The 57,300-nt window shown below is 41.3% G+C and carries 42 protein-coding genes and 1 pseudogene; 21 read left to right on the top strand and 22 right to left on the bottom strand.

What is annotated here, in order from left to right; genetic code table 11:
- Window positions 1–163 precede the first annotated feature (163 nt).
- From AC5JMF_RS03520 to AC5JMF_RS03540, 5 genes are read right to left on the bottom strand one after another with little or no spacing between them, the layout of a single operon-like run.
- Entirely contained in the window at window positions 164–859 is a 696-nt protein-coding gene (locus AC5JMF_RS03520; protein WP_495794337.1) for a DevA family ABC transporter ATP-binding protein, read from the bottom strand.
- Between the two features lie 6 nt (window positions 860–865).
- Window positions 866–1,444, bottom strand: a complete 579-nt coding sequence (locus AC5JMF_RS03525) for a hypothetical protein (RefSeq protein ID WP_495794338.1) — start codon at window positions 1,442–1,444, stop codon at window positions 866–868.
- Window positions 1,445–1,480: 36 nt separating this feature from the next.
- Entirely contained in the window at window positions 1,481–2,656 is a 1,176-nt protein-coding gene (gene devC / locus AC5JMF_RS03530; protein ID WP_495794339.1) for an ABC transporter permease DevC, read from the bottom strand.
- Window positions 2,653–3,801, bottom strand: coding sequence for an ABC exporter membrane fusion protein (locus tag AC5JMF_RS03535; RefSeq protein ID WP_495794340.1), 1,149 nt, complete (start codon window positions 3,799–3,801; stop codon window positions 2,653–2,655). The genes devC and AC5JMF_RS03535 overlap by 4 nt, the downstream gene beginning before the upstream one ends.
- Before the next feature lie 50 nt (window positions 3,802–3,851).
- The gene (locus AC5JMF_RS03540) at window positions 3,852–4,310 is read right to left on the bottom strand and encodes a DUF2141 domain-containing protein (RefSeq protein WP_495794341.1); all 459 of its coding nucleotides are present in this window, start codon (window positions 4,308–4,310) and stop codon (window positions 3,852–3,854) included.
- Window positions 4,311–4,490: 180 nt separating this feature from the next.
- Between AC5JMF_RS03540 and AC5JMF_RS03545 the strand changes: the two genes are divergently transcribed.
- Window positions 4,491–5,153 (top strand): TetR/AcrR family transcriptional regulator, encoded by a 663-nt coding sequence (locus AC5JMF_RS03545; protein WP_495794342.1) that lies wholly within the window; start codon window positions 4,491–4,493, stop codon window positions 5,151–5,153.
- A gap of 55 nt (window positions 5,154–5,208) precedes the next feature.
- Here AC5JMF_RS03545 and AC5JMF_RS03550 read toward each other — a convergent pair whose 3' ends face one another.
- Window positions 5,209–6,090, bottom strand: coding sequence for a carbohydrate ABC transporter permease (locus AC5JMF_RS03550; RefSeq protein WP_495794343.1), 882 nt, complete (start codon window positions 6,088–6,090; stop codon window positions 5,209–5,211).
- A gap of 24 nt (window positions 6,091–6,114) precedes the next feature.
- On the opposite strand from AC5JMF_RS03550, the gene purN reads away from it, so the two are divergent.
- The 10 genes from purN (at window position 6,115) to AC5JMF_RS03600 (ending at window position 18,303) form a co-directional block, all read left to right on the top strand.
- Window positions 6,115–6,759 (top strand): phosphoribosylglycinamide formyltransferase, encoded by a 645-nt coding sequence (gene purN, locus AC5JMF_RS03555; protein ID WP_495794344.1) that lies wholly within the window; start codon window positions 6,115–6,117, stop codon window positions 6,757–6,759.
- Between the two features lie 153 nt (window positions 6,760–6,912).
- Window positions 6,913–8,775: a tetratricopeptide repeat protein gene (locus AC5JMF_RS03560; protein WP_495794345.1), complete on the top strand. Its 1,863-nt coding sequence runs from the start codon at window positions 6,913–6,915 to the stop codon at window positions 8,773–8,775.
- A 106-nt stretch (window positions 8,776–8,881) separates the two neighbouring features.
- Window positions 8,882–9,496 (top strand): DUF1003 domain-containing protein, encoded by a 615-nt coding sequence (locus AC5JMF_RS03565; protein WP_495794346.1) that lies wholly within the window; start codon window positions 8,882–8,884, stop codon window positions 9,494–9,496.
- Window positions 9,497–9,614: 118 nt separating this feature from the next.
- Window positions 9,615–11,093: an alpha-amylase gene (locus tag AC5JMF_RS03570; protein WP_495794347.1), complete on the top strand. Its 1,479-nt coding sequence runs from the start codon at window positions 9,615–9,617 to the stop codon at window positions 11,091–11,093.
- 116 nt (window positions 11,094–11,209) lie between these two features.
- Complete coding sequence (locus AC5JMF_RS03575; protein WP_495794348.1) at window positions 11,210–11,380, top strand: hypothetical protein; 171 nt, start codon at window positions 11,210–11,212, stop codon at window positions 11,378–11,380.
- 432 nt (window positions 11,381–11,812) lie between these two features.
- Window positions 11,813–13,447 (top strand): alpha-D-glucose phosphate-specific phosphoglucomutase, encoded by a 1,635-nt coding sequence (locus tag AC5JMF_RS03580; protein WP_495794377.1) that lies wholly within the window; start codon window positions 11,813–11,815, stop codon window positions 13,445–13,447.
- 128 nt (window positions 13,448–13,575) lie between these two features.
- Complete coding sequence (ppk1, locus tag AC5JMF_RS03585) at window positions 13,576–15,729, top strand: polyphosphate kinase 1 (RefSeq protein ID WP_495794349.1); 2,154 nt, start codon at window positions 13,576–13,578, stop codon at window positions 15,727–15,729.
- A 691-nt stretch (window positions 15,730–16,420) separates the two neighbouring features.
- Window positions 16,421–17,491 (top strand): tRNA dihydrouridine synthase DusB, encoded by a 1,071-nt coding sequence (gene dusB, locus AC5JMF_RS03590; RefSeq protein ID WP_495794350.1) that lies wholly within the window; start codon window positions 16,421–16,423, stop codon window positions 17,489–17,491.
- 187 nt (window positions 17,492–17,678) lie between these two features.
- Window positions 17,679–17,840: a hypothetical protein gene (locus AC5JMF_RS03595; RefSeq protein WP_495794220.1), complete on the top strand. Its 162-nt coding sequence runs from the start codon at window positions 17,679–17,681 to the stop codon at window positions 17,838–17,840.
- 16 nt (window positions 17,841–17,856) lie between these two features.
- Complete coding sequence (locus AC5JMF_RS03600; RefSeq protein ID WP_495794351.1) at window positions 17,857–18,303, top strand: hypothetical protein; 447 nt, start codon at window positions 17,857–17,859, stop codon at window positions 18,301–18,303.
- 82 nt (window positions 18,304–18,385) lie between these two features.
- Here the strand turns inward: AC5JMF_RS03600 and AC5JMF_RS03605 are convergent, their stop codons facing one another.
- A complete protein-coding gene (locus tag AC5JMF_RS03605; RefSeq protein ID WP_495794352.1) occupies window positions 18,386–20,248 on the bottom strand; it encodes a bifunctional serine/threonine-protein kinase/formylglycine-generating enzyme family protein in 1,863 nt (620 codons plus the stop codon).
- Between the two features lie 279 nt (window positions 20,249–20,527).
- Here AC5JMF_RS03605 and AC5JMF_RS03610 point away from each other — a divergent pair, with 279 nt between their 5' ends.
- Window positions 20,528–21,343 carry a DUF1838 family protein gene (locus AC5JMF_RS03610; RefSeq protein WP_495794353.1) on the top strand — a complete coding sequence of 272 codons (816 nt, stop codon included), beginning with the start codon at window positions 20,528–20,530 and terminating at the stop codon, window positions 21,341–21,343.
- Window positions 21,344–21,758: 415 nt separating this feature from the next.
- Here AC5JMF_RS03610 and AC5JMF_RS03615 read toward each other — a convergent pair whose 3' ends face one another.
- Window positions 21,759–26,330, bottom strand: a complete 4,572-nt coding sequence (locus AC5JMF_RS03615; protein WP_495794354.1) for a sll1366 family intein-prone helicase — start codon at window positions 26,328–26,330, stop codon at window positions 21,759–21,761.
- A 241-nt stretch (window positions 26,331–26,571) separates the two neighbouring features.
- Between AC5JMF_RS03615 and AC5JMF_RS03620 the strand changes: the two genes are divergently transcribed.
- Window positions 26,572–28,728, top strand: a complete 2,157-nt coding sequence (locus AC5JMF_RS03620; protein ID WP_495794355.1) for a polyribonucleotide nucleotidyltransferase — start codon at window positions 26,572–26,574, stop codon at window positions 28,726–28,728.
- Between the two features lie 619 nt (window positions 28,729–29,347).
- On the opposite strand, the gene AC5JMF_RS03625 is transcribed toward AC5JMF_RS03620, so the two are convergent.
- The 3 genes from AC5JMF_RS03625 to AC5JMF_RS03635 form a co-directional block, all read right to left on the bottom strand.
- A complete protein-coding gene (locus AC5JMF_RS03625) occupies window positions 29,348–31,267 on the bottom strand; it encodes an ABC-F family ATP-binding cassette domain-containing protein (protein WP_495794356.1) in 1,920 nt (639 codons plus the stop codon).
- A 78-nt stretch (window positions 31,268–31,345) separates the two neighbouring features.
- Window positions 31,346–31,762 carry a DUF1824 family protein gene (locus AC5JMF_RS03630; RefSeq protein ID WP_495794357.1) on the bottom strand — a complete coding sequence of 139 codons (417 nt, stop codon included), beginning with the start codon at window positions 31,760–31,762 and terminating at the stop codon, window positions 31,346–31,348.
- 211 nt (window positions 31,763–31,973) lie between these two features.
- Complete coding sequence (locus AC5JMF_RS03635) at window positions 31,974–32,822, bottom strand: prohibitin family protein (RefSeq protein WP_495794358.1); 849 nt, start codon at window positions 32,820–32,822, stop codon at window positions 31,974–31,976.
- A gap of 406 nt (window positions 32,823–33,228) precedes the next feature.
- Here AC5JMF_RS03635 and AC5JMF_RS03640 point away from each other — a divergent pair, with 406 nt between their 5' ends.
- The 3 genes from AC5JMF_RS03640 to AC5JMF_RS03650 all read left to right on the top strand — a co-directional run bounded on the left by AC5JMF_RS03640 (window position 33,229) and on the right by AC5JMF_RS03650 (window position 36,431).
- Window positions 33,229–35,037, top strand: coding sequence for an ABC transporter ATP-binding protein (locus AC5JMF_RS03640; RefSeq protein WP_495794359.1), 1,809 nt, complete (start codon window positions 33,229–33,231; stop codon window positions 35,035–35,037).
- A gap of 69 nt (window positions 35,038–35,106) precedes the next feature.
- On the top strand, window positions 35,107–35,535 hold the full coding sequence (gene ccmS, locus AC5JMF_RS03645; RefSeq protein WP_495794360.1) for a beta-carboxysome assembly chaperone CcmS: 429 nt from the start codon (window positions 35,107–35,109) through the stop codon (window positions 35,533–35,535).
- A gap of 41 nt (window positions 35,536–35,576) precedes the next feature.
- Window positions 35,577–36,431, top strand: coding sequence for an SWIM zinc finger family protein (locus AC5JMF_RS03650; RefSeq protein ID WP_495794361.1), 855 nt, complete (start codon window positions 35,577–35,579; stop codon window positions 36,429–36,431).
- 566 nt (window positions 36,432–36,997) lie between these two features.
- Here AC5JMF_RS03650 and trxA read toward each other — a convergent pair.
- Both trxA and AC5JMF_RS03660 read right to left on the bottom strand, forming a co-directional pair.
- Entirely contained in the window at window positions 36,998–37,321 is a 324-nt protein-coding gene (trxA, locus tag AC5JMF_RS03655; RefSeq protein ID WP_495794362.1) for a thioredoxin, read from the bottom strand.
- A 266-nt stretch (window positions 37,322–37,587) separates the two neighbouring features.
- The gene (locus AC5JMF_RS03660; protein ID WP_495794363.1) at window positions 37,588–39,312 is read right to left on the bottom strand and encodes an ABC transporter ATP-binding protein; all 1,725 of its coding nucleotides are present in this window, start codon (window positions 39,310–39,312) and stop codon (window positions 37,588–37,590) included.
- A gap of 376 nt (window positions 39,313–39,688) precedes the next feature.
- On the opposite strand from AC5JMF_RS03660, the gene accD reads away from it, so the two are divergent.
- Window positions 39,689–40,639, top strand: a complete 951-nt coding sequence (gene accD, locus AC5JMF_RS03665) for an acetyl-CoA carboxylase, carboxyltransferase subunit beta (RefSeq protein ID WP_495794364.1) — start codon at window positions 39,689–39,691, stop codon at window positions 40,637–40,639.
- Window positions 40,640–40,952: 313 nt separating this feature from the next.
- On the opposite strand, the gene AC5JMF_RS03670 is transcribed toward accD, so the two are convergent.
- From AC5JMF_RS03670 to AC5JMF_RS03695, 6 genes are all read right to left on the bottom strand, one after another.
- Window positions 40,953–43,373: a PAS domain S-box protein gene (locus tag AC5JMF_RS03670; protein ID WP_495794365.1), complete on the bottom strand. Its 2,421-nt coding sequence runs from the start codon at window positions 43,371–43,373 to the stop codon at window positions 40,953–40,955.
- Between the two features lie 590 nt (window positions 43,374–43,963).
- Window positions 43,964–44,365 carry an Hpt domain-containing protein gene (locus AC5JMF_RS03675; RefSeq protein WP_495794366.1) on the bottom strand — a complete coding sequence of 134 codons (402 nt, stop codon included), beginning with the start codon at window positions 44,363–44,365 and terminating at the stop codon, window positions 43,964–43,966.
- A 3-nt stretch (window positions 44,366–44,368) separates the two neighbouring features.
- On the bottom strand, window positions 44,369–46,267 hold the full coding sequence (locus AC5JMF_RS03680; protein WP_495794367.1) for an ATP-binding protein: 1,899 nt from the start codon (window positions 46,265–46,267) through the stop codon (window positions 44,369–44,371).
- 1 nt (window position 46,268) lies between these two features.
- Complete coding sequence (locus AC5JMF_RS03685) at window positions 46,269–46,805, bottom strand: Rab family GTPase (RefSeq protein ID WP_495794368.1); 537 nt, start codon at window positions 46,803–46,805, stop codon at window positions 46,269–46,271.
- Between the two features lie 189 nt (window positions 46,806–46,994).
- Window positions 46,995–49,169 carry an OmpA family protein gene (locus AC5JMF_RS03690; RefSeq protein WP_495794369.1) on the bottom strand — a complete coding sequence of 725 codons (2,175 nt, stop codon included), beginning with the start codon at window positions 49,167–49,169 and terminating at the stop codon, window positions 46,995–46,997.
- A gap of 87 nt (window positions 49,170–49,256) precedes the next feature.
- A complete protein-coding gene (locus tag AC5JMF_RS03695; protein ID WP_495794370.1) occupies window positions 49,257–49,910 on the bottom strand; it encodes a hypothetical protein in 654 nt (217 codons plus the stop codon).
- A 463-nt stretch (window positions 49,911–50,373) separates the two neighbouring features.
- Here AC5JMF_RS03695 and AC5JMF_RS03700 point away from each other — a divergent pair, with 463 nt between their 5' ends.
- Both AC5JMF_RS03700 and AC5JMF_RS03705 read left to right on the top strand, forming a co-directional pair.
- Entirely contained in the window at window positions 50,374–51,498 is a 1,125-nt protein-coding gene (locus tag AC5JMF_RS03700; RefSeq protein WP_495794371.1) for a site-2 protease family protein, read from the top strand.
- Window positions 51,499–51,898: 400 nt separating this feature from the next.
- Window positions 51,899–52,270: a VOC family protein gene (locus tag AC5JMF_RS03705; RefSeq protein WP_495794372.1), complete on the top strand. Its 372-nt coding sequence runs from the start codon at window positions 51,899–51,901 to the stop codon at window positions 52,268–52,270.
- A gap of 55 nt (window positions 52,271–52,325) precedes the next feature.
- Here the strand turns inward: AC5JMF_RS03705 and AC5JMF_RS03710 are convergent, their stop codons facing one another.
- Window positions 52,326–52,781, bottom strand: a complete 456-nt coding sequence (locus AC5JMF_RS03710; protein WP_495794373.1) for a cupin domain-containing protein — start codon at window positions 52,779–52,781, stop codon at window positions 52,326–52,328.
- Window positions 52,782–52,950: 169 nt separating this feature from the next.
- Window positions 52,951–53,730 carry a cysteine hydrolase family protein gene (locus AC5JMF_RS03715; protein ID WP_495794374.1) on the bottom strand — a complete coding sequence of 260 codons (780 nt, stop codon included), beginning with the start codon at window positions 53,728–53,730 and terminating at the stop codon, window positions 52,951–52,953.
- A 167-nt stretch (window positions 53,731–53,897) separates the two neighbouring features.
- On the opposite strand from AC5JMF_RS03715, the gene AC5JMF_RS03720 reads away from it, so the two are divergent.
- Window positions 53,898–55,310 carry an amidohydrolase gene (locus AC5JMF_RS03720; RefSeq protein WP_495794375.1) on the top strand — a complete coding sequence of 471 codons (1,413 nt, stop codon included), beginning with the start codon at window positions 53,898–53,900 and terminating at the stop codon, window positions 55,308–55,310.
- A gap of 50 nt (window positions 55,311–55,360) precedes the next feature.
- On the opposite strand, the pseudogene AC5JMF_RS03725 reads toward AC5JMF_RS03720, so the two are convergent.
- Window positions 55,361–56,151 (bottom strand): annotated as a pseudogene (locus AC5JMF_RS03725) (Uma2 family endonuclease).
- A gap of 791 nt (window positions 56,152–56,942) precedes the next feature.
- Here AC5JMF_RS03725 and AC5JMF_RS03730 point away from each other — a divergent pair.
- A complete protein-coding gene (locus AC5JMF_RS03730) occupies window positions 56,943–57,236 on the top strand; it encodes a hypothetical protein (protein ID WP_495794376.1) in 294 nt (97 codons plus the stop codon).
- Window positions 57,237–57,300 lie beyond the last annotated feature (64 nt).

The raw sequence follows: 57,300 nt of genomic DNA on the forward strand, positions 1-57,300 counted from the left end.
GATTTTCCGTGTTTTCCAAAGGAGGTGGACTTCGCTTGTGTAATAGCGAATTATACCATTTCACGAAAAATATGATACAGATGCAAACCCTGAAAGCTTTGCTGCATCTAAGTTTTTTAATTGCGAATTGCAGTGCGATTTGTTGTTAAGTGAATCACGGTAATCAGCCCCTTTGAGCCATGATTAGTACTCCATCTTCCATATGGACGATGCGATCGGCAATATCTAAAATCCGATTGTCATGGGTAACTAAAAGAATGGTGCAGCCTTGTTCTTGTGCCAAGTGTTGCATCAAATTCACCACATCTCGTCCAGTTTTACTATCAAGGGCAGCGGTGGGTTCGTCTGCGAGTAGCAGTTTGGGGCGACCCACAAGCGCCCGTGCGATCGCCACTCGTTGTTTTTGACCACCAGAAAGATTTTCTGGATAGCAATGGAGGCGATCGCCTAAGCCAACCTCTTGTAACATCTGTGCCGCCATTGCATTCATTTGTGCAGGCGAGAATTGAGGATGAACTTCTAAACTCATACGCACATTTTGGTGAGCAGTGAGGCTCTCGTGCAAGTTATGCGCCTGGAAAATATAGCCTACTTGCCGCCGAGCTTGTACCAACTGTTTTGGGGTTGCACCGCAAAGTTCTTGATTGAGAAATCGCAAACTGCCAAACTGCACCGCTCGTAACCCCCCAATCAGCGTGAGCAGCGTGGTCTTACCCGAACCAGAGGGGCCAGTCATAATCACAATTTCACTTTTGTAAATATCTAAATTGATTTGATCTAGAACTTGCTTTCGTTGTTCGCTCTGACCAAAGTAATGATTGAGATTTTGAATGGAAAGCACTGGAATTAATGGTTGCATCGTTTCTCAAAATCCATACATAATTCCGAGTTGCACACCAATACTAGTTGTCTCAGTAAACCCAACATTGACTGAAGTAGTCGCGCTAAATTGGCGTGATAGAGGCACATCAATGCCTCCAGTCACCAATCCGCGCACAACCACATCATTCAAGAAAGACTTTGACGAAATCAATGCACCTCCACCCACAAAGGGCATCAGCTGCACTTTTCCAGAACCAGATCGAATTGGAAAATTGACGGTTAGGGCGATCGCATTATCACTGCGAGTATTGCCAAATACTGTAGTACCTCGAATCGATAACAAATCATTCAGATCGTTTCTGGTGATCATTGCAACTCCACCTTCGCTTAACCCTGTGCGATCGCCGCTGACTCCAATATTGCCCCCAATGCCAATAAAGCGTTTTAATTGGCGAGATTTGGTTGGTTTAGCAGGTGTTTCATTACCTGGTTTTGACGGCAAGGGTTGATTAGGAGTCTCGATTTGCTGCAAAGATTGAGCTTGAACGGCGCGATCGCCCAATGTCAGCATCAAAGCTATGCCTAAAAGTATCAGAAACAATCGATCTGAAAAATGAAACATAAGATTTCAACAAACTGATGAATATTTTCAGGAACCCTAAAACATATCGGCAGGGTCTGCGGATTGCAGCTTGCGGGTGGCGATCGCACCAGAAATAAGACACATGATGATGGTCAGAATCAAAACAGTAACTGCACGCGAAACCGTCATGTGAATGGGGAGTGCAGTCGCTTTGGCGGACAGATAGTACACTCCTATTGGCACAATCAACCCTGGAACAAATCCCAGAAATGCCAAAATGATGCTTTCTTCAAGCACCACACCTAACAAGTAGCTGTGGTGATATCCCATTGCTTTAAATGTGGCGTATTCCTTGAGATGAGCATTCACATCAGTTGACAGGACTTGATAGACAATCACAGCGCCAATCACAAACGCCATCGACGCACCAATCGTAAAAATAAAGCCGATTGGACTTTCAGTACGCCAGAATTTTTGTTCATCGTCGATAAATTCGGCGATTGTTATTGCTTTGACATCATTGGGAAGATGCTGTCTCAATTGCTGCACCACCTGTTGTGGATCGGCATCTGCTTGTAGATCGATCAATCCCAAGCTGACACTGCCTGCATCTCGTCGGGGAAACAGCATCAAAAAATTTTGATCGCTTGTCACCACTAAGCCATCTGTGCCAAACGAAGCTCCTAATGAAAACAATCCTCGCACTGTAATCGTGCGTCCTTCTGCTTCGGTGGTAACTGGCTGTCCTTGGTTAATTTGGGCGATCGTGTTTTGGTACTTGCCTCTGGCAGTGCGATCAAATAACACCACATCCGGCAGTTTAATCTTGTCCAATTGTTGGTTCATTTCTGGAACCTTAAACGCCGGATAATCAGGAGCAAATCCCATAATTTGCAAGGTTGCATCCTGTCGAGTTACGGGATTTTTCCAGGTTATGTTACCAGAATAGAGCGCCCGCGCCGCCGCAACACCCGGAATATCTCTTGCCTGGTAGAGTCGCCGCCGTGAAAATGTTGATAAATTCTGCGTATTCTTGGCTTTGGGGCTAACTAAAACAATATCGGCATCGAGTGTGCCGCGAATTTTGGTATTGCTTTCGTAGAGCGATTCTTGAAAGCCAAGCTGCATGAACATCAGTACATCGGCAAAGGCAGTGCCTGCTAAAGCCACCACTAAGCGTCCTTTGTGGCGGCTTAACTGTAACCAACCCAGGGGAGTTCGGCGACCTAACAGATAAAGCCAATTTTTCATCGTTCAATCTGTACCTCTACTTGCAAATTAGTCAATTTTGCTGCTTTCTGGCTGGAGGCTGAATCTAAACGGATATGCACTTCGATGACTTTGGCATCGATGTTTTGACTGGGATCGGTATTAATCACAGTCTGTTGACGCACTTTCAAATCGATCCAAGCGACGGTTCCTCGTAGTTGATTCGGTAAGGCGTTACTGCTAATACGTGCGGATTGCCCAGGATGGATGTTGCGAATGTCACTTTCGTACACCTGAGCGATCGCCATCATTTGAGTTGTTTGACCAATCTCAACAATGCCATCCGTAGAAATCACTTCTCCAGCGCGAGTATGAATATCCATCACCACTCCAGCTTGTGGCGAACGGATATATGCTTGCTCTAAAGAGGCTTTGGCTAGTGCTGCCGCTGCGATCGCCTGTTCTAATTGTGCTTGCAAGACGGCAACATCAACCCCACGCACTTCCCGGATTTGCTCTAAAGTGGCTCGTGCCTTATCGAGTTCTGGAGAACTCGTAGACCAAAGCCGTGCGAGTTCGGCCTGTGCTTGCTGGAGGTTTCGTCGCCCTGTTTGCAGTTTCAATTGTTTGCTGTCGCGTTCCGAGGCAGAAATTGCCCCTTGTTGATACAGCATTTCATAGCGTTGATATTCCACCTCTGCGTTGACCGTTTCTGCCTGAAATCGTTCTATCGTTGCTTGTTGTGCGGCAATGCTGGCATGGCGATCGGCTTGCAAACGCACAATCTCAGCTTTTTGAGTTGCAATTTCTCCTTGCTTTGCGCCTGCTTTGACTTGCAGCAATTTCGCCTGTGCTACTTGCACATCCTTTTGTGCTTGGCGAAAACTGGCTTGCAAGCGATCGCGGCTATTCAAAATTGCAATCACTTGCCCAGCTTTGATGCGATCTCCTACCTTTACCAACAATTGCTCAATACGGTTCTCTTGGGTGGAGGTGGGTGCTTTGAGATGAATCACGTCCCCGTCTGGTTCTAACCTTCCTAGTGCCGTCACTGTTTTGATCGCAGGTGTTGTCTTTGTGACCGGAGAATTAGTCTCAGCTGTAGACGAACACATCCACCAGTAAGCGGCCAAACTCAAGCTCAAAAGCCCAATGCCTGCGATCGTATATAGGATAGGCTTCGCCAATGCTATTTTTTGTCGTGAAGACTTAACGAACACATTCCAGGGACTCATCTTCACAAGTACATAAATGAGAGGGAAATTGTCTTTTCGCCGTCCAAGGTAAATTTCGCTCGCTCAAAGGACGGCCGTCCTTGTTCCTGAGTCATGTTAGAAAATCCAATTCCTTCCTTGGGCATTCCCATAAAACCCCTATCAATCTTGCCGTTTTTGTTCTCATCATGAAATGCCGAAATTGCATAATCTCCAGATGGAACATTTTCAAATTTCACTGTGACAACCTTTGCCGTTGGATTCACTGTGACGTGCTGAAAAGATGCTCGGTCGGAACATATCGGAAAATCTTTGTCTTGTTGTTTCCAAAGGCAAACCATGACGTTGCCCTTTTGAGAACGCAATCCGCTGAGAGTGACTGTGACGGAGGATGGCTGTGCTGATAATGACGGGCTAGTTAGACTCACAAAAATACCTGTTAGTAGCAGCCGCATCCACATTCTGGTGTGAATCATGTTCATGTGTAAATCTCCTGTGTTGATTTTTACCACTGGGTTCATCAACGACGAATTCTATAAACTGCCAAAAATCTTTATTTAGTATTTTACTAAACCGTGTAGTAAAGCATATTGAGCAGTGTAGTAAAATAAACAAAAAGTGTCAATACCTGACAACTAAACTGTTGTGGGATGTATTTTTCGATGAGTGATTTCACAGATGGAAGCGATCAACCCCAAAAGTCACCGCAACACAAAGAGGTTGATAAGAGTGGAACAATCTTAGCGGGAGCGATGCAAGAGTTTATCAAAAGCGGCTATACGGCTGCCAGCATGGATCGGATTGCCGTTGCGGCTGGAGTCTCTAAGCCCACCCTCTACAGCTATTTTCGAGATAAAGCAGGTTTGTTTGCTGCCCTGATTCAGAAGATGACTTTAGGTAGTCATAACAGTAGATTATTTGAAAACGAACAACTACTCCAGCTACCATTGCGCGACGTCCTCAAGCAAATAGCAACAGCCTCACTGGAAAAAATGTCAGGTAAACAACCTCTGTTTACGCTAATTCGCTTAATTATTGGGGAATCTGGTCGGTTTCCGGCCCTGGCGCAGACTTTTGTGCGAAATGGTGAAAAACCGATGCTGGAAGAACTGAGTTATTTATTTGCCAATCACCCCGATCTCAAAGCAGGCGATCCAGAGGTGTTGGCAAGATGTTTTCACGGTAGCATTGTGCATTACATTATTCTTCAAGAGATTCTGCACGGTCGAGATATTGTACCCCTGGAGCGCGATCGCTTTATCAATGGCTTAATAGACTTGATTGTAGGGGAGCGATCGTTTGACCCAGATCAAGAACTTCAATGAAGAAAAAAGGCCGAAAGCAATTGATATATTCGTGCATTTTTGGCGTACTTCAATCCTACTCTTGTTTCCAAGTTCGTAACTGTAAATACACTAGTACCAGCGTCACTGCTAACAGTACTGTTGCACCTGCTGCGGCATAACCAAAATCAAATTGACCAAAAGCTTCTTGATAAATGTAGTAAACCAGTAAATTAGTCGAATTCAATGGGCCGCCACCAGTAATTACATAAACTTGCTCAAAACTCCGTAGTGTAAAAATTGTGGTGGTGACAATTACAAATATGATAGTTGGTTGCAACCCAGGTAGGGTGACATGCCAAAATTGTTGCCAAGCATTTGCCCCGTCTAGTTCCGCAGCTTCATAACGACTGGGAGGAATTGCTTGCAACCCTGCTAGAAACACTACCATATTAAAACCGAGTTGTTTCCAAATACTCAATATGATGAGTACTGGCATTGCCCAAAATATATCCCCTAGCCAAGGTATTGGCGCAATGTTAATTAATTTTAAAAATTCGTTCACTGGCCCCTCAGTTTGAAACAGCCAGCGAAATCCCAAACCAGCTGCTACCAGAGAGATGATTGAAGGTAAAAAATAAGCACTCCGCAAGATGCCCCGCAAGGCTAAAGAACGGTCTAATAAAACTGCCAGCCCTAAAGGAATGACTAAACTCGGAATAACGGTTGCAAGGGTAAAATAAACGGTGTTGCCAATCACTTGCCAAAAATCAGAGTTGAGTAGCAAGCGCCAGTAATTTTTTAGACCTATCCAATAAATACCTTGGGAAGTGAAACTGCCAGCAGTGAAACTCAGGTAAAACAAGTAGGCGATCGGCCAGATAACAAATAAGCTTAATAAAATTAACGCTGGTGTGAGAAAAATCCAAGCAGCAACTGTATCATTATCCAACCACGACTTACTATATATTTTTGGCATCTAACATTTTCCCTACGTGCTGTTATGTCCTTTCGCCCTGATTCTACCTCCAGCTTGGTTTCTCCTAGTATTAGCAATGGTTCATTTTCTGGAGGTAGTCCCGTGAAACTGGGAATTATGGCTTCTGGAAATGGTAGCAATTTTGAAGTAGTAGCTCAAGCGATCGCAGATGGACTACTAAACGCTCAAATCCAAGTTTTAATTTACAATAATCCCTCAGCTAAAGCAGCAGCAAGGGCGGCGAATAGAGGTATTGAGGCTGTGCTATTGAATCACCGTGATTACAAAAGCCGCGAAGAGTTTGACACACAAATTGTACAAACATTACAGCAATACAATGTGGAATTGGTGATTATGGCAGGCTGGATGAGACTAGTGACATCAGTTTTGATTGACGCCTTTCCTGACAAAATTATCAATATCCATCCCAGCTTGCTACCCAGTTTTAAAGGAACCCGTGCAGTCGAACAAGCCTTAGCGGCGGGAGTAAAAATTACTGGTTGCACAGTTCACATAGCCTGTTTAGAAATGGACAGCGGCCCAATTATCATGCAAGCAGCAGTACCGATACTACCAGACGATACACCCGAAACACTCCACGCCCGCATTCAAATTCAGGAGCATCGGATTTTACCACAGGCGATTGCTTTACTAGGGAGTAGGGAGTAGGGAGTAGGGGGAGATGAGGGAGACGCGGGGACGCGGGGACGCGGGGACGCGGAGAATAATCAATAACAATCGCCAATCGCCAATCGCCAATCCCCAATCGCCAATCCCCAATCCCCACTACAATTAAAATGAAACTTCACTCCAGTAGCTAAAGTGTCAGACTCTTTACCGTTGCGCGATCGCTACCTTGCTTTAATTGATGAAATTGTCGCCACTACTCTTCAGGGCAAGATTAGCTCTGTGGAGCAAGTGTATCAAATGCTGTTTAGGGAAATCACTTCTGGAACGGGGGAAGTGTTTGAATTGGCTTTGAGCGATCGCACTCATGCTATCCAAAAACAGGTAGATGAGGAAAAAGATGAACTCAAAAAAGCGAAGGCAACACGGAGTTTAAGAGCAATCAAAACGATTCAAGGTCAATGGCAGCGGTGGCAAGAGCAAAATAAAGCGACAGAAGCGATTACTTTTGCGGTAACGGAAATTACCACAGCATCTGTGGGCGATCGCTTGGCTGCATTTGTACGTGTTACTGATCCTAATCAAAAGCATCCGTTAAATTTGCAACAATTACAGCAGTTGGCGAAAGCATTGCAGCAATTTGCCCAACTCGATGCTGATTTACAGCAATTTTCCGCAGGGATGACTCGTGGTTTAGCTGCTTGGCAACGCTTGCAAGACAATTTACTCAGCTGGATGTATGAGCAAAATCAAGCATCACTAGGTTTTGGCGGCGTACCTGGAGAACGCGGCCCCTGGGCGAGTTGGGCGAAGCAAGTCAATGGTGAGTTGTCCCAAGGATTGTTTCGCGCTTTAGCGATGGAGGAATCTGCAATTGAATTTGCAGCACAGCAGCGTAGTGTCACTTTCAGCGATTGGGTAGAAATGGCATTGATTTTGCAGTACTTGCAGAGAGGTTTAGTTAACTGGTTTGACCAACAAGCCTACGATATTCAAGCAGGGCCAAAATTATCTATTTCTACTTTCTTGACTTTTGCAGTGATTTGGAGTCAGTTAGCTAGCGGTTTTGGGAGTATTGGGGCAGAGTTTAGTAATGCTTGCTCTCAAATTATGCTTCAGATTCTGCGAACCTTTGCCCAGCGTCCCTATTTTCCCTTTTATGGCGGAATTTTTGCCTCTTTTTCTGGTACTTATCTGCGAGATGCTCTAGATTACTTGGATGAACCTCTGCGTAAAGTCGAAGGAACACAAGAAAAAGCGCGGATTTTGACACTTTTAGGCTATTCTCAACGCGCTTTGGGACAATATCAACGCTCTATTGATTTTCACCTGCAAGCGCTAGAAATCGCTAGGAGTGCAGGCGATCGCCCATGTGAAATCGCCAATCTCAATCACCTCAGCCGCACCTATGTCCAAGAGAAAAATTATGCTGAGGCAATTAACTACAGCCAGCGAGCATTAATACTAAGTCGGCAAGCAGGCGTTAGCGCAGCTCCTGCGGAGCAGGCTCGGACAGGAGAAGCCAATGCACTAGTAAACTTGGGTTACAGCGAAGTCATGCAAGCCCAAGAACTAGAACAAATTGAACCCGAAACTTATGAAGCAGCAATTAATTATTTAGAACAAGGTTTAAAATTATCAGATAAATTAGGTGATATTCAAAGTAAAGCCTTGTGTTTTAGCAGTTTAGGCATTGCCTATTTAGTAATTGAACAACCCCAAACTGCAATTCAATATCTGGAAAATGGCTTTAAAACAGCGCAAATTTCTGGTGATTTATATCTCCAAGGACGAAATTTAGCTTCTTTAGCCGAAGCTTACTATCAATTGCAAAATGCTGAGAAAGCTATTTATACTGGTAGTTTAGGAATGTATCTTTTAGAGCAAATTGCCTCTCGCGAATGGCGTCAAGTAGCGGGGTTACTAACAATTATTCAGGGACAAATAGGGGTAGAAGCTTTCCAGAGTTTATTAAAACAACACCGCCCTAAAATTGTTTCAGTTATCGGTGTAGATGGGTATGACTATATTCCGCAGTTGTTAGAAAAATACAGATAAGCTGTTGGACATTTAGTTTGCATATATTTTCGTGTTGAAAGCTTATTCGCCGATCGCACCACAAGATAAGCAATAATCTAGTACATCCAGATTCAGGAGTTGCCGCATGACGGACAACGCAGACAACAGATACTTCATAGGTGCGAACAAACTCCAAGAGAAAGCCGCTCGCAATCAAGTTCTCACAGCTCCATTACCAGACCCGATTACAAAAAATATTGAAGCGATTAGTTTACTTCATACGCAGGAAGTTCGAGATATTCCCCGCCACCAGCGGATACTGGAAGCGATCGCTACATTCTTTGGGCGATCGACATTTTTGTATAGTTTGCTATTCATACTGGCTTTATGGATTTTTGGCAGTTTTTTTGATCACCTTTTGCCATTCAACCTGCCCTCATTTAGCTGGTCAGGTCAAGGCTTAGACGCAGCTGCATTGGTGATTTCAACTGGAGTGCTAGTGAGACAAACTCGCCAAGAAAACTTTGCCGAACAGCGGGCGCAATTGATGCTACAGCTTAACCTGCTCTCCGAGCAAAAAATTGCCAAGATTATTGCTCTATTGGAAGAACTGCGTAACGATTTGCCTAATGTGAGCAATCGGCATGATTCGGAAGCCCAATTGATGCAATCACCCCCTGACCCAATCGCAGTCTTGGAAGCACTCCAGAAAAACTTAGCAGAAGAACTCTCATCTACAGAAGGAGACAATGTAAGTTGAGCGCAGTTCTTGAGAGACTTTTTTTTATCTCTTGAGGGGGAAGCGCAAAATATAAATTCAATTTTAGTCTTGATGATAACAATTAAACTTAACAATATATCTTCCCAAAGGGATACACATGTCTCAGCTAAATGGTGTGATGATGCAGTTCTTTCATTGGTATATCCCTCCAGATGGAAACCTTTGGAATGAGTTTAAAGATAAAGTTAAAGACTTAGCCGATGCAGGTGTTACATCTGTTTGGTTGCCCCCAGCTTACAAAGGAACAGGGGGTGGGTATGATGTCGGCTACGGGGTCTACGATATGTACGATCTAGGCGAGTTTGACCAGAAAGGCTCGGTTCGGACAAAGTACGGTACAAAAGACGAGTATATCGCTGCTATCAAAGCGGCAAAAGCTGCTGGCATTCGAGTCTATGCTGATGTTGTCCTCAACCACAAGTTAGGTGCAGACGAACCCGAAGAGGTGGAAGCAACTCCCTACAATCCAGACGATCGCCGCCAGCCGATTGGTGAGATGCAAAAGATTAAAGTGTGGACTCACTTTACCTTTCCAGGTCGTCAGGGCAAATACTCCGATATGGAATGGCACTGGTGGCACTTCGATGCAGTTGATTACAACGTTTACAACGAAGGTGAGAACGCAGTTTATCTGTTCAAAGATAAACATTTTGATGACAATGTAGACCTAGAAAAAGGCGCTTTCGACTATCTCATGGGATGCGATCTGGATATGCAGAGTCCAGAAGTGCGCGAAGAGTTGAATCGCTGGGGTGAGTGGTTTGTAGAAACCACAGATATAGATGGCTTTCGTTTTGATGCTGTTAAACACGTTAGAGCTAACTTTTTCCCAGAATGGCTGGTTCACTGTCGCCAAAAGGCAGGTCGCAATCTCTTTGCTGTCGGTGAGTACTGGTCTTATGAAGTTGAAGCGCTGCACCATTTCATTGGCTTGACCGGTGGCGATGTGCTGTTGTTTGATGCGCCACTACACTATAATTTTAGCGCTGCCAGCAAACAGGGCAATGACTACGACATGCGGCAGATCTTTGATAACACCTTAGTCCAACAGCAACCTGCTTTAGCCGTTACCTTAGTTGACAATCATGATTCTCAACCCTTGCAGTCGTTGGAGTCTGTAGTTGAAAGCTGGTTTAAACCGTTAGCTTATGCGTTGATCCTACTGCGAAGTGAGGGTTATCCCTGCATCTTCTATGCAGATTACTATGGCGCTCATTACAAGGATAAGGGCCCAGATGGCAATGAGTATGAGATTTGGCTTGATAGTCATCAATGGCTAATTGATAAATTTTTGTATGCTCGTCAAACCTATGCTTATGGCGACCAATACGATTATTTCGATCACGCCAATACTATCGGCTGGACGCGCTTAGGAGATGAAGAACATCCTGGCGGTATGGCGGTTGTTCTGAGTAATGGAGGAGAGGGGACTAAGTGGATGGAAGTTGGACAACCCAACAGCACTTATATTGATATCACTGAACATATCAGCGAACCCATCACAACGAATGATGAGGGTTGGGCTGATTTTCGATGCAGTGCTGGTTCCGTTTCTGTGTGGGTTCCAAAGTCGTAGTCGGAGTTAGAAAACTGTCAGCTAAATTCTGTAAATATCTCACCAAATCTTCTAATGTAAACTACCCAGACTGTATTCGGTACTCCAAATACGGTGTGGGCTTTTATGTAGCTCTAGTGACACAAGGGGATAGCGCGGCTAACGGTTGGCAATATGAAACAATTCAAAACTTAGGAAGTGGTTTAAATTCTCCCAAGAGGCGAGCGATCGCATTAGCCTATCATTTTATCGCTACCCCTAAAAACTCCATCCACAAGGGGATGGAGGTTTGGGAATTTGGGAGTTAAAAGTTGAGTAGGCAACTTAAGTCTTGACAAATAGAGTTCGCGGCTATACCGGCAAAGTCCGCCTGCGCGGACTAACGAAAAATTAAGTACAGTGCGTAAGTTCTCAAATTAGCAAAATCACCCAGATTGTTTTACCTAAAATTTTCTTAATCTGAACTTAACTTATCTCACTAAAACTTTTGTGAGATAAACACATTTGCAATTCCCCACTCCCAACTCCCCATTGCCAAGACAAAAAATCTTACATCAAGTTCGGGTAATTACTTATTATTAAAATTTCTCTGTGTCCCCGCGTCCTCGCGTCAGCCCTAACGATAAGTCTTCAGACGAACATGATATTACTGCTCTTAAAGGATACGTTCTCTGCCAAAATCAGGATAGCTTGTGGCTGAAAGCATTTTGCTTGTACTTCCCTAGTTCGGAATTTACATGATGGACATTAAAACAGTTGCTACTACGCCTTTTTTAGACCAAAAACCAGGCACTTCTGGTTTACGGAAATTAGTTTCCGTGTTTCAGAAACCCCACTATCTTGAGAATTTCATTCAATCAATTTTTAACAGTATCGAAAACTACCAAGGTCAAACTATGATCTTGGGTGGTGATGGTCGCTATTACAATCGGCAAGCTATTCAAATAATTCTGAAAATGGCTGCTGCCAATGGGGTTGGTAGGGTAAAAGTCGGTCGTAGTGGCATCTTGTCTACACCAGCAACCTCTTGTGTTATACGTAAGTACGATGCTTTTGGAGGTATAGTTTTATCTGCTAGTCATAATCCTGGCGGCCCTGATGGCGATTTTGGTGTTAAATATAACATTGCTAATGGCGGCCCAGCACCGGAGAAGGTGACAACAGCAATATATGAATGCACCAAAGTCATAGATCAATACAAAATTTTGGCAGCATCTGATGTAGATTTGGATACATTGGGTGAAACTAAATTGGGGGATATGGCGGTAGAAGTCATCGATTCTGTAGCAGACTACAAAGAACTGATGGAGTCACTCTTCGATTTTTACCGCATCCGTGAACTGTTGACTGATGGCAAGTTTCGCATGTGTATAGACTCGATGCACGCGGTAACAGGGCCCTATGCTCATGCTTTATTTGAGGAAAGACTAGGCGCACCTTCAGGAACAGTATTAAATGGTACTCCCCTAGAAGATTTTGGCGGCGGACATCCTGACCCAAATTTAGTGTATGCTCACGACTTAGTAGAAGTGCTTTTTGGTGAAGATGCGCCCGACTTTGGTGCAGCTTCCGATGGCGATGGCGATCGCAATATGATTTTAGGACGCAGATTTTTTGTCACACCCAGCGATAGTTTGGCAGTCTTAGCAGCTAATGCCACCCTAGTTCCTGGTTACAGAGATGGGTTGACAGGCATAGCACGTTCTATGCCTACTAGTCAAGCACCTGACCGAGTTGCTGCGGAATTGGGTATAGATTGCTATGAAACGCCCACGGGATGGAAATTCTTTGGTAACTTGCTAGACGCAGACAAAGCGACTCTGTGCGGCGAAGAAAGCTTTGGCACTGGTTCTAATCATATCCGTGAGAAAGACGGTTTATGGGCGGTGTTATTTTGGCTCAACATCTTAGCAGTCAAGCAGCAACCCGTCGAACAACTCATGCGTGAACATTGGCAAAAATACGGACGTAATTATTACTCCCGTCACGATTATGAAGCCGTAGATAGCGATCGCGCCAACGAATTAATTAGCAAACTACGCGCTCAAATTCCTGATCTTCAAGGTAAGAAATTTGGCAATTATGAAGTAGAGTATAGCGACGATTTTAGCTACACCGACCCAGTAGATGGTAGTGTCAGCCAAAATCAAGGTATCCGCATTGGTTTTACCGATGGTTCTCGCATAGTTTACCGCCTCTCCGGCACAGGAACCCAAGGTGCAACCTTACGAATTTATCTAGAAAGCTATGAACCTGATAGCAGTAAACACGATTTAGATCCACAGCAAAGCTTAGCAGAATTAATTGCGATCGCCGACGAAGTAGCGCAAGTACGCACACTTACAGGCATGGACAAACCAACTGTGATTACTTGAGGGAGTGGAGGCTGGGGAGATGAGGGAGACGCGGTGACGCGGAGAATAAACAACGACAATTCCCCATTACCCCTAATCCCCACTCCCAATTCCCCATTCCCAATTCCCCATTCCCAATTCCCAAATTTATGCCTAAAACCAAAGATACCAAAGATATCAATAAAGCTATCAATCTTAGCGACTCTCAATATTACTTCAATAGAGAGATTAGCTGGCTAGAATTTAATCGCCGAGTTTTACAAATAGCATTAGATCAACGTACACCTTTACTAGAAAGACTCAAGTTTACTGCTATATTTAGTTCTAATTTAGATGAATTTTTTATGGTGCGTGTGGCGTTGCTCAAAGAACAAGTTCAAGCAGAAGTCAGCCAGCTAACTCCCGATGGAATGACACCACAACAACAACTAGAAGCTATCTCTCAAAATCTCAACCCGATGGTGATTAAACAACATCGCCACTTTGAAGATGTGCTGCAAAAACAAATGACATCTAATGGTATACATCTTCTTAATTACAGTGATATTAGTCCACTACAACGTGATTATTTAAACAACCTATTTCAGCAAAAGATTTTTCCAGTTCTTACACCTTTAGCAGTCGATCCTAGCCATCCCTTCCCCTTAATGGCGAATCTCAGTCTTAATTTAGCAGTGGTAGTTAAAGCGCCAAACACGGGAGAAGAAAAATTTGCCAGAGTCAAAGTACCGAATATTTTACCGCGATTTATTGCTTTACCATCAGAGTTAGAAATAGACAAAAGTAAACTCAATCATTGGATGGGTGTACCCATCGAACAGGTGATTGCTCATAACTTAGAAGCTTTATTTCCAGGAATGATTATTAAAGAATATCACCTGTTTCGACTTACCCGTGACGCCGATTTAGAATTAGCAGAAGAAGAAGCCGACGATTTACTATCAGCAATTCAACAAGAGTTACGTAAGCGTCACTTTGGCGGTTCCGTAGTGCGGTTGGAGATTCAACCATCAATGTCTCATGCAGTACGAGAAGTACTAACAGCAGAAATGGAACTGAATGAAAGCGATGTTTATGAGATTGATGGCTTATTGAATCTCAAAGATTTGATGTCATTTATGGCATTACCTTTACCCGAATTAAAAGATCCATCTTGGACACCAGTTATTCCACCTCGTCTGCGTCATTTTAACCAACCAAATAAAATTGCTGAACTAGAAATAAATGAAGAAAGAAACATTTTTTCTGTGATTCAGCAAAAGGATTTATTAGTACATCATCCTTACGAATCATTTACTGCTTCCGTTGAGCAATTTATTACTCAAGCTGCTAACGATCCGCATGTGCTAGCGATTAAGATGACACTTTATCGCACTTCTGGAGATTCAGAAATTGTGAGTTCATTGATTACTGCTGCCCAAAGCGGTAAACAAGTAGCTGTATTAGTGGAACTCAAAGCCCGTTTTGATGAAGAAAATAACATTACTTGGGCAAATAAATTAGAAAAATCTGGTGTGCATGTTGTTTACGGCTTAGTAGGATTAAAAACTCACACAAAAACGGCGTTAGTAGTGCGTCAAGAGGGAGAAGAAATCCGTCGTTATGTTCATATTGGCACGGGAAATTATAACCCTAAAACAGCGAAGTTATATACAGATGTAGGGCTTTTAACTTGTCGCGAAGACTTAGGAGCAGATTTAACTGATCTATTTAACTATTTAACCGGCTATTCTCGTCAGAGTTCTTACCGTAAGTTACTAGTATCACCCGTTAACATGCGCGATCGCATTATTGCTCTGATTGACAGAGAAATCGAACACTCTAAAAACAATCACAATGGTAAGATTATCGCAAAAATGAACTCTTTAGTTGACCCTTTGATTATTGCCAGCCTCTATAAAGCATCACAAGCTGGTGTACAAATTGACCTGATTATCCGAGGTATTTGCTGTTTACGTCCGGGAGTTCCAGGAGTTAGCGAGAACATTCGAGTTATTAGTATTGTTGGTCGTTTCTTGGAACACTCGCGTATATTTCATTTCCACAATAACGGGGATAAAGAAGTATATATCGGTAGTGCTGATTGGATGCCCCGCAATTTAGATCGTCGGGTAGAAGCAGTGACACCAGTTGAAGATGCAGATATTGTACAAAGTTTAGAACAGATTTTAGCAATCTTGTTAGAAGATAATCGCCAAGCTTGGGAACTACAATCAGATGGTTCTTATATCCAACGCTTTCCTAACGAGAATGAGCCAGAACGTAGCGCCCAAGTGTTGCTGATGGAAATGAGCCATGGTTAAATAATTCGTAATTCGTAATGACGCTCCTTCGTCGCTAACGCTGCGAAGCGCGTAATTCGTAATTAAATTAAGGCGCAATACGCCTACCCCACAGGAGTTTTAGTCTTGTGGGGTAGGCGTGTTGCCTGCTCTGTTTTAGCGGTTGCATCATTTTTCACCGTAGATTTGTTTGAGTCGGGCAATAGATTTGAGGTGCAGGTGTTGATATGTATATGTGAAGTGAGTTATAATAGTAAACTGTTGAATGTAAAGATAACAGGCGATCGCAAAATTCAGATTTAGTGATCATTGAGTTTACTGCTGTTGAAGTTCCAAAGTTGACACAAGAAGAACAAAGCAATTGCTTGCGCCTAGAACGCAAAGTAAAACGGGCATTTTTTGACGCAGGAAGGCGCTAATAGAATTGAGAGATAAGCGGCCATAACGTTTTACGCATAAAGCATTTTTATACTGTTTCATTCATAAAAAAGAAATCGTGTTAGGGTTACATCCACCTTCATCAGCGTCCTTATACTGGGTATTGCGTAGTGTGAGAAGTTCATTAAACGTAGTGTTAAGACTATCACGCTGTTAAATCAAAAATCCTGGTTTTGATGGTGGGTAGTTTAGTCTCTCAGTCCCTATTACCCCTAATCCCCACTCCCTCCGGGAGCGGGGGCCCCGAGTTCCCCTATCCCCACAGTCCCCTCCTATGGTTTCGCTATCTCCTAATTTAAAAGCTAAACTTGCCCAACCTTTAAAAATTGGCTCCTTTGAAGTCAAAAGTCGGGTTCTCCAGTCGCCTTTATCTGGAGTGACGGATATGGTATTTCGCCGTCTGGTGCGTCGCTATGCACCAGAGTCAATGATGTACACAGAAATGGTGAATGCGACGGGGTTACATTATGTAAAACAATTACCCAAAATTATGGAGGTAGACCCCAACGAACGACCAATTAGCATTCAACTATTTGACTGTCGTCCCGATTTTCTGGCAGAAGCGGCGGTGAAGGCGGTCGCAGAAGGGGCTGATACTGTTGATATCAATATGGGTTGTCCAGTCAATAAAATCACTAAAAATGGTGGTGGTTCCTCATTATTGCGACAGCCAGAAGTTGCTGAGGCAATCGTGCGAGAAGTGGTGAAGGCTGTCGATGTCCCAGTGACGGTAAAAACTCGCATTGGCTGGAGTGACAAGGAAATTACGATTCTTGACTTTGCCAAGCGGATGGAGGATGCAGGTGCAAAAATGATCACGGTGCATGGTCGTACCCGTGCCCAAGGTTACAATGGTAATGCCCGTTGGGAATGGATTGCCCGTGTTAAAGAAGTGCTTTCTATCCCAATAATTGGCAACGGAGATATTTTTTCGGTTGAGGCGGCGGTGAAATGTTTAGAGCAAACCAACGCCGATGGTGTCATGTGTTCCCGTGGAACTTTGGGTTATCCGTTTTTAGTCGGGGAAATTGATTATTTCTTGAAAACTGGTGAAATTTTATCACCGCCAACCCCCATACAGCGCTTGGAATGTGCGAGAGAACATTTGCAAGCTTTGTGGAACTATAAAGGCGATCGCGGTGTGCGTCAAGCCCGTAAGCACATGACATGGTATGCTAAGGGCTTCGCCGGTGCTGCTGATTTACGTGGTCAATTAAGTGTGATTGAAACGGTTGATCAGGGTTTAGCAATGATTGACCGAGTTATTGAACAACTTGCGAATGGTTACGAACCAGAGCTTGAGATAGAATCTGGTGAGTCATTGGGCACACTTGTAGCCACTTAAATAATTCGTAATTCGTAATGACGCTCGAGGACTCGCTACCGCTGACGCTCGAGGACTCGCTACCGCTTCGCTAACGCTAACGCTAACGCTAACGTAATTCGTAATTCTTAATTGTTTATTAGTTTTTTGAGGTGTTGCTGATTTAAGATGTGAGCAACTGCTAAAACCAAGCTGAACAATAGACCTCTTGCAAAAGTCGGATACTCGCCAGAAAATAAATTTTCTGGCTGATAACTCAAGTCGGTTTCAACCGACTAATAACAGTATTTTTAGTCCGTTTCAACGGACTTTTGCTATTAGGCAGAGACTTGAGTCTCTGACGGTTCAAGTATTTTTGCAAGAAGTCTAATGTAGGAGAAAATAAAATGTTGAATTGCCCACTTATTACTAAATTAAGCCTCCTAGTAATCACATTAACAGTAAGCTTGCCAATTAATTCTTCTGCCTATGCAGATGTAGTTGAGGTAAATGCTCAAACAAGACAAAAACAAGATAAACAGAATCAGCAGCAAAAACTTGAGGAAATGCGGCAGAGGTTGGACTCACAAGAACAGCAGCAAAGTCGCTTTAGCCAACAACTACGAGAATTTAGACAACAGCAACAACTCAGGCAACAACAACAGCAACAAATACGACAACTAGGTTTTAAAAGGCAGCAACAAGAAGTTCTGAGATTACATGAAAACTTCAGGCAACAGGAAGTCCTGAGACGGCAACAAGACCAACTAAGACGACAAAATCAGCTAAGACGACAAGAAGAGTTCAGAAGATACCAAGAGTTTAAAAGACAACAAGAACTGAGAAAAAAATAGAAAAAGTCAACATAATTCGTAATTACAATCAGTGGGGGCTTGTACCCATTTAATTACGAATTACGAATTATTCCCCACTCCCCTAATTAGCTGCTGCGACACTATATACTACCCGAAAACCGTAGTCGTATTCTTCTTCATCTATGGGGCTATCGATGCGAGCTGCCGAACGGCAAGAACTTGGGTTATTTAACCAAGAACCACCACGCAGTACTCCAGGAGAATTGTTATCATTCACTCTAGGACTGCCATCATTGGCGGCTTCATTGTAATTATTTTGGTATCCATCTTGACACCATTCCAAGACATTACCATGCATGTCACATAAACCAAAAGCATTTGCGGGGAAACTGCCTACATCTGTGGTTTGCTGACGATATTCACCGACAGGGGCAGCACCATACGCGTATTCACCTAGAAAATTTCCTAGCTCTGTAGTAATTGTTTCGCCAAAATGAAATGGGGTGGTTGTTCCTGCGCGACAAGCATATTCCCACTCTGCTTCACTGGGTAAACGATAGGTTTTACCAGTTATTAAAGACAGTTTTTCACAAAATGCGATCGCCGCATTCCCAGATACCTTTTCAACAGGGCGCTTAGACCCTTTAAAGTAGGATGGGTTAGTACCCATAACCACTTGATATTGCTCTTGAGTAACGACAAATTTACCCATATAGAAGGGCTTAATGGTGACGGTGTGTTGTGGTTCTTCATCAGAGTTGCGGTCTTTCTCTTCTGGTGGCGAACCCATGAGAAACTGACCGCTAGGAATTTCTACCATTTCCAGCACAATTCCATTACCTAAGTTTTCTATAAAGAAATTTGCCTGGGTGAGGCGGCGTGTGATGATCTTTCCCTGGACATTTACCGTTACCACCTCAAATTGAAAAGTCTGTAGAGATAATTTCCTAGTATTTGTGCTTTGTGCAGTTGGTACTGGAGTTTCGCTAATGGGTGATTCTGGAGTTTCGTTAATAGGGGTAATTGAAGTTAGTGGTGAGTTAGTTTTCTGTCGGCTATTAGCTGATAAGAGTTGCTGACCTACAACTGCTGTAACAAAACCAGCCCCCACTAAACCAAAAGTTTGTATCATTCTCCGCCGAGACCAATTAGTTGGTTGCGGTAATTTTAGCGGTGTTGTTGGCATTTCTCCTGTGAGGGCTTGTAGTGCTTCTGCTGCTTGGGAGTAGCGTAAACTATGATGACGACGCACCATCTTGGTTAACACTTTAGCCAGATGGTCATTCACCTTTGTTTTGCTACGCCAGATGACCTCACCTGTTTTCGGGTTTTCTTGTAAGTCAACTGGTAAAATGCCAGTCAAAGCTTGAATGGCAGTCATCCCCACCGCGTATACATCACTAGAAAGGTTAGGTTTACCATTGTTTTGCTCACTGGCCATATAACCAGGAGTACCCAAAATAACGCTGGGTGTCACCTCCCCAAAAGCATTCACTACTAAAGAGGCGAGTTCTTTTACCGCACCAAAATCAATCAGGAAAATCTTTCCATCCTTAGACCGGCGCATGAGATTTTGGGGCTTAATGTCGCGGTGAATTACGCCTTGACTATGTACAAAAGACAAAACTTCTAGAACATCTTGCAACAGTTCAGTAGTGTAACTCTCTCCCAGCTTTTGACCTGCAAAAATTTCTTCACTTAAATCTTGTCCTTCAATAAATTCTTGAACAATGTAAAGATTATCATCTTCCCTAAAATGCGCTAGTAATTGGGGAATCTGGGGATGTTTGCCAAGCTTTTCAAGAATAGCAGCTTCTGCTTCAAAGAACTCGACAACACGAGGATGGGTTTGATTGGGACGCAGTTGCTTAACAACACACAAAGGCTGACTAGGTTGTAGACGATCCCTCGCTAGAAAGGTAATCGCAAAACCGCCGCCGCCTAATCGCCGAATAATTTCGTAGCGTCCAGTCAGTATGCTCACGACGACCTTAAATCTCCGAAGAACATGATGGATCTGAGTATAGTTGTCAGCAACTGAGTCTGGCAAGTCGAAAGAGATAAAATGAAAACTGCGGAAGTGAGGAGTGGGAAGTGGGGAGTAGGGAATAGGGAAAGAGGTGATTTTTTTGACTCGTTGCTTGTGCCTAGAAACGCTAGCTATACCAAATTAGGATAGCAAATTGTAAACCTGTTGTATCAAGCTTTTTAAACTATGTCTTAATTACGAATTGGGTTCATATTGCAAGCAAAGGTATTTGAGATGAATGATATAAGTACAAGTAATTACTTGGATGATTACGAACTCAACAACCTCGATTTTTACAGAAAAAATCATGGATTACAGCTTTATTACAACTGGTCTGGAGAAATTTGGTGGCAAGAAAAACCAGACCAACCAAGAAAAAAGTTGTTTTCTATTATTGGCATGAATGCTACTAAAGTGTTTATCAAGCCAAGTTCTGAATATGGTGAAGTTGGATATCGAATTAATAGAGAGTTGGGTTTATTTTGCGATCCCATTACGCAAGAAATTCTCCATTTTTGGAAGTCACCAAAAACGGATCAAGTTGTACCAGTGGTACATATCGCAAATCGAATTGTACAAGGTTCAGTTACACCAAAAAAATATGTCATTCCCAAAGGTAAAGGATATATTACCTCTATAATTGAGATTCCTTTAGAATATCCTCATCCGTTAGCGGGAGATAGTAAATACGCAGATTATTGTCCTGGGGAAAAATTTCAGGGAGTTGAATATTTTAGTTCAAATATTTCTCGACCTCATGTTAGTAATGTCCCTCCGGCTGAGTGGGCGCGAGATTGTCCTTGGATGCCTTGGATGAAGTTGGGATATGGTAATCCTACTAAATTAAGATTTGAAACAACAATCTCTAGAGTAGATTCTTTTGAGCAACTCAATCCTAGATTGGTCAAGTTGGTGAAAGAAAAGTTACCAATTTATGAGTTTACGCCTATAGAAAGCGATGAGCCAAATATGACAAGTATTCAGTATTTTAAGAAAAGTTTTGAATTCTATTTGCAAGGTAATGTTTTTCCGTTGGAGGAAAGATGTTGAATAATTCGTAATGACGCGACGCTCCTGTGTCGCTAACGCTAACGCTATCGAGGACTCGCTACCGCTGCGCTAACGTAATTCGTAATTAAGTTTTGTAATGGGGATTTAGCGCAAAGTCAGAGCGAACTTTGTAAGACTCCAACACAAAACTTGCCGATTATAGAACCGGGGGACTTAAACCCACGGAACTTGTTGAATGTCACCTCAACTTAATCTGCAAAAGATGAAATTACTCCCAATATTTACCTGGATTTAGATCCCCGATTTCTTGAAGAAGTCGGGGATCTGGGCAGCGATTTTTCTACTACAGCACATTTCATCTGAATGAAGTACACAAGGGCGGGCAGGATGCCCACCCCACAAGATTTATCATATTAAGATGTGTACTTCATTTACTTGCAAAGTGCTGTAAGTATCAATCAGCATCTTCATCTATTACTGTGCTGCGGTCAAGCAGTAATAAGTTACGTAACTGGTCTGTATCTAGTTCAGTTAGCCATTCTTCGCCTGCACCAACAACTTGTTCAGCTAGCTGTTTTTTACTTTCGATCATGTCATGAATTTTCTCTTCTAAGGTGCCGGTGCAAACAAATTTATGCACTTGCACATTCCGAGTTTGACCAATCCGAAATACTCGGTCTGTGGCTTGATTTTCTACGGCGGGATTCCACCATCTATCAAAGTGAAATACGTGATTGGCACGTGTTAAATTTAGTCCTACTCCACCGGCTTTGAGAGAAAGAATCATGATTGGAGGGCCTTGAGGATCGTGTTGGAAACGGTCGATCATTTCTTCGCGTTGTTTTTTACTGGTACTGCCATACAAAAACAAGATTTCTCGATTTAGCTGTTTTTCTAAATGTGGTTTGAGTAACTTGCCCCATTCAGCAAATTGTGTAAAGATTAAAGCGCGATCGCCTTCTGCTAATGCTACATCTAACATTTCTTCTAGGCGTTGCAGTTTGCCAGAGTTATGTTGTATTAATGTGCCTTGTTTTAAATACTGGGCTGGGTGATTGCAGATTTGCTTGAGTTTGATCAGTAAAGCCAAAATCATGCCTCGACGTTGCAAACCTTCTGCTGATTCAATCTCTGCTAGGGATGTTTCTACTACTTGTTGATAAAGTGTGGCTTGTTCGGCAGTTAAACCGCAAAATACGGTCATTTCCTGTTTTTCTGGCAAGTCTTGAATGATTTCGCGGTCTGTTTTCAGACGGCGTAAAATAAAGGGCTGGACTAATGAACGCAATTGCCCTAAAGAAGCTGTGTCACCATACTTTTCAATTGGCATGGCAAATCGCCGCTGAAAAAATTGTTTATTACCTAAATAACCAGGATTGAGAAAATCTAAAATCGACCACAATTCTTGGAGTCTATTTTCTACTGGTGTCCCAGTTAAAGCAATGCGAAACGCAGCTTCTAACTGCCGTATTGCCTGTGATTGCTTGGCATCTGGATTCTTGACATTCTGAGCTTCATCTAAAACGATTATTTGCCAAGAAACACTCTGCAATAACTTAATATCTCGGTGAATTAACGAGTAACTAGTAATTATTAAATCGTGCTTATTTACGGTTTCTACAAATGCTTTACCTTTGGGGCGTTTATCACCGTGATACTGCATCGCTTTTAGGGTTGGAGCAAATTTTTTAACTTCCCGTTCCCAATTGCCTAACACTGAAGTTGGACAAACTAGGAGAGTGGGTTTTTCAATTACATCTTGTTCTTTAATATGCAAGAGAAAAGCGATGAATTGTATAGTATTATGACAAATAATATTGTTAGCAACGAAGTTGTGATATTTATCAACTTCAAAGTCGTATACCCAACCTTCGTAATCAATGTTTTCGATATTTTCAATTCGGCAATAAAATACTTCCTGCTCTAGTAAACGTTGTAAATATTGCTTGGTTATATGCAATTGTCGCATATCTAACTGAGCATAAGCTGCTAATGTTTGATTAGCCCACTTAGATGGTTTTAGTAGCTGATACTCTTGTTGAGATTCCCCATTTATAATCCGGTTAATCTCTATTAAAACCTTCTGTAAACTAGCTTGAGAAAATTGCTGTGAACCATTAACGTCAACATGATTGTGTATTCCTAAGTGTTGCAGAGGGAGACCTGTATTTTTGACTGTTTGGGCAATAATATCAGATACCGGAATACCTTCAACATTGGTGTTACTAACTTGCTGACAAATTTCTTTTAATTTTCTATACTTTTCTGAGTTACCTAAACCAATTTCTTGCAAGAAGCTCCGGGCAGAATTACCACTAATAACACCTATATAATAAGTGCGAAAAATTCGCTTACCATTGCTGGCACACTTCTGTTTTTGTGATCTACGCAACCAAATACCAAAACGTCGCAACAGTGTAGATAGTTGCTCAATTAATAAAGCTGAAGCTGTAGAGATTTCAATACTTCGCATACTGTAAACCACAGCAGATTCAGCATCAAAATAGTTACGTAAAAACAACCGCACACTATCTAAACCTGCTTGCATGATGAAATTTGGGAACGATTTTTGTGCCGAAAGTTTACCCCACACATAACCTTTTGCTTCTAGGAATTGTCGATAAGCTTGACTGTTTACCTGCAAACAAGGAACTCTGTTTGAGAAAGTAGCAATTTTGGGGTTGTTAATCTTAATGTTGTAACGCTCGCTAATACGATGTAGCGTTTGCCTTAATTCTTCTAGAATTTTGGTATCTTTTTGGGTAATTGTGACAGTTCCGAACTCAGATAACTCATATCCCTCAGCAATTTGCCAAGCGAGAAATTTGACTAAATCTTGGTCTTGTATATTTTCATTTACAAGTATTTTGCTGGGAACACAGACGTAATCTCCTATTTGCAAATTATTTGTCCAACCTTTATTTGTTAGCAGTTTATGGCGGCTGGTAATAGTTATATTGCTGCCATCTTGTAATGTGATTTTTCTTAATGTTTCACGTACTTGTTGCCGATACAAGTGTCGCACAGGGGCTTGGACAATTTTACCGGTTGATTCATCTATGGAATTAACTAGCAATTGTTCAGTTGGTTCAGCCCAAAATCCTTCACCATCAAGCTTTGCTTCTCCAGCATAAGTTGCCCAGATAGTTTCAGCGGTGTGTAATAATCCATTGACATTAACTAATGTTTTTGGTGATACACATTTTCCTAATCCCATATCGTCGGCGAGACATGCACCTAAACCCCAACGTTCCAAGAAAGCTAACCAAGCTGCACCGCGTTCTTGATAAGGTCGCAACTGTCCTTGAAAATTGGTTGGTGTAGGTAAGGGTGCGATCGCTTGATTATTTGTCAACGCCCCAATTAACTCCTGTAATCCCCCAGATGCCTCAAAGCTGACTACTGGTAATTTTTCAATGACTTGGGTATCCCCAGTACTGAGACGCAAGGCATCTTCCAAGGAGAGTGACATTTGCTCTTTGCGAGAGGCAAAAAAGGTTTTGGCTGTTTTGATGTCTTGGGGGCGCAATTCCACCCACTCTCCGTTAATTTCTACGAGTGGGCTATTTAATGCTACCAGGCGATCAAACTCGGCTTTAGAAATGGTCTGCCCGCCAATGGCTAATTTCCATTGAAAATTGAGTAGACTTTGTAATCCTAAACGTCCCTGTTTCTGATTTGGTGTTTCTGCGGTGATTTTCAAACCCAGACGGTTCGCCCAGCCTTCGCGGTTCGCTAAACTGGGAGGCAAAATCACACCTAAGCCGCTGTCTTCCAACCTCCAAGCGATCGCTTTGATAAATTCGTATGCTTGGATGGGGTTAAGACGACAAGATTGGGGATATTCTGTTTCTAAGCTCGGCGCGATCGCTGGATATAATCGCGAAGCTAGCCCCAAACCCCGCAAGAATATTTCCTGTGGCTGCTCGATTGTCCGATTTTGATAAACTAATTTCTCAACTGGATGGTGCCAAATAGTTGCCGCATCCACCAAAAACTCTGGATCATCCGCTGCTTGGAGAAAATACGCCAATATCCAATCTGTTTGTTTCGACTCTGGAGGACGCAGTTGCAAACAGGTACGAAACAGAGTTTTGAGATTCAGTTGATATTGCAGCGGCATAGTCCAGGCTTTCAGTGCCGCTTCTAGCCGTTCCACGCCAATAGAATCAGCATTGACTGTATGAGATGTACCTGTTAAACCTTGTAACCACTGTCGTACCGCAGTTGGCAATGATGCCATTACTTTAGTTTCGATAGGAGGTTGATAACCCACCATCTCCCGCACTTGGGCATCTATCGTACTATTAAGAAATCCCAGCAATAACTCTTGAGGTTCCGTCGGGAAATTTACATACTGACCTTGCTGACTATTTTCTGCATCTAAATCCCCAGTCCCCTGATAAGTACGACATACCAAAGGCATCTTTGCTGAATACTTTTCTAGGCGGGTTCCATCTATGGCACTGTCTAAAAGTACTTGCCATTTAGCGATGATAGAACTATCTGAGTCTTTTTTGATAACTGGTATAAATTTAGACCTTGAGATTAAATCCCAACTCCAGCGGGCAATTTGTGACCAAAAGCTTAAGTCTCCTCCTAAAAAGGCATCGTCCTCCTCAGTAGCGTTCAAAGGCAAAGCACTCAGAAATTTTATTGTTTCGTTGGGATTGAGACAAAAGCCCTCGACTCGCCACGGTTGTAGATATTGTGGAGATTCTGTTTCGGCATCTACACTACTAGAATGCACAGGATAAATAGATGTAGCCGTTTCTGAGATCTGGGTGGGTAGGGCAATGATTTGCGAGTGTGTTTGTTGTAAAGATGTGTTATGGCGCGTCTGTATCAGGTTACGGGATAGTAACCAGTCGCTTAACTGGTCTGGTGTCATTGCCAATGGATGTAGCGGTATATCTCCAGAGGTTATAGATTCAAGACTAACTCGTGGCGATCGCCAAGTTTCTCCCCATATAAATAAACAAGCATTTTGATTTTTTACTAACCAACTACCGTGTAAAATAGCCATCTGATAATTACTGAAATTTGTATTCAAGAATTAAAATCGCGTAAGCACAGAGTAGGCTTCGACTTCGCTCAGCCTACGGGGATTTAGGTAGGGAATAAAGAAGTAATCAACATTCATTCCCCATTACCCCTAATCCCCACTCACTCCAGGAGCGGGGGCCTTGAGTTCCCCATTCCCCATTCTATAAATGTTAGGATTGCCACAGAGAGAGAATAGCGTGCATAGAAGGAAAAAAAACTGAATGGCAGAAGTTGATAAGTCAATATCCTTCGATGGAAGGGATATTCGACTGAAAGTAGGCCTACTAGCTCCCCAAGCAGGTGGGTCGGTTTTAATACAATCGGGGGACACGGCTGTTTTGGTAACGGCCACGCGATCGCAAGCCAGAGAAGGCATTGATTTTCTTCCCCTCACAGTAGATTATGAAGAAAGATTATATGCTGCTGGTAGGATTCCCGGCGGGATTATGCGACGAGAAGGCCGTCCTCCAGAAAAAACAATTCTCACCAGCCGTTTGATTGACCGTCCCCTGCGTCCTCTGTTCCCTTCATGGTTGCGGGATGATTTGCAAGTTGTCGCATTAACGCTGTCGATGGATGAATTGGTACCACCAGATGTGCTAGCGGTCACTGGTGCTTCGATTGCTACCCTGATTGCCCAGATTCCCTTTAATGGGCCAATGGCAGCAGTACGGGTTGGTTTAGTCGGAGATGATTTCATTATTAACCCCACCTATGCAGAAATCGAAGCTAGCGACTTAGATTTAGTGGTAGCAGGTTCACCTCATGGGGTGATCATGGTGGAGGCAGGAGCCAATCAATTACCAGAACGAGATATTATCGAGGCGATTGACTTTGGCTACGAAGCAGTGCGGGACTTAATCAAAGCGCAACTCGATCTAATCGCGGAACTGGGCTTAGAGATCATCCAACAGGCACCGCCAGAAGTTGACCAAACATTGGAAAACTATATCAGCGATCGCGCCAGCGATGAAATTAAGAAAATCTTGGCTCAATTTGATTTGGGTAAAACCGAACGCGATGCGGCTTTGGATGTTGTCAAAGAAAACATTGCCAATGCGATCGCCGAGTTACCAGAGGAAGACCCGATTCGAGTTGCAGCTACCACAAATAGTAAAGCACTTGGTAACACCTTTAAAGACATTACCAAACAGATGATGCGCCGTCAAATCGTTGAAGACAACGTTCGCGTTGATGGTCGTAAACTTGACGAGGTGCGTCCTGTTTCTTGTCTAGTCGATGTCTTACCAAAGCGAGTTCATGGCAGCGGTTTATTCAACCGGGGATTAACTCAAGTATTATCCGCTTGTACCCTTGGTACTCCTGGTGATGCCCAATCATTAAATGATGACTTGCAACTAGACCAAGAAAAGCGTTACCTGCATCACTACAACTTCCCACCTTTCTCAGTTGGGGAAACCAAACCATTGCGTGCCCCAGGCAGGCGGGAAATCGGTCACGGTGCATTGGCAGAACGAGCCATGTTACCTGTACTACCACCAAAAGAGCAATTTCCTTACGTAATTCGCGTCGTTTCGGAAGTGCTTTCCTCCAACGGTTCGACCTCAATGGGTTCGGTGTGTGGTTCCACCTTGGCCCTGATGGACGCTGGTGTCCCAATCATCAAACCCGTTAGCGGTGCTGCAATGGGGCTGATTAAAGAAGGGGACGAAGTGCGAGTTTTGACTGATATCCAAGGCATAGAAGACTTTCTAGGCGACATGGATTTTAAAGTCGCCGGCACGGATGCTGGAATTACTGCCCTGCAAATGGACATGAAAATTTCCGGTTTGTCTTTGGAAGTTATCGGTCAAGCCGTCCACCAAGCCAAAGCTGCCAGGTTACACATTTTAGAAAAAATGCTCGCCTGCATTGAACAACCACGTACTGAAACCTCACCTTATGCCCCACGTCTTTTGACCATCAAGATCGATCCAGATATGATCGGTTTGGTCATCGGCCCTGGAGGCAAAACAATTAAGGGCATCACCGAAGAAACTGGTGCGAAAATCGACATTGAAGATGATGGCACTGTGACCATTTCTGCGGTGGATGAGAACAAGGCTAAGAAAGCTAGGAATATCATCCAGGGTATGACCCGCAAGCTGCATGAAGGGGATGTTTACGTAGGACGTGTGACTCGAATTATACCGATTGGTGCGTTTGTAGAATTTTTGCCTGGTAAAGAAGGTATGATTCACATTTCTCAACTAGCCGATTATCGTGTTGGCAAAGTTGAGGACGAAGTAGCAGTAGGTGATGAAGTAATTGTCAAAGTCCGCGAGATTGACAATAAGGGTCGCATTAATCTGACGCGTTTGGGGATTCACCCAGACCAAGCAGCAGCAGCGCGAGAAGCTGCGGCAGTGAATCGTTAAATTGATTTGGGATTTGAGATTGTAAAGCCACTGGCGTGGTGAACAGTCCGGTTTTGGGAACCACCTGCATAGGCGGGTTTCCCGCACCACTAGCGACAAATTTGGCAAAGCAACGCAGTGGCATCAAATTTTTTTCTTGTAGGATGGGCGTTTCGCCCGTCCTTGAGTGGACACGGGGGAAGACGCGGGGACACGGGGGAAGACGCGGGGACGCGGGGACAGGGGGACGCGGAGAAATTTTAATAATCATATCGTGTCCGGTTAAAGATTTATCATTAAGATCGCAGGGGGCAGGGGGAAAGAGGTTTTGCTGCTTTTTGCACAGATGCGGGAATTGTAATTAGTTAAGCAGATATGATGTCAGCAATTAAACAGATTTTATATGAATTACGAATTATATCAAGTTTGGATAATCACTTATTATTAAAATTTATCTGCGTCACCCGAAGGGTGACGCTCGCAAGCTCGCTAACGCAGTCGCCTGCGGAGGGAAACCCTCCTGCAGCGCTGTCTCACCGCGTCTCCCTGTCTCCGCGTCAGCTCTAACGATAAGTCTTCAAGCAACTTATTAAAATTTCTCCGCGTCAGCCCTAACGATAAGTCTTCAAGCAACATGATATTATCCCTCAATTTCAGCTAGTTCTAACCAGCGTTCAGTTGCTACATCAATAGATTGTTTGAGTAATTCGACTTGTTCGTAGAGTTTCTGCACTTGAGTATAATTTCCTGGAGGGACATTTGTCATTGCGGTTTCGGCTGCGGTTTTTTCGGCCTCTAACTGAGCAATTTTATCTTCTAGTGCGGCAAATTCTCGCTTTTGCCAACTTGATAATCTGCGCGGTTTTTTATTGTCTGCGTTTCTTGTCTGCGTTTCTACTACATTTTTTGGCTTCTCTTGGGTATTAGCAGCTTGTTGCTGTGCGGCTTCTTCGGCTTTTTTGTAATCTAGATAAACTGAGTAATTGCCGGGATATTGTTTGAGATTGCCACCTGCCTCAAAGGAAAAGATTGTGTCAATGGTGCGATCAAGAAAGTAGCGATCGTGGGAAACTACAATTACACTCCCAGAAAAATCTTCTAAGTATTCTTCTAAGACTGCTAAGGTTTGTACGTCTAAGTCGTTCGTTGGTTCATCTAAAATTAAAACATTAGGCGCACTCATTAATATGCGTAACAAAAATAAACGGCGTTTTTCTCCCCCAGATAGTTTATAAATGGGTGCATATTGTTGATTGCCAGGAAATAAAAACCGCTCTAACATCTGTGAGGCAGTAATTTGAGTGCCGTCATTAATTTTGACAAATTCACCTTCTTCTTTAATGTAGTCAATTACGCGCTGATTTTCGTTTAATGCTGTGAGCAATTCTTCAGAATGCTGGTTAAAATAGCCAATGTGAATAGTTGTACCAATTTCTATACTGCCGGAATCAGGCTGAATTCGTCCAGTAATTATATCCATTAAAGTAGATTTACCAGCCCCATTACCACCAATGATCCCGATGCGGTCTTCGGGGCTAAACTCGTAGGTAAAGTTATTAATTAAAGTGCGTCCATTATAAGCTTTAGAAATTTGATTTAATTCAATAACTTTTTTACCGATGCGACGCCCAACTGTGGAAATATCAACTTTTCCTTGAGTTTGTTTAAACTCAGTTTCTCGCATCGCGTGGATGCGCTCAATTCTGGCTTTTTGTTTGGTACTCCTAGCTTTGGGGCCGCGTTTTAGCCATTCCAATTCACGCCGCAATACACCTTGATGTTTGCGTTGACTGCTAACCGCAGATTCTTCTGCGAGAGCTTTTTTTTCTAGGTAGTATGAGTAGTTGCCTGTGTAGGTGTAAATGTCACCTCGGTCAATTTCAACTATTCTATTGGTAACGCGGTCTAAAAAGTAGCGATCGTGTGTGATTAAAAAAAGTGCGCCGCGATAGCGATTTAAATAACTTTGCAACCATTCTACAGAAAGCGCATCAAGATGGTTTGTAGGCTCATCCATTAGTAAAACATCTGGTTCTGATAGTAGGGCTGTTGCTAAGGCAATACGCTTACGATAGCCTCCAGATAGATTACCAATAATCGCGTCAAAGTCAGAGATTCCTAACTTTGTTAAGATAATCTTGGCATTGGTTTCTAGTTCCCAAGCACCAATTGCATCTATACGTTGCATTACAGTCGAAAGGCGGGACATCAGCTGAGTATCGTCTGGGTAGTCAGCTAATTTATGAGAAAGTTCTTCATACTCACGTACCAAAGTCATGTGTTCGCCACTGTCAGCAAAAACTTGCTCTAAAACTGTACGCTTTTCGTCTAAGTCTGGCTGCTGGGGTAGGTAAATAATTTTTGAGCCAGAATTGACTAAAATTTGACCACTATCAATCGATTCTAATCCCGCGATCATTTTTAATAGTGTGGATTTTCCTGAACCGTTAGTACCAATTAAACCAACTTTATCGGTAGTATCAAGGCTCAAACTAGCATCTTTTAAAATTTCTTTGATACCAAAGTCCTTTTTAACGGATTGTAATGTAATAATACTCATAAAGTTTGGTCGTTGGTCATAGGTGATTATGATCAGCAAGTAGGTAGGATGGATACCCCACCCACTATTGAGTGAACTCTACACAAATAAATCGAGGGGTAGATGTCCATACATTTCGTTGATTCCTTCTTCATCATAAGACTGACAAGATACTAATACTCCACGATGATGTCCAAAGTAGGAATCGATATGACACAAGCCATTTTTACCATTTAATTTGATGTAAACTGGCCCTTCGATTGCGGGTAAGTTACTTGGTGCTTGATAACCAAAAGCATGGGAATAGGTTTTCATCGCGAGAATTCCTTCTTCTGCTGTGTCAGCACAAATTCCTAAAATTTGGTAATCAGATAGGCTGGTGAGTAAAGTTAAGGCACGTCGAACTGTTGTTTTTTCTGATGGTTTGAGGATAGGTGCGATGTCAAGGCAGTTGAATTTATTCAGGATTTTTTTGGCTTCTTGGGCTGTGATATTGTGATGGTTGGGATTGGTCATAAATTGGTTTATTATTTTCTGGGTGTTAGTTTTGGGTTTGTTGAAAAACTTGGCCTTTCATAGCAGTCCTGTTTGAGTTAAAACGCCAAGGTAGAGAGAATAAATAGGGCATAAAGAAGTCTCATAACTCGTTTGGAATGCTATGGTTTTTTGGCTTGTTTTTAGAGGATGTTTTTATTGCGTTGGATTGGGCTACTCTATTTTTACTAAGTTAGGGTTGGTTTGGCATCTTGCCTAAGTTGAAAATAAAGGGAACACTGCTTTGAGAATCACTACCCATCACAAGTACATTTGGCATTTGAGCGCCGCCACTTTTCCAAGCTTCTATTGCTTCTTTTTGCAAAACTAATTGTCCACCTTGAGCTTTGAGAGTTTCTGCTAATAGTCTTTGAGCTTCTGCTTTTCCTCTGGCGCGATTAATGTCGGCTTGTGCTTCTTGTTCGGCTTCTCTTGCTACGTAAACCGCTCTTTGCGCTCGCTGTTCTGCAATTTGTTTTTCTTCAACTGCTCTGGCAAATTCTGGTGAGAAAGTTAAGTCAACTACGCTTGTATCTAAGACAATTATCCCATATTTATCTAGGCGATCGCCTAATGCATTATCAAAGTCTTCTTTTAATTCACTTCTTTTGGTAATGGCTTCTTCTACTGTTCTTCTGGCAGCAGCAATTTTGAATGCTTCTTGTGTTTGAGGGGCAATAATTTTGGAGACGAGGTTTTCTAAAGTTCCCTGTTTTCTTCTGACTTCAACTATTTGTACAGGGTTGAGACGAAAGTTAATAGCAAATCTCGCTGATAAATTTTGCAGATCTTTTGTGGAACTTTCCGCTGGCACTTCAAATTTTTGTACGGTTAAATCATACACATCCACTACTGAAATAAAGGGCGGTTTTAAGTGTATGCCTTCCAGTAATGCCCCATCTCTGGCTCTACCTAAGATGCTAATTACACCTGCTTGTCCTGGGTTGATAATAATAAAAGCATTTAACCCCACAATCACGAGTATTCCTACCACAATCCCTAAAACTGTGGTTTGCCAATTTGCCAACTGCTGATTTTTCAAGCTACTATACTCCTCGTGAATACTGAGTTTTGAGTAAAATACCACGTATGCAATTGAGGGTAGCAGATAGGAGAAAGTTTTGCTGCAACTTGCGTCAAGTCATTTGTTTGCTAGAATTTCTCATAGATCTGTCTTAATCAAGTCTTTAATTTTCATCGCAGAAGGGAACAGGGAACAGAACTGGCAATTATTTAAAATTTTTCTGTTTCCTTCAAATAGCGAAAATCAGTCTTCCATCGTCCCCCACTTACAGATAGTAAGTGTTGCTGAGGTGTAACACTACACCATACGCAGTAACTGTTCCCCGTTAAGAGTTTCCTGTTCCCTTTCACTGCTCATCACTCAGGACTGAGAACTCAAAACTTTGTTCCGTGCTAATATCAGATGCACGCAACTGCAAAAGACCGTGGCTACAGTATTGAAATCTCATCGAATACTCAGAAGGCGTAAGCGTTCAGCACCTCCTATCCAGCGCCTACTTGAATATGGACACCAGTATCGTAAACAAATTTGGCTGGCAACTAGTTGTTCTATCCTCAATAAACTTTTTGATTTGGCCCCACCTGCGTTAATTGGCATAGCAGTGGATGTGGTTGTCAAGAAGCAAGATTCTATCATTGCACGGTGGGGGGTAAGCGATGTCTTTGGGCAATTTCTGATTCTTGCTGTCCTGACTGTGATTATTTGGATCTTAGAATCGGCTTTTGAATATGCCTATGCGCGAATTTGGCGTAATTTAGCTCAAAATATTCAACATGATTTGCGTTTGGATGCATACGAACATCTGCAAGAGTTAGAACTGGCTTATTTTGAGGAACGCAGCACTGGCGGTTTAATGTCTATCCTGAGTGATGATATTAATCAATTAGAGCGCTTTTTGGATGTGGGAGCGAATGAAATCATCCAAGTAGTCACAACTGTTTTAATTATTGGCGGTGCGTTCTTTATTTTGGCCCCTAGTGTAGCGTTGTTGGCAATGTCGCCAATGCCATTTATTCTTTGGGGTTCGTTTGCTTTTCAGAGGTTGCTTGCGCCTCGCTATGCTAAAGTGCGGGAAAAGGTGGGTTTTCTCAACTCGCGGCTGGCAAATAATATTAGTGGAATTACTACTATTAAAAGTTTTACTGCCGAAAGTTATGAGTCTTCACGTTTAGGTGTAGAAAGTGATGCTTATCGCCAAAGTAATGCTAAAGCAATTGCTCTTTCTGCTGCCTTTATTCCGCTAATTCGGATGTTAATTTTGGTGGGATTCACCGCATTGCTATTGTATGGGGGAATGGCGGCGGTTGATGGCAAAATGTCTGTGGGGACTTATAGTGTGTTGGTGTTTTTAATCCAGCGCCTGTTATGGCCTTTAACCAGGTTAGGCGATACTTTTGATCAATATCAACGGGCCATGGCTTCGACAAATCGAGTGATGGATTTGTTGGATACTCCGATCGCAATTCATACAGGAAATATTACTTTACCTATAGATGAAGTGCAAGGTGAGGTGCAATTTAAGAATGTTTATTTCGCCTACAAGGATAGATTTCCAGTAATTAAAAATCTGTCTTTGGATATCCCTGCTGGAAAAACGATCGCAATTGTCGGTTCTACTGGTTCTGGTAAAAGCACTCTAGTTAAACTTTTGTTGCGGTTGTACGAGGTGCAAATGGGAAGCATTACTTTAGATGATATTGACATCCAAAATCTGAACTTGCAAGATTTACGTCGCTGCATTGGGTTGGTAAGTCAAGATGTGTTTTTATTTCACGGCACTGTCGCCGAAAATATCACCTATGGCAGTTTTGACGCTACAGAAAAAGACATCATGATGGCGGCGAAAGTAGCCGAAGCCCATGAATTTATTATTAGCTTGCCCCAAGGTTATGAGACAATTGTCGGAGAAAGAGGACAAAAGTTATCTGGTGGACAAAGACAAAGGATTGCGATCGCTCGCGCAGTCCTGAAGAATCCCCCAATTTTGATTTTGGATGAAGCTACCTCAGCAGTAGATAATGAAACAGAAGCTGCAATTCAGCGATCGCTCGAACGAATTACCGCCAATAGAACTACAATTGCGATCGCTCATCGTCTTTCTACTATTCGCAATGCTAATTGCATTTATGTCATGGAACATGGCGAATTAGTAGAATCGGGAACCCATGAACAATTGTTAAAAAAAGATGGCATTTACGCCAGCCTCTGGCGTGTACAATCAGGTTTGAGATAACTTTCACGCAAAGCTCAATAAAATACTTGACGTATTTTTTGAATTTTGAATTTTGAATTTTGAATTTTTATGATGTTTGGTAGTAGTCAGCCGGAATCGGGAGATAGCAAGTGGCGTCGCCAGTTGGATAAGTTTGTCAAAGAAAATCAACCAGAATTGGCAGCATTATCTTGGGCATTATGGTTAGAAAATGGTAGTAGTCAAGGTACTATCGGGATTGATTTACAACCCACACCACATTTTGTCTATTGCCCCAAAGATGCGGTAGAGAATTTAAATAGTAAAGTGGAGAATCGGCTTCAGGAAATCTTAGGAATAATTGAGCATTATCAGCCTGAAGAAGAAGTTTTGATGATAGGGATTGGTAATGGTGAAATTAAGTTGATTCAGTTTGCGCCAGAACCACCACCACCCGCTTGTTTTGAGCAAATTGGCAAAGATGCTGATGGATTATTAGAGTTGCTAGAACAGCGCGTGAATGAGCAATTAAAAATTTAAAATTCCCAAATCTTTGAATTTTGAATTCCCAGCGAAGCGATATGACTAATTCTACCTTACAAGCAAGTCGAGAATGGTGGTCACAACGGTGGCTTGAGTTATTAGATTCTTATCGTTTTAAAAAGCGTTTAGAACGTGCGAGAAATTATGCTCGTCAAGGCAATGTTTTAAGTATTGAGTTTAAAGGTGCAAAAGTATTAGCTAGGGTACAAGGTAGTGAAGCAGAACCTTATAAAGTTTCCTTATCTCTTGATCCTTTTAGCCAAGAACAATGGACTTACATAATTGAAACGATGTCCCAAAGAGCGATTTTTGCTGCTAAATTGTTGGCGGGAGAAATGCCACAAAATATCGAAGAAGTATTCACAGCAAACGGTCTTTCATTATTTCCTTTTACTTTATCCGATGTCCACAGTAAATGCTCTTGTCCCGATAAAGCTAATCCTTGTAAACATATAGGTGCAGTTTACTATCAATTAGGCGATCGCTTCAGCGAAGATCCGTTTGTATTATTTCAATTGCGTGGAAGTACGAAAGAGCAAATTATTAGCGATTTACGAACTTTACGCAGTGCTAGAGTTGTAGAGACATCAGATGCAACATCCACGTTACAAAACGAAACATCTGATATTCAGCAGTCAAATGCTAGCCAAGACTCTATAAAAATAGACTCTTTTTGGCAATATAATGAGCCATTGGAGTCATCTTTAGTAGTGATTGCGCCATCAAATAGCGAAACTATATTAGATTTTTTAGGGGCAATTCCCCTAGCCAAGGAAGAAGAAAATACAATCAACTTAACTTCTGGTGATGTAGTCAGAAACTATTTAGATAAAGTTTACAAAGATGTTAGTCAAAAAGCCATTTTAGCAGCAATGAAAGTAGGAGATAGTTAAATAATTCGTAATTCGTAATGACGCTCGAGGACTCGCTACCGCTGCGCTAACGTAATTCGTAATTCGTAGCGTCAAGCCTGCGGCATAGCTTCGCTTAGAGGATGTTTGAAAAGTTTTGTGCGAATATAATTCGCTATTACACAAGCGAAGTCCACCTCCTTTGGAAAACACGGAAAATCGAGTTCTTGAAACCCACGGAGGTGGGTTTTGTCTGTATAGTCGCGATTTCTAATCGCCGGGGTTAGTATTAATTTAGACTTTTCAAACAACCTCTTAGAGCAAGTCATCGATAGCGTTAGCGTTAGCGAAGCGGTAGCGAGGTACGAGCGTCAGCGGTAGCGACACAGGAGCGTCGCGTCATTACGAATTACGTTTAATATGAATTAAGTTAGGAAAAATTGGTCTTGCTGATGTCATAAATCTTTGCCCTCACCCTAAATCCCTCTCCCAATTTGGGAGATGAGGGCTATTGTTGCATTCATCAACGGTATTCCTAATTCACATCAGACGTGAATTATTTAACAGAGTGTTTATTTAGCATAATAAATACAATAGAGCTAATATAATCAAGCCAAATATTTATCGAGGGTACTGCTAAATTCTTCGTAAGGTTTAACACCGATCATTGTTTGTACCAACTCGCCTTGCTTAAAAAACATGACGGCGGGAATACTACGAATGCCAAATCGTTTAGCAACAGGCTGGTTGGCGTCGAGGTCTAACTTAAAGACCTTGGCGCGAGTGTCATACTCTGCTGCAAGTTTATCTATCAACGGGGCAATGAGTTTGCACGGCCCGCACCAAGCAGCCGTGCAATCTACTACAAACAAAGGTTCGGTTTCAAGTAGCGTATTTAACTCGGTTTCGTCTTGAATATAATCGGCAGTCATAATTTTTGTGCAAAAGAGTATTATCTCATAACCGTGTTGCTCCCACTAGGAACACTTTGGGACGGGGAGGAAGAAGCCACCAATAAGCTAATCTGCCTTTAACTTGCATAATCCTTTGCCTCAGAAAGACGCGGAGAGAAGTTGCGTGCGGGGGTTCCCCCCGTTGAGCAAACTTCGGAGGACGCGGGGATGCAATTTGGATGATTATTAGCTTAGAGAGGACGTAAATCCAAGATGAGGCAATCTTGTGTGTAGGTAGTTCAAAATTAGCTGAATTGCTGAGCGTAGAATCTAGCATAGCGATGCTCAAGTGCTAATAATTCTTCATGGGTTCCTGATTCTACGATTTGCCCCTGTTCGAGAACCAAAATCCGATCGCATCGCCGCACTGTTGATAAGCGGTGAGCAATAATAAATACTGTGCGGTTTTGCATTAGTCTTTCTAGTGCTTCCTGTACGAGGGCTTCTGATTCAGAATCTAATGCTGATGTTGCCTCATCTAAAATCAAAATTTGTGGATTGAGCAGAACAGCACGAGCGATCGCAATTCTTTGTCTTTGTCCACCTGATAAGTTTACCCCACGCTCACCCACCCAAGTTTGATAACCTTCTGGTAGTTGGGTGATAAACTGATGGGCATTAGCTATTTTTGCTGCCTCTTCAACTGCTTGCATCTCAAAAGAGTCTTGACCAAAAGCGATATTTTGAGCAATTGTGCCTGAAAACATCACAGTTTCTTGAGGAACTATGCCAATTTGTCGCCGCAAGCTATGTAATTTGACATCTTGAATGTTGATCCCATCAACTAAGATTTCACCAACTTCCGGGTCATAAAAACGTGGTAAAAGATTGACAAACGTGGTTTTACCAGCACCCGAAGCACCAACAAGCGCGATCGCTTCTCCTGGTAATACCAATAAGCTGATATCTTTTAATACAGGCTCACCAGGTTGATAGGCAAAGCTGATATGGCGGTATTCTACTTTACCGCTGATTTTGGGCAGAGCGATCGCAATTGGCTTTTCTATTACCGTCGGTTGAATTGCCATCAACTCAAAAACCCGATCAACAGAAGCTTCACCTTGCTTAAATTCGTTGTAGTTGTTTGTAGTGTGACCGATAGGATCAATTAACAATACTGCTGCGGCTAGGTAGCTGAAAAATTCTGCCACCGTTAAATTATTTTGGGAAATTTGCCAGCCTCCCACCAACAGTAACGATAATCCACTTAAAGCTTCTAAAAATCCCACTATCGGAATTTGGATGGCTTTGAGTCGTTCTGCTGAGTATTTTGCTTTCAGACTGCGTTCTGCTTCATGACTAAACCGGGTAATTTCGTAGCTTTCAGCGGCAAAGGCTTGTACCAGACGAATCCCGTTAAAAACTTCCGTGAGAATTGCAGACAAATTTGATACTCGATTTTGACTTTTTAACGAGTATTTACGTAAGCGTTCGCCAAACCAACCAATTAAAATCCCCATTAACGGCGCGACAATCACCGTTGCTAGTGTCAGTTGCCAGTTCAAACAAATCATGTAGATGGGAATTGCCAGCAACTGTAAAACACAGGGAACAAAGTCGTGAAATACTTTATTTACTACTTCACCAATGCGGTCAACATCTTCTGTTAAGCGGTAAGATAAATCACCTGCCTTGGCTTTTTCAAAATAGCTGAGATTGAGCTTTTGCAGATGGGTATAAGCTGCTTGGCGAATGTGAAACGCTACCCTTAAAGCAGCTTTTGCCATGTATATATCTTGCACAGACTGAAAAAAACCTCTGACAAGAAATACTAAAGCACAAACCCCAGCTACTTGGGCGATCGCTATCACATTACCTTCTCCAAAAGGAGTCGCCAATTTACCAGCGAGATTAATCAGCGTTAAAGTCGCCAGCACATATCCCAAAATGCCGATAAATCCCTTAGTGATAGTTTGCCACTGGGGTCGAATATAAGGCAGCAGTTGCCAGTAATTAGAACGCGTTTTCAAGCTGTAACGTCCACAACGATATCTTCCTTTGTTTGACGCTATCAGTTTTTGGAGAGTTTCTGTACAGTTAAATCAAACTAATTCCTTTTCCCCATACCCTCAGTTTTTCTTATACCTCTTGACTGTATCTGGCATTACCTCATCTGCACTTCACAGTTTGATAGTATTAAAATTGAATTTATATCAATTCCTTTACAAAAATTACCCGCTCGTCAGCGCAACTAATGCAACAGGCGTTGATTGTTCATAATTTAGTAGTCTGTCCCATTAATTTTGCGGGGTAAGGGTGGTCAGATCCCCGACTTCTGAACAAATAACGAAAAATTAATCAGATTTGACCTGTTTTTAACTTCATATCCACTCGCATAAGATAAAAATGGCTAATAACGAAGAATCACGCGGTTTAAAGTCTCTGTTTGATTGGTTTGCAAATCGACGGAAGTCAGGCTCTACCAGTCTCGAACGCCAAGAACGTGAAATTGCTGATGGATTATGGCATAAATGTTCTGAATGTGGTGTATTAACATATACAAAAGATTTAAGAGCAAATCAAATGGTTTGCGTAGAATGCGGTCATCATAACCGAGTAGATAGCGATGAACGTATCCGTCAATTGATAGACAACAATACCTGGAAACCATTAGATGAGCATTTGCGTCCAGTAGATCCGCTGCAATTTCGCGATCGCAAACCTTACAGCGATCGTTTACAGGAGATGCAGCAAAAAACTGGTTTAAGCGATGCAGTCAAAACTGGTTTAGGGCAAATCAATGGCTTACCAGTGGCTTTGGGAGTCATGGATTTCCGGTTTATTGGTGCGAGTATGGGTTCGGTAGTGGGCGAAAAACTCACCCGCTTGATTGAGCAAGCAACTCAACGGCGGTATCCTGTAATTATCGTCTGTACATCTGGTGGAGCAAGAATGCAAGAAGGTATGCTCTCCCTCATGCAAATGGCGAAAATCTCCGCAGCTCTGCAACGTCATCGTGACGCCCGACTATTATATGTTCCCGTTTTGACAAATCCTACCACAGGCGGCGTTACCGCTAGTTTCGCTATGTTAGGTGACATCATCATAGCTGAACCAAAAGCAACTATTGGTTTTGCTGGTCGGCGAGTGATTGAGCAAACCCTACGAGAAAAACTACCCGAAGATTTTCAAACAGCCGAAGACTTACTCAAGCACGGTTTTGTCGATGATATTATACCGCGCACCCAGCTAAAGAACACCTTAGCCCAACTCATCGCCCTACACCAACCAGTATTAACCCCACCCTCTGTAGTATTGTGGGAGACAATGAGCCTAAGTTCTACAGTTGCAGAATAGAGTTGGAGAATTGGGAACTTGTGCTGAGCGTACCCCAAAGGGAAAGCAAGTTAGGCTGTGGATTTTGGATGTTTTGAGGTAAGATTCTTTTAAACAGAAGATGTGTCTCAAAATATCCAATATCTATTTGATGGTGAATAGAAAAATAAACTTAGCCAATGCAAATGCGATCGCTCATACTCCTACACGCATAAGGCATCAAGTAAAAATAAGTAGTGCGAGCATCTTGCTCGCGCGGGCAAGATGCCCGCACTACAAATATTAAATTGTTCAACTTATTTTTACACGAATCCTAAGATATTTAGTGTAAGAATCACCCAAGATCAACATCAACGCGATCGCGTCCTTTGTTTTTGGCTGCATAACAAGCCGCATCAGCAGCACTCAAGATGCTATTTATACTATGATTATTTGCATCAATTGTCACCACCCCAATGCTGACACCAATCTTAAATGTTTTGTCTTGCCACACAAAACGAAACTCCCGGATGCGCTGCACAATTGTATTAGCAATGATTAATGCTGATTCTAAAAGACAACCACAAAGCAGTATACCAAATTCATCTCCACCCAAACGCGCTACAGTATCGGCAGAACGAACTGTATTTTGAAATAATATAGTCACCTGGCGTAATAATTGATCGCCGACGAGATGTCCGCAAGTATCGTTGATAATTTTAAATCTATCTAAATCCAAATAACACAACGCATGTTGTTGATTGTTGATCTTTGCATCGTTTAATTTTTCTTCTAAGCGTCGCTCAAATTCTCTTCTATTAAATAGTCCGGTTAAAGCATCGTGGGTTGCTTGCCAAGATAATTGTCGTGCCATGTTGCGTTTGAGGCTAACATCTTGAAATACCATGACTGCACCAATAATTTGACCGTTTTTATCGCAGATAGGTGCTGCGGAATCTTCAACCGCCAGTTCTGCACCATCACGGGTAATCAAAATACTATCCTTAGCAAGGCTGACAGTACAACCAGAACGTAGAACTGATTCTACAGGATTTTCTACGGGTTCGTGAGTAATTTCATTAACAACTTTAAATACTCGAGTGATTGAGTTACCTTGTGCATCCCTAAGTTTCCAACCAGTCAGTTTTTCTGCTACTGGATTAAGATATTTTATCTGTCCTGATGCATTGGTGGTAATTACAGCATCTCCGATAGATTGCAGAGTCACCTGAGCGAGTTCTTTTTCTTCAAATAACTGTTGTTCTAACAATAAGCGATCGCTAATGTCAAATGCTACACCTCCAACTAAATGTCTTTGTTGACCATCTCGAAAGGGAAATTTGAAAACTAACCAGTGATGCAAACATCCATCTAATGTAGGAACAGTTTCAATTACCTGCACAGTCTCGCCTGTAGAAATAACATGAAAGTCATTTTCAGACACCTGTTTAGCTGTCTCTTCTGGTAACCAATCAAAATCCGTCTTTCCTTGCAAATCTGCAAGTTGAACATTAAAGTTACCCTCAAATGTATTGTTAATATAAACGTAGTGCCCCCAAGAGTCTTTCATAAAAGCCACAGCTGGACTATTATTCATAAAAGCTTGGAAGCGTTCTTCACTCTCTAGCAGTGCTGCCTCAGTCAGTTTGCGCTCGGTAATATCTACACAAGAACCTATACACCCAACAAACTCCTCTCCAACAAAGCGCGGTGTCCCCGATACCAAAATCCACCGATATTCCCCTGTGTGGTGTCGCAGTCGATGTTCCATCAAAATCGACTCACGCGCTGTCAAAGCTCGCTGAAATAAGGCTTGACAGCGCTGGAAATCATCAGTAGGGATACTCTCCATCCACCCAGAACCTAACTCTTGTTCTAGTGTTCGACCTGTGAAGCGAAGCCACGGCTGGTTTACATAAGTACACAAACCTTCAGTATCAGTCATCCACAAAAGCACAGGAGCGCAGTTAGCCATCGAGCGAAACCGTTCCTCGCTCTCTTTAAGCGCGTTTTCCGCCTGCTTGCGTTCGGTGATATCTCGACCAATATAAACAAAATGTTGTAAACCTTCTATTTCAGTTTCAATTACAGATATACAAAAAGCAACAGTAAGATTTTTTCCTGTTTTGGTTTGACAAATAACTGAACAGTTATTCAAAAAATCAGTTTGAGATGAGGGATTATGCTGATATATTTCTAGCAGTATATTTTTGTCATGAATAATCATTGAAATTGGCTGATTAATTAATTCTTCTAAATCATATTCAAACAAAATATTTGCGGCTGGATTCGCTTTGATTATATATCCTGATAGGTTTGTTATTAATAATACATCTTTAAGAGATTTCAAAATTTTATCTAGATAGTTGTTAGAAATAGATAACGCATTTAACAGTAGATTCGCTTCATTATGTTTATGGACTAAGTGTTGCGCCAAAATCATCCTTTCTGTAGCATCTTGTAATAATAAAATTAGCAACCCATCAAAACTTGTAATATACAAATCAAGATAAAATGGAGAATGAGGCTCGTTAAAACGGGCAATACCTTTTAATTTAAATTTTTTTTGCCGTCCTTCTAGGATATCTAATAGATAATACTCTATACCAACTAATTCAGGAAAACCGAGTCGGATATCTTTTCCTAGAATTACTTCGTTGGGATAATCAGCAAAGCGTTGGACATTTGAAGATATTTCTGTAATTAGCAAGTCACAAGTAACTGCTAAATATTCAGTGTCATCTGGAACTAATAGTTTTTCTGTAATTGTATTCATGCAAATTCAAGCTAGATAAATCTTAGCTGTTAGTCACTTTAAATCGTTTAGTGACAATAGGATTGATAAAAAACAGTTATATTTTAAACAGCAAATATAAATTAGGTTGGCTCTTGACTAACCTAAAAAACTAGCTATTTCTTAACCAATCTTTGCAGGCTAAGATTTTAAATGGTTTTGTACGTAATTATTAAAAATCATGCGTATACTTTACCAAATCTTTATTTAAAGTGGTTCAGTAAAATATTTTAATCTAATGTTAATTAATTATGAAAATGACACCTATTTGTACGTATTTATACGTATTTAAAATCATAAAAAACGCAACAAGCAAGATATAAGCTGATGCGCGCCTAAATTGTATAAACACTCTTTATGGCCGTTAACTGTTAACTGTTGACGGTTATCAGTCATCAGTCATCAGTCACTTGTACTAAGCGACTTGTACCGAGCGACTTGCCTTGAGCGGAGTCGAAAGGAGTCGAGGTAAGTCGAAGTATCAGTCATCAGTCTACACGTAAATATTCAAGTTAAATGCGTAACAGTGTAGCAGTCCTAAATCAAGTATCTGATTTATTGTTCAGAAAAAATTAATTTTGATACTTTTTTCGCTCATACTCTAAAGCAATTTCAACTTGTTGATACTCAGTTTCCATCTTATAAATTTGCTCTGTTACATCTGTCAATGTTTCATTGACTATCATGATTTCTAATTCTGTGCATAGTGTTGCTAAATTAACAGCGCCTAATGTAGCACTGGTAGAAGAAAGTGTATGAGTTGCGCGTCGTAGAGCTTTGTAATTAGCTTGGTTATAGTAAGTATGAACATCTTGCAAAAGTTTAGGAGCTTCTTCAAGATAGCAATCAATCGTTTCAAATAGAAATTGCAGTGCGTCAACAGGTGTATTAAAGTCAGCTATGCGTAAAATTTCGTGCAAAGTATGAATATGAATTGAATTTTGTATTTTTTCTTGATTTTCTATTTCTTTCATTTCCTAATTATTTATCTCCTCATGACACCTTTTAAGTAATTGCATCAGTTCTGCAATGCGAATTGGTTTAACAAGATAGTCATCCATCCCAGATGCTAAAGCGCGATCGCGTTCTGTCCACATTGCGCTTGCTGTTAATGCAACAATTCGAGGACAACTATCTGATGACCACTCTTGCTTGATATGCTCAGTCGCTGTTATACCATCCATTTCTGGCATTTGCACATCCATTAACACCACGTTATAGAGTTGACGGCGTAGCGCTAAAAGTGCCTCTAAACCATTGTTAGCTACGTCTGGCTGGTAACCCATTCGCTGCAACATCAGTCGTATCATCCTTTGATTAATCATGTTGTCCTCAACTAACAAGATTGTCAAAGGATGTTGTTCAGCCATTTGGGTATCAATTTTAGTATTATCGGTGACGTTGACTACTGCTTCTTGGACAACCTTAGCGGTAATTGTGAAGAAAAATGTACTACCTATACCTGGTTGGCTTTCAACCCAAATTCTACCTCCCATCAACTCACATAGTTGCTTACAAATGGCAAGTCCTAAACCTGTACCGCCATACTGACGGGTGATAGAAGCGTTGACTTGACTAAAGGCTTTAAATAGATATTCCAAGCGATCGCGTGGTATGCCGACACCTGTATCTTTAACAGTAAACTGAATTTCGTAAGTATGTTTATGATCTTCATGTTGGCGAGCGATCGCTGAAATTTCAACTCTCCCAATTTCGGTAAATTTAATCGCATTACTCAGTAAATTGAGGATAATTTGGCGCAGTCGGGTGATATCCCCTACAATTACATTAGGAAGCTCAGGAGTATCAATAAATGTTAGTTTTAATCTCTTTTCTCTAGCTAAGGATGAAACTAAATTGATAGCTTCATGAATGCAACGCCGCAATTCAAAAGGTTGTAATTCTAATTCTAATTTGCCTGACTCTATTTTAGAGAAATCAAGAATATCATTGACAATTCGGAGTAAAGCTTCTCCACTGTGATAAATTGTTTCTGCAAAATCTTGCTGCTCAACAGTTAAATTAGTATTTAATAGTAAACTAGCCATACCAGTCACCGATGTAATCGGAGTCCGAATTTCATGGCTAATCATCGCTATGAATTCCTGTTTAGCAAGTTCTGCTTGCTTGCGAACAGTCATATCTCTAAGAATATAAATATAACCCTGAAAATGTTCAACTTCTGTTTGCACCATTGCATAAGAAAAAGCAATAGGAATCGTTTTACCATTTTTAGTCTGACAAACAGTTTCTTTCTCTTCTAACTTATTACTTTCTAACTGCAAGTTATCAATATCTTTAATTACTGTAGATATGGCTTTTCCTTGGAGTTCTACTTCATCATATTCCAACAGATTTTGTGCAGCTAAGTTAACTTTTTTGATTTTTCCTGACAGTGTTGTTACTAACAAAGCATCTGCCATTGATATCAATATTTGTTCAATATATTGCTGAGAAGCAGCAAGAGTACGTATTAAAAGATTGGATTCATTTGCATTTTGTAGCAAAGATTTTTCTAGAACTATACGTTCTGTGGTATCTACCACAATAACCATTAATTCATTATCATCATAATTATTTTTTGTACTTTTAATTATATAAATATCAAAATATAAAGTAGATGAAGTATCTTTAAAACGATTTATTCCTTGCAGTTGATAAATTTTTTGCTCTCCCCGTAAAATTTCCTCTAAAATATCCTCCATGCCAATCATTTCTGGAAAACCAATCCGAATATCATCACCTTGCTTAATTTCATCAGGAATATCAGCAAAAACATTTATTCCTGAAGACATTTCTAGAATCTGAAAGTCTTGATTGATAATTAAATTTTCAATACAGTTTAGAGATAATAAGTTTGTCAACAGTGAATTCATACTATTCAATTAGAGATTGAGCTAAAATTTGAAATATTTCATCAACATTATTACCAGTTTTTGCTGAAGTTAAATAGGTAGCTAATACGGAATTTTTCTCATTAGAGAAATATGATTGTCGAAATTTATCTAAATATTCTGCCTCAATTAAATCTGATTTGTTCAAAGCGATAATAATATAACTCTGAGGATTAATGGCTAAAAAGTTTTGGATATGCTCTGCAAGATGGTCAAGCGTTTCTTTTCGAGTTACATCACCAACTATAACCGCTCCTTTAGCTCCTTGCAAATAGCTGGGAGCGACTGTCTTAAATTTATGACTACCTTCTATATCCCAAATTATTAACTGTACTTCTTGTGCTTGCTGCTGATTTGAAAATGACAATTCAACTAATTTACGTGAGATTTTCACACCTACAGTTGAAAGATATTCATCACTAAACTGTCTATCTAAAAATCGGCGAATTAAACTAGTTTTACCTACACCAAAATCACCGACTAGGCAGATTTTTTTAGAGATTGTGGATGTTGCTGTCATTATTTGGGTACTGTATTTAGAACTACGGTGAGCTAATCTAAAGCCTCACAAAGTCGATAGTATAATATTTCGGTTGACATTTGAGTTTTTCTTTAGATATCAGCATCCTATTTAATTTGATTGTTGGAAAAAATCAATACATCCGGTAAAGACGCGATTCATCGCGTCTCCCTATTCGTAGTGAACTGCTTAGATTGGTTCTACAATCACACAGCGTCTTAACCACACAGGTTGAGTTGGATCAATTCCTGGTGGTAATGTTGTTTTACTACTTACCTGTAAACGCGATGGCTCAACACCTTGATTAATCAGTGCTTGTTTTACAGCTTTTGCTCGTTTCAATGCTAATTGTTGAACTTCAATTGCACTAGTACTGGAATAACTGTAACCAATGATATTTAACTGTTTCATTGGGTGTTGATTCAGAAATAACTTAACTCGTTGAAGCTTGGAACTTAAATCACCTGGTATCAAATTTGCTGAATTTCCTTTAAAATAAAATCTAATTTTAATTTGCAGAGGTTTTACTAGCACTGCACTAGATACTGATTTAACACCAGGAATTTGCTCAAATGCACGGCTAATTTTGATAACGTCTATATTTCTATTAACAGTACCTTCAACAGAGACTCTACCACTCATATATTGAGTTGAAATTGCAACACCATCCATTTGATTTAAAACTGCGCCTACTCGTTTGACTTCAGCCGCAGCTAATACAGGGTCTGCTGGTACTTCCACTGCTAAAATTTGATTATCAATCAACCACTTTGGAGTAGTTGCTTGAGCAATTTGTTCAGCTTTCCCACGCAGAAATTGATTAGGTACTCGTCCTGTTAGCTTGAGTTTACCCTGAGATTCTTCTACCGTCAGGCGATAGACAGCTAATTCTGGTGTAGAAGCTAAAGCCAATGCAGTTTTATTTTCTACATCGTGAATAATTCCACTACGATACTGCCAGATACCCCAAGGAATTAAAGTGATACTAAGTAATGTTAAGCCAAATATTACAAGAGGCGAAGGTTTATTTTGTTGCTTTTCTTTTGGTAAATTATCATCTTGCAGTTCTTGGAGAAATGTATATATTTGACTGGAAATTGTTGACGAATCACCATCAAACTTTTCGATTGATTCACCATAAATTTTGACAATTTGAATAAGAGTTTGCCGTATTTTTGGAATAAAATCTTTACTGGCTTCCCCCTGTACAACTATTGCCAGATAACAGTAACCTGCGACTTCTAAAATAATTTTAGATGTTCCATAATCAATTGCGTCTAACTCAGAAACAGTACCAGATTGATTGATACAATCATTAGCAAAGCTGCGAATTGCTGTTAGCATTCCTGCTATCATATCCGACTCTAATTTTTGTGCATCCGATCGCTGAACATCTGCAATGATTAAACCGGATACTTTGTGAATCAAAAAAATTGCTTGAATTGTAAATGGTAAAGCTTCTTTGAGAATTAATTCTGCTTCGGAAACTCCTTGCAATTTAGCGCGGATTTTGCGTTTTATCCCTGCCACACTGAGAGTATCTTCAACTTGCTGATTAATGGCGCGGATTGTTTCTGTCATATATTTGCCGATAGTACTACCGATGATGGGATAGAGTGCATCTACAATTGCATCTTGTTCAATTTCAATTTGTTTTTTGATGGCTCGTCCCATTGTCGGAGCGATCGCTTCTGAAACTTCCTCTGGCGCAACATGAATTTGCCGATAAATTGCTTGAGGAACAGCAGGAGCTAATGCTATGCTCATACTGGCTTTATCTTGTTCAATTCGACTTTGGATAGCACTATCAATAATTGGTGCGATCGCTTGAACAATTTCTTCTTGAGATTCAACAACTTTCAGCCTTAAAATTTCTGCAATCAGGGGTAGAAGTAGATTAATTAAAGCTTCTGGCTCATTAATTTGATGTTCCAGTTGAGTTAAATTTTTATTAATATTGGTTGTTAGATTTTCTAATTCTGTTAACTCTGGCCCTATTAATAACTCCTGCAATTTTTGGAAAGCTGCGACAGTATCCTCTAAATTATCTGGATGTGATTGCTCAAGAAAAGTAGAAGAAATATTGTCTTCTATTTCTTGTATTTTACCTGCTTCATTCTCTGCAAATGAACTTTCTAAACCTATTTCACATACTTGTAATGAAATTGGCTCAACAGGTGCTTCTACTTCTTCTATGAAAGAATCTTCTATTTGAATATTTTCAACAGGTGATGATAAAAAAAATGGCTCAGATGGTTCAATAATTTTTAGTTCTAGCAACAAATCTAGAAAATTATCAATCTGTAAAACATCTTTTTGATTTAATTCCACAAATTGAGAGTTTGAATCTTCCACCTGAGCCATCCTATTTTAAATTTTGGATTGACACCACAGATAAATCTGGAGATTTAGACAATCAAATATTATTGCTCACTAGTCACAACCAACAACTTACGAATGTACTTCCGCAGTTTCGTTAGAGTGCGTCAAAATTTTTGATAACCTTGTTGTCTCTAGCAAAGGAATAGCGTTGTAATTATCACTTTCATCAGCCGCCTCTCGTAACTTGGGAATAAGTTCAGTCCCCTTCAACCGCATCCCCAAAGCAAATAAAGTTTCAGCAATATCATTTTTAGAAACCTTTGCTTCTGTCAATTCCGAAAAACGGCGATCTAATTCTTCTAAGATTAAATCCCGCAATGCTGTAATATCTTCTTGAGTTTGATTTTTATTTTGAGATATTTCATCTCTAATTGAGCTAGTTTGTTTATCTAATTCTTCATCCAATGATTGCACTGTACTAGAAAATTTTCGATTGACCCGATCTATTTGTTGAGACAAATCAGCAGTTTCTTCTTGGGTACTAAGACTGAGTAATTTTAACTTTTTCTCTATTGATTCTACCGCCGCTTTTAACTCGCTGCTAAAACTAGCTTTGAGTTGTTCGACGTGCGATCGCATCTCTTGCTGAGTTCGTGCAATATCTGTCTCTAGTTTATTGAACCGATTATCGTACTCTCTTAGCTGTGCCCCAAAAATAATATCGCGGATTTGATCAATATTACCAAGGCGTTCGCGCACATCGTCTCTACTCATCTGACTCATCGAGAATACCTCATTAAGAAATTCATCAGGAATAGGAGGTAATATGTACGACAGCCGCTTAAAATATGTTATCAACTGACTACGCTACAACTTCCTAAGCCCAGTCACATTGTATCAAGGTTGTAATTCCTAAATTCTCAGTGTTTATACTAGCTTATAGAGAGCATTTTTGAAAAGCAGATAATGCAAGAATTGCAAGTTATGAACTTTTTAATCTAAAAGTTCATCAAATCAGTATCATTAAAATCTATTTTTATGAAAAAAGTTAGGTTAAAAACCTCGCTCCTCGTGGGTGGCTGTTTTGAATTTTGAATTGATTCATGCCCTTTTTCTTGATAACCACACCTTCACAGACGGACACCACGACTCTGATCAAGATTAAATTTATTTAACATTTCGTTACACTAAAGACATCAGGAGGAATACAGTCAACCTCTTGGAGATAAAATCAAAGGTGAACGACATGAATGGCACAATTCGCGTTGGCAATCTCTTCGGAATACCTTTTTACATCCACCCATCGTGGTTTTTGGTTCTAGGTTTAGTAACTTGGAGCTATAGCAGTGGCTTAGCTGCACAATTTCCGCAATTATCAGTGGGATTAGCTTTGCTACTAGGATTGATGACAGCGCTGTTGTTATTTGCCTCTGTCGTCGCCCATGAGTTAGGACATAGTTTCGTTGCTATTCGCCAGGGAATTGATGTTAAATCAATTACATTGTTTATATTTGGTGGTTTAGCAAGCTTAGAAAAAGAATCGAACACTCCGGCAGAGGCTTTCTGGGTGGCGATCGCTGGGCCTTTAGTTAGCTTACTGCTATTTGGTAGCTTTAGTATAATTGGTTTTGCGACTGCTGCTAATGGTGCATTGGCTGCAATCCTTGGAGTTTTAGCTGCGGTTAACCTAGCGCTAGCATTGTTTAACCTCATTCCTGGCTTGCCTTTGGATGGAGGAAATATACTGAAAGCAATTGTTTGGAAAGTGACAGGTAATCCTTATAAAGGTGTAGTTTTCGCCAGTCGAGTTGGACAAATTTTTGGTTGGGTAGCGGTTCTTTCTGGTGTACTTCCCTTACTATTGTTTGGTAGTTTTAATAACTTCTGGAACTTGTTAATCGGTTTCTTCTTGTTACAAAATGCTGGAAATGCGGCTCAATTTGCCAGAGTGCAGGAACAGCTAACAGGTTTGACAGCCGCAGATGTTGTAACAGCCAATAGCCCAATTGTAGATGCTGATCTTACCCTGAGAGAGTTTGCCGATCAGCAAATTGTGAATAATCAAAACTGGCATAGATTCCTGGTGGTTGATCATCACAGACAATTGGTAGGTGCGTGCGCTACTGCTAGCTTAAGAACCATACCGACAACGCTATGGTCAGAAACTCAAATTAAAGACGTAATGCAACCCATAGCAGAATCTACCACAATTCAAGCCGACCAACCTTTGTTAGAAGTTGTGCAGTTACTCGAACAACAAAAACTATCTGCACTTCCTGTAATTCGTGACAACGGCGTGTTAGTTGGCATATTAGAAAAAGCTGCGATTCTTCAGTTACTTCAGAGAAGATCCCAATTTAACCCTGCATAAAAAGGGAATAGGGAACGCTTAAATAATTCGTAATTCGTAATGACGCAACACAGGAGCGTCGCGTCATTACGAACTTGTACTAAGCTAAGTCGAAGTATTACAAAAACAGGGAGTAGGGAGTAGGGGGTGGGGAGTAGGGATACAAAAACATTAAAAACTGTCTTTTGTGGTTCATTGCCTACTGTTAGGAAAAGATTTGTGCCGAGATTGCTTGCAACGAGGCACAATGCGTCCTGACTTCAATCCCACGCCTTAAGGCGTGGGTTCCCTACTCCCTACTCCCACATCGCCACTCCCTCTGAAGAATTGGTATAAGACAGACCCCAACACAAAACTTGCCGATTATAGAACCGGGGACTTAAACCCACGGAACTTGTTAAGATTTACTTTAATAGTAAATATGGCTTTTTCGTACACGAATGCATTTGTCACTATAGCAACAGTCAATCTTGATAAACTAGTAGGTTTTTATGTTGAGCTGCTAGGACAAAAACCTATCAATTTAATCCCAGATATCTATGCTGAGTTTTTATTTTCTGGTTTGCAATTAAGTATTTTTAAACCTAAACAAACAGATGAATCAGAGTTTGAAACTAGTACAAAAAGCAAGTTAAGTTTGTGTTTTAAAGTGAATAATCTAGAAGATGCGATCGCTCATCTTACTAGCTTAGGTTATCCACCACCAGGAGATATTTCTATCGCTTCTCACGGCAAAGAAATTTACACTTATGATCCTGATGGCAATCGCCTAATTTTATATCAAAGGGATTAGGGAATTGGACGCGGGGACGCAAAGAAAATTTCTCCCTCATCCCCTCATCCCCCTGCTAACAAGGCAACAGTGCGTCTAATCTCCCCAGCACAGCCATATCTTCGTCATCTAATTCAACTGGGGTTCCACTACGAATTAGTTCTGAAAAATCCTCGTTGGGAACCATAACAGTCAGTGTATATAAGCGAGTTGAACCGATATTTCTAATCAAATGCGTGCCAGTGGGAGGTACTAACAAACTATCTCCAGCTTTGATGCGTACACTCTTGCCGTCACACATGGCGATCGCTTCTCCTTTGAGGACAAAAAACATTTCTACAGCCCATTGATGCCGATTTGGTGGTGTTTGTCCACCAACATCAAAAATTTCTATACAGCAAGTCAGAGAAGTATTTGCATTAATCGAATCAAAGATAATTGCTAGTCGATTGGTGTCATTGGGACTGATGCGAAACACTTGGTAATCTTTCAAAGACTTAATAATAGGAATTACACAACGAGTAGCGTACATTTTATCCCCTCCTAAGTTTTCAATTATGATAAAAATCCCTGAATTTCTACTCCTCTATCTTGAGTTACTATTTGTCGGTTGAAACAACAAAATCACTAATCACAAAATTCAAATTACATCTTTGCGTCTTTCTAGCGGTTTGAACCATGCAAATTAAAAGCGCAACAGCTTACTCCCCACTCCCTTGCAACGCCGTTAAAATGGCTTGTGAGTCAGTCACAAAACCGAAGCATTGTTTGACGTTATACAACGTTGCTAACCAACAATATTCAGGAGAAGTGGTGGCGGTGCAATCTTTAACTAACACGCAGTCATATCCCAAAAAATTGGCATCACACAGCGTAGTCATGACACATTGGTCAGCGTTAACACCTGCAAAAAAGAGTGTAGTTCTGCCCAAGTTTCGTAAAATACTATCTAAAGGGGTATCCCAAAACCCACTCATGCGATATTTATCCACACAAATATCTTCTGGTGACTGTTGGAGTTCGTCTACTACGGCTGCTGCCCAACTACCAGCCATTAATACTTTAGCACCATTGTTGGGTAAGGGATCGCCCAATCCGATACCATCCCCTGTGGGGTTGTAGACGTGGTGTGAGTTGGCACTAATATTCAGTAAATCGGGGCGATTTCCCCAATTGAGCCAAATTATGGGAATATCAGCCGCACGGAGTTTGGGAAGTAGGTCGTTTAGAGGATTAATGGGTTGACGCGCGGGCGTCACATCTACACCAATATGCGCTAACCAGCCATCAGGGTGACAGAAGTCGTTTTGCATATCAATGACGAGAATAGCTGCTTTTGCTAAATCAAAGCGCAGGGTTTTGGTTTCTGTTGATAAGATAACGGGTTGTGGGGTTTGTTGTGGACGAGTGATATCTGCGATCGCATGATTCACAGACCAAGCATTTGGTACAACTCCCAATGTCCGAAAAGGCAGATTCATAAATTGCAACACTATTTTCTATTTTGTAACTTGAAATTCTTTTAGACGTTCAATCACTTAATTAAGGTTAAAAATGAACCCAAACATAACCCCTATACCCATAATAAATCTCGAATCCACCTAACCATAACGATACAATACTCACAGCCCACGCACCCCAAACGGCAATGGTTCAAACTCCCGCCAAGTTTACTATCCAGAATGTTTTAATTCCCACTGATCATGTTTATGCATTCGTTGATGTCCAGATTGTAGACGGTAAGATTGCGGCGATTGCTCCTCATCTTAATGTGATCGGCACTGCTATAGATGGTAGAAATAAGCTGTTGCTTCCTGGTTTTGTCAACGCTCATACCCACTCATCTGAGATGTGGCAACGGGGAATCATGTCAGTTTTGCCTTTGGAGTTATGGCTGGCGGAACTGTATGACTTTGCACCCCTCGATGTAGAAAAGGTTTACCTCAGCGCCTTGGGTACAGCGGTGGAAACTCTGCTTTCCGGTGGCACGAGTGTAGTAGATCATTTGGTGTTAATTCCAGGACAGGAGTTAGAAACCATCGCCACTGCGGTGCGTGCTTATCGAGAAGTTGGGATTCGTGCCTTTGTAGCCCCGCTAATTCAAGATGAATCGATTACAGCAGGCATCCCATCAGGGGAGTCAGCACAAACTCATGAGCCTTATTTTCGCTCAACGGCTGCGACGTTGGAAATTATCGAAGAGGCAGTGAGACAGTTTCATCGCCCTGATGAGGGGATGAATATTTTAGTGGCGCCAACCGGGATACAATTGTGTACTGATGCCTTATTTGCAGGGTGTATTGAGTTAAGCGATCGCTACAATCTTTGTCGTCACTCTCACTTACTTGAAACCAAAGCACAGGAAAAACTCGCTCAAGAAAAATACGGCTGTACTGCGGTTGCACATCTCAAAAGAATTGGTTATTTAGGCGATCGCACTTCACTTGCCCATTGCGTTTGGTTGACTGATACTGATATTAATATTCTTGCCGAAACTCAATCTACAGTTGTTCACAATCCTTTAAGCAATTTACGCTTGGGTAGTGGCATTGCCCCAATTTTAAAGTATCGCCAAGCAGGGGTAAATGTTACCTTTGGTTGTGATGGTGCTTCTAGTAACGACTCTCAAGATTTGCTAGAAGCCATCAAAATTGGTTCTATTTTGCACAACGTTACAGACTTAGACTACCAACACTGGATTACGCCCAAGCAAGCAGTAGAAATGGCATCTTTAGGCGGTGTGAAGGGATTAAATTTAGCAGAGGAACTAGGTTCTCTCACCGTTGGTAAAAAAGCTGATTTGGTGCTTTATGACCTTACTAATTTATCATTACTTCCCCGAACAGATCCCATTGGTTTGTTAGTTTTGGGGCGTCCCAGTCATGTTGTTAATAGTGCTTGGGTGAATGGCAAGCAAATTATTACTGACGGTAAAGTCATCACAATTAATGTTGATCAATTGCGACAAGAATTGTTTAATCTTAGTCAATGGGAAACAAAACGTAAGTCTCAAACTGTGGCGCAGTTAGAACTGCATTATCGCCAAGTCATGGGATTGTGAAATAGTCAAGCGATCGCTACTATCTTACAAAGAGGTTTCATGCGTTTGCGCTAGTTATTTTTAGCTAAAGCTTGTACAAAATGTTGGTGTTCTTCACTTGCTAAACCCTGTTGCAATACTTCTAAAACCTGCGCTAAATTTCTAGTTAATAGAGCAGTTTTATCCAACCACAATCCCGGAAACACTTGAGAGGATGTTATCCCATTTTCGTGAGATTCAAGTTGAATATATTCTCCAGCATTTAACCTAAACCAATCAAATTCATGGTCGTAAACTCGCCAAACTAAATATTCTTGGACTTGATTACGACGATACACTTTGAGTTTTTCGTGTAAATCATAGGAAGCGCTGGAAGCGGCTATTTCTAAAATTAATTCTGGTGCGCCTTCTAAGTAATCATCTTGGTTAATAAGCTAAAAAACATCTAAATTACATAATCAAATTAAATAAAACTCTTGTGGGGTGGGCATCTTGCCCGCCCTAATTATGCAAGTTATATATGGAACAGCTTACGTGACTGTTCACCTTGTTCTATTCTCAGTATTGCATCTGGTTGTGGTTCATTATCGGCATCAAGACGCACAGTTGTGTTATCCAGTGTTTCTACTCCTAGCGTAGCGGCTTCGTAAGTGCCTAACCAAGTCATAATGTGACTATGAGGTTTGCCGTGTTTTTTTGCTCGTACAGGGGATGCCAAGTAAACAACTCCTTCAATCAATTCTGCTTTTTTCAGATGAGGCATCGCATGGTAGCGTCGTTCAAATTCATGACGGGTGAGCTTGTCGCCATTTTCTAAAGGCAAAATTGTTAAAAGCTCAGAAGTCGCGTCAGCAGATATCATAGTTTTTAGGGGTTAGGGGTTAAAAAAGAGGATTTTTGTGCCCTCATTTTGGGCTATTGTTCATGGTGGTCTAACTACAATTCTCAAAAGACAACTGTTGAGCGATCGCTTGATCTCAAGTCTACTTTTGTGATGAAAAAAGTTAAAGCTGTTATTAACACAATTTAAGCGATCGTTATCAGTACTCAAGCTGTTTTTAGCACAGCTTTCAATGCTATAAGAAAAGTTAAAGCTGTCATTGTCACAACTGAAGCCATCATTATCACAGCTTTCAATCCTATAAGAAAATTTAAAGTTGTCATTGTCACAACCGAAGTTGTTGTTATAAAGGCTCAGGCTGTCGTTGTCACAGCTTGAGTTGTTATGAACACTTAAGCTGTCGTTAAATTAGTTATACCGCAATCCAGTTCAGTTAAGGATAAACACGCTACTATATCAATCCTAAACTCAGATCCCCGACTTCTCAAAGAAGTCGGGGATCTAAACACCGCGAATTTTCACAAATCATACCAATTCAATTAATGATTACAACAAATCCCTCTGTAGAGACGTGCCATGGCACGTCTCTACAATGGTCTATTTGTCGCATTATTTTTTCAAAATGGTATCAGATAGGATTGCTATAGTTTTTATCACAGCACATCAACGTCTGTCAGCATGATAAATTCTCTTACGGGAATTTACTAATAACGATGATGATAAAAAACATAATTATTTGTAGATTATCCTGAGTCAAAATCTACTTGCAGTGAGGCATATTAGCTATATAAACCTTACAAATAGATAAGCCTATGACTCGCAGAAAGCGTACATCCCGCGTCCTAGAAAAAGCTGCATTAAGATCCGCTTGTATCAAGGCAATTGATAATAATTTGGATTTGGGAGATGCTTGCAATTTGAAAAATATGACGCAACTAATCGAGCAGTTACGCACTAAGCTAGAAGCTCATAACACTGCACTAACTGCGATTGACTCTTCCACAGTAGAGATTGGGCAGTTAGAAAAAACTTTGAGTAGTTTATCTGAAAAAATGCTCATTGGAATTGCATTTAAATACGGGTCTTGGCAACTTTTGGTGATCTAGGTTGGGGTAAGGCAGAGGGCAGAAGGCAGAAGGCAGAAGTCGGAAGGGTAGAAGCAATAATTTC

The sequence above is a fragment of the Desmonostoc vinosum genome, from assembly GCF_059505385.1.

Excerpts from the sequence above, each read along its gene's own strand:
- AC5JMF_RS03520 (WP_495794337.1), bottom strand. The coding sequence starts at position 859 with ATGCAACCATTAATTCCAGTGCTTTCCATTCAAAATCTCAATCATTAC.
- AC5JMF_RS03525 (WP_495794338.1), bottom strand. The coding sequence starts at position 1,444 with ATGTTTCATTTTTCAGATCGATTGTTTCTGATACTTTTAGGCATAGCT.
- devC (WP_495794339.1), bottom strand. The coding sequence starts at position 2,656 with ATGAAAAATTGGCTTTATCTGTTAGGTCGCCGAACTCCCCTGGGTTGG.
- AC5JMF_RS03540 (WP_495794341.1), bottom strand. The coding sequence starts at position 4,310 with ATGAACATGATTCACACCAGAATGTGGATGCGGCTGCTACTAACAGGT.
- AC5JMF_RS03545 (WP_495794342.1), top strand. The coding sequence starts at position 4,491 with ATGAGTGATTTCACAGATGGAAGCGATCAACCCCAAAAGTCACCGCAA.
- AC5JMF_RS03550 (WP_495794343.1), bottom strand. The coding sequence starts at position 6,090 with ATGCCAAAAATATATAGTAAGTCGTGGTTGGATAATGATACAGTTGCT.
- purN (WP_495794344.1), top strand. The coding sequence starts at position 6,115 with ATGTCCTTTCGCCCTGATTCTACCTCCAGCTTGGTTTCTCCTAGTATT.
- AC5JMF_RS03565 (WP_495794346.1), top strand. The coding sequence starts at position 8,882 with ATGACGGACAACGCAGACAACAGATACTTCATAGGTGCGAACAAACTC.
- AC5JMF_RS03570 (WP_495794347.1), top strand. The coding sequence starts at position 9,615 with ATGTCTCAGCTAAATGGTGTGATGATGCAGTTCTTTCATTGGTATATC.
- AC5JMF_RS03580 (WP_495794377.1), top strand. The coding sequence starts at position 11,813 with ATGGACATTAAAACAGTTGCTACTACGCCTTTTTTAGACCAAAAACCA.
- ppk1 (WP_495794349.1), top strand. The coding sequence starts at position 13,576 with ATGCCTAAAACCAAAGATACCAAAGATATCAATAAAGCTATCAATCTT.
- dusB (WP_495794350.1), top strand. The coding sequence starts at position 16,421 with ATGGTTTCGCTATCTCCTAATTTAAAAGCTAAACTTGCCCAACCTTTA.
- AC5JMF_RS03600 (WP_495794351.1), top strand. The coding sequence starts at position 17,857 with ATGTTGAATTGCCCACTTATTACTAAATTAAGCCTCCTAGTAATCACA.
- AC5JMF_RS03610 (WP_495794353.1), top strand. The coding sequence starts at position 20,528 with ATGAATGATATAAGTACAAGTAATTACTTGGATGATTACGAACTCAAC.
- AC5JMF_RS03615 (WP_495794354.1), bottom strand. The coding sequence starts at position 26,330 with ATGGCTATTTTACACGGTAGTTGGTTAGTAAAAAATCAAAATGCTTGT.
- AC5JMF_RS03620 (WP_495794355.1), top strand. The coding sequence starts at position 26,572 with ATGGCAGAAGTTGATAAGTCAATATCCTTCGATGGAAGGGATATTCGA.
- AC5JMF_RS03625 (WP_495794356.1), bottom strand. The coding sequence starts at position 31,267 with ATGAGTATTATTACATTACAATCCGTTAAAAAGGACTTTGGTATCAAA.
- AC5JMF_RS03630 (WP_495794357.1), bottom strand. The coding sequence starts at position 31,762 with ATGACCAATCCCAACCATCACAATATCACAGCCCAAGAAGCCAAAAAA.
- ccmS (WP_495794360.1), top strand. The coding sequence starts at position 35,107 with ATGATGTTTGGTAGTAGTCAGCCGGAATCGGGAGATAGCAAGTGGCGT.
- AC5JMF_RS03650 (WP_495794361.1), top strand. The coding sequence starts at position 35,577 with ATGACTAATTCTACCTTACAAGCAAGTCGAGAATGGTGGTCACAACGG.
- trxA (WP_495794362.1), bottom strand. The coding sequence starts at position 37,321 with ATGACTGCCGATTATATTCAAGACGAAACCGAGTTAAATACGCTACTT.
- accD (WP_495794364.1), top strand. The coding sequence starts at position 39,689 with ATGGCTAATAACGAAGAATCACGCGGTTTAAAGTCTCTGTTTGATTGG.
- AC5JMF_RS03670 (WP_495794365.1), bottom strand. The coding sequence starts at position 43,373 with ATGAATACAATTACAGAAAAACTATTAGTTCCAGATGACACTGAATAT.
- AC5JMF_RS03675 (WP_495794366.1), bottom strand. The coding sequence starts at position 44,365 with ATGAAAGAAATAGAAAATCAAGAAAAAATACAAAATTCAATTCATATT.
- AC5JMF_RS03680 (WP_495794367.1), bottom strand. The coding sequence starts at position 46,267 with ATGAATTCACTGTTGACAAACTTATTATCTCTAAACTGTATTGAAAAT.
- AC5JMF_RS03685 (WP_495794368.1), bottom strand. The coding sequence starts at position 46,805 with ATGACAGCAACATCCACAATCTCTAAAAAAATCTGCCTAGTCGGTGAT.
- AC5JMF_RS03690 (WP_495794369.1), bottom strand. The coding sequence starts at position 49,169 with ATGGCTCAGGTGGAAGATTCAAACTCTCAATTTGTGGAATTAAATCAA.
- AC5JMF_RS03695 (WP_495794370.1), bottom strand. The coding sequence starts at position 49,910 with ATGAGTCAGATGAGTAGAGACGATGTGCGCGAACGCCTTGGTAATATT.
- AC5JMF_RS03700 (WP_495794371.1), top strand. The coding sequence starts at position 50,374 with ATGAATGGCACAATTCGCGTTGGCAATCTCTTCGGAATACCTTTTTAC.
- AC5JMF_RS03705 (WP_495794372.1), top strand. The coding sequence starts at position 51,899 with ATGGCTTTTTCGTACACGAATGCATTTGTCACTATAGCAACAGTCAAT.
- AC5JMF_RS03710 (WP_495794373.1), bottom strand. The coding sequence starts at position 52,781 with ATGTACGCTACTCGTTGTGTAATTCCTATTATTAAGTCTTTGAAAGAT.
- AC5JMF_RS03715 (WP_495794374.1), bottom strand. The coding sequence starts at position 53,730 with ATGAATCTGCCTTTTCGGACATTGGGAGTTGTACCAAATGCTTGGTCT.
- AC5JMF_RS03720 (WP_495794375.1), top strand. The coding sequence starts at position 53,898 with ATGGTTCAAACTCCCGCCAAGTTTACTATCCAGAATGTTTTAATTCCC.
- AC5JMF_RS03730 (WP_495794376.1), top strand. The coding sequence starts at position 56,943 with ATGACTCGCAGAAAGCGTACATCCCGCGTCCTAGAAAAAGCTGCATTA.